Source organism: Rhizobium sp. CB2179, from assembly GCF_057653455.1.
The window spans coordinates 3,841,693-3,897,996 of record NZ_CM172781.1 but is presented as its reverse complement, the minus strand read 5'-3'; the positions used below and the strand labels follow the sequence as shown (position 1 = coordinate 3,897,996).

At 61.8% G+C, this 56,304-nt stretch carries 50 protein-coding genes and 2 pseudogenes (2 of these 52 cut by a window edge); 26 read left to right on the top strand and 26 right to left on the bottom strand.

Translation table 11 applies throughout. The features are described from left to right. A protein-coding gene (locus AC244Q_RS19290) for a putative bifunctional diguanylate cyclase/phosphodiesterase (RefSeq protein WP_113546980.1) crosses the window boundary here: on the top strand, positions 1 to 572 show its 3' end. Its footprint begins 1,639 nt before the window's first position; the window shows 572 of its 2,211 coding nt (coding positions 1,640-2,211); the start codon falls outside the window, past its left edge; it ends in the stop codon at positions 570 to 572. A 38-nt stretch (positions 573 to 610) separates the two neighbouring features. Here the strand turns inward: AC244Q_RS19290 and trhO are convergent, their stop codons facing one another. The 3 genes from trhO to AC244Q_RS19275 form a co-directional block, all read right to left on the bottom strand. Beyond that, positions 611 to 1,540, bottom strand: a complete 930-nt coding sequence (gene trhO / locus AC244Q_RS19285; RefSeq protein WP_113546981.1) for an oxygen-dependent tRNA uridine(34) hydroxylase TrhO — start codon at positions 1,538 to 1,540, stop codon at positions 611 to 613. A gap of 61 nt (positions 1,541 to 1,601) precedes the next feature. Beyond that, positions 1,602 to 2,510, bottom strand: a complete 909-nt coding sequence (locus AC244Q_RS19280; RefSeq protein WP_128405908.1) for a CHAD domain-containing protein — start codon at positions 2,508 to 2,510, stop codon at positions 1,602 to 1,604. Further along, positions 2,488 to 2,976 (bottom strand): CYTH domain-containing protein, encoded by a 489-nt coding sequence (locus AC244Q_RS19275; RefSeq protein ID WP_012759022.1) that lies wholly within the window; start codon positions 2,974 to 2,976, stop codon positions 2,488 to 2,490. The genes AC244Q_RS19280 and AC244Q_RS19275 overlap by 23 nt, the downstream gene beginning before the upstream one ends. A gap of 154 nt (positions 2,977 to 3,130) precedes the next feature. On the opposite strand from AC244Q_RS19275, the gene AC244Q_RS19270 reads away from it, so the two are divergent. From AC244Q_RS19270 to AC244Q_RS19255, 4 genes are all read left to right on the top strand, one after another. After that, complete coding sequence (locus AC244Q_RS19270) at positions 3,131 to 3,769, top strand: 2-dehydro-3-deoxy-phosphogluconate aldolase (RefSeq protein ID WP_012759021.1); 639 nt, start codon at positions 3,131 to 3,133, stop codon at positions 3,767 to 3,769. 109 nt (positions 3,770 to 3,878) lie between these two features. Further along, positions 3,879 to 4,598 (top strand): tellurite resistance TerB family protein, encoded by a 720-nt coding sequence (locus AC244Q_RS19265; RefSeq protein WP_113546983.1) that lies wholly within the window; start codon positions 3,879 to 3,881, stop codon positions 4,596 to 4,598. A 145-nt stretch (positions 4,599 to 4,743) separates the two neighbouring features. Next, entirely contained in the window at positions 4,744 to 5,439 is a 696-nt protein-coding gene (locus AC244Q_RS19260) for a GNAT family N-acetyltransferase (protein WP_128405909.1), read from the top strand. Continuing rightward, on the top strand, positions 5,436 to 5,642 hold the full coding sequence (locus AC244Q_RS19255; RefSeq protein ID WP_012759018.1) for a hypothetical protein: 207 nt from the start codon (positions 5,436 to 5,438) through the stop codon (positions 5,640 to 5,642). Before AC244Q_RS19260 ends, AC244Q_RS19255 begins: the two co-directional genes overlap by 4 nt. 2 nt (positions 5,643 to 5,644) lie before the next feature. On the opposite strand, the gene AC244Q_RS19250 is transcribed toward AC244Q_RS19255, so the two are convergent. The 3 genes from AC244Q_RS19250 to AC244Q_RS19240 all read right to left on the bottom strand — a co-directional run bounded on the left by AC244Q_RS19250 (position 5,645) and on the right by AC244Q_RS19240 (position 8,388). Beyond that, entirely contained in the window at positions 5,645 to 6,721 is a 1,077-nt protein-coding gene (locus AC244Q_RS19250; RefSeq protein ID WP_128405910.1) for a nickel/cobalt transporter, read from the bottom strand. Further along, positions 6,715 to 7,356 (bottom strand): DUF1007 family protein, encoded by a 642-nt coding sequence (locus AC244Q_RS19245; RefSeq protein WP_012759016.1) that lies wholly within the window; start codon positions 7,354 to 7,356, stop codon positions 6,715 to 6,717. The genes AC244Q_RS19250 and AC244Q_RS19245 overlap by 7 nt, the downstream gene beginning before the upstream one ends. Before the next feature lie 138 nt (positions 7,357 to 7,494). Beyond that, on the bottom strand, positions 7,495 to 8,388 hold the full coding sequence (locus tag AC244Q_RS19240; RefSeq protein ID WP_003542994.1) for a LysR family transcriptional regulator: 894 nt from the start codon (positions 8,386 to 8,388) through the stop codon (positions 7,495 to 7,497). A 526-nt stretch (positions 8,389 to 8,914) separates the two neighbouring features. On the opposite strand from AC244Q_RS19240, the gene odc2 reads away from it, so the two are divergent. The 4 genes and pseudogenes from odc2 (at position 8,915) to AC244Q_RS19220 (ending at position 12,633) form a co-directional block, all read left to right on the top strand. After that, positions 8,915 to 10,048, top strand: a complete 1,134-nt coding sequence (gene odc2 / locus AC244Q_RS19235; RefSeq protein ID WP_003542992.1) for an ornithine/lysine decarboxylase — start codon at positions 8,915 to 8,917, stop codon at positions 10,046 to 10,048. A gap of 94 nt (positions 10,049 to 10,142) precedes the next feature. Next, positions 10,143 to 10,733, top strand: coding sequence for a GNAT family N-acetyltransferase (locus AC244Q_RS19230; RefSeq protein ID WP_012759015.1), 591 nt, complete (start codon positions 10,143 to 10,145; stop codon positions 10,731 to 10,733). A gap of 76 nt (positions 10,734 to 10,809) precedes the next feature. Further along, positions 10,810 to 11,319 (top strand): annotated as a pseudogene (locus tag AC244Q_RS19225) (serine hydrolase); the annotation flags it as partial. Positions 11,320 to 11,474: 155 nt separating this feature from the next. Continuing rightward, positions 11,475 to 12,633, top strand: a pseudogene (locus AC244Q_RS19220) (GGDEF domain-containing protein). Between the two features lie 30 nt (positions 12,634 to 12,663). Here AC244Q_RS19220 and cysE read toward each other — a convergent pair. The 5 genes from cysE to AC244Q_RS19195 form a co-directional block, all read right to left on the bottom strand. After that, on the bottom strand, positions 12,664 to 13,482 hold the full coding sequence (gene cysE, locus AC244Q_RS19215; protein WP_012759012.1) for a serine O-acetyltransferase: 819 nt from the start codon (positions 13,480 to 13,482) through the stop codon (positions 12,664 to 12,666). Positions 13,483 to 13,604: 122 nt separating this feature from the next. Then, on the bottom strand, positions 13,605 to 14,099 hold the full coding sequence (locus tag AC244Q_RS19210; protein WP_026157479.1) for a GNAT family N-acetyltransferase: 495 nt from the start codon (positions 14,097 to 14,099) through the stop codon (positions 13,605 to 13,607). Between the two features lie 15 nt (positions 14,100 to 14,114). Continuing rightward, complete coding sequence (locus AC244Q_RS19205; protein WP_012759010.1) at positions 14,115 to 15,104, bottom strand: WD40 repeat domain-containing protein; 990 nt, start codon at positions 15,102 to 15,104, stop codon at positions 14,115 to 14,117. Next, complete coding sequence (locus AC244Q_RS19200) at positions 15,104 to 16,207, bottom strand: CobW family GTP-binding protein (RefSeq protein ID WP_128405911.1); 1,104 nt, start codon at positions 16,205 to 16,207, stop codon at positions 15,104 to 15,106. The genes AC244Q_RS19205 and AC244Q_RS19200 overlap by 1 nt, the downstream gene beginning before the upstream one ends. Positions 16,208 to 16,357: 150 nt before the next feature. Continuing rightward, positions 16,358 to 17,146 (bottom strand): creatininase family protein, encoded by a 789-nt coding sequence (locus AC244Q_RS19195; RefSeq protein WP_012759008.1) that lies wholly within the window; start codon positions 17,144 to 17,146, stop codon positions 16,358 to 16,360. Between the two features lie 85 nt (positions 17,147 to 17,231). Between AC244Q_RS19195 and AC244Q_RS19190 the strand changes: the two genes are divergently transcribed. The 3 genes from AC244Q_RS19190 to AC244Q_RS19180 all read left to right on the top strand — a co-directional run bounded on the left by AC244Q_RS19190 (position 17,232) and on the right by AC244Q_RS19180 (position 19,872). Beyond that, complete coding sequence (locus tag AC244Q_RS19190) at positions 17,232 to 17,744, top strand: MarR family winged helix-turn-helix transcriptional regulator (protein WP_012759007.1); 513 nt, start codon at positions 17,232 to 17,234, stop codon at positions 17,742 to 17,744. 119 nt (positions 17,745 to 17,863) lie between these two features. Continuing rightward, a complete protein-coding gene (locus tag AC244Q_RS19185) occupies positions 17,864 to 18,886 on the top strand; it encodes a LacI family DNA-binding transcriptional regulator (RefSeq protein WP_003542973.1) in 1,023 nt (340 codons plus the stop codon). Positions 18,887 to 18,915: 29 nt separating this feature from the next. Next, positions 18,916 to 19,872, top strand: coding sequence for a 2-hydroxyacid dehydrogenase (locus AC244Q_RS19180; RefSeq protein ID WP_128405912.1), 957 nt, complete (start codon positions 18,916 to 18,918; stop codon positions 19,870 to 19,872). Positions 19,873 to 19,963: 91 nt separating this feature from the next. Here the strand turns inward: AC244Q_RS19180 and AC244Q_RS19175 are convergent, their stop codons facing one another. Continuing rightward, entirely contained in the window at positions 19,964 to 20,743 is a 780-nt protein-coding gene (locus tag AC244Q_RS19175; protein ID WP_012759005.1) for a gamma-glutamyl-gamma-aminobutyrate hydrolase family protein, read from the bottom strand. A 293-nt stretch (positions 20,744 to 21,036) separates the two neighbouring features. Here AC244Q_RS19175 and AC244Q_RS19170 point away from each other — a divergent pair, with 293 nt between their 5' ends. Continuing rightward, positions 21,037 to 22,143 (top strand): TRAP transporter substrate-binding protein, encoded by a 1,107-nt coding sequence (locus tag AC244Q_RS19170; RefSeq protein WP_003552852.1) that lies wholly within the window; start codon positions 21,037 to 21,039, stop codon positions 22,141 to 22,143. Between the two features lie 84 nt (positions 22,144 to 22,227). On the opposite strand, the gene AC244Q_RS19165 is transcribed toward AC244Q_RS19170, so the two are convergent. Together AC244Q_RS19165 and AC244Q_RS19160 are read right to left on the bottom strand one after the other, a co-directional pair. Next, on the bottom strand, positions 22,228 to 23,721 hold the full coding sequence (locus AC244Q_RS19165) for a TRAP transporter large permease (RefSeq protein WP_128405913.1): 1,494 nt from the start codon (positions 23,719 to 23,721) through the stop codon (positions 22,228 to 22,230). A gap of 21 nt (positions 23,722 to 23,742) precedes the next feature. After that, positions 23,743 to 24,282 carry a TRAP transporter small permease subunit gene (locus AC244Q_RS19160; RefSeq protein ID WP_128405914.1) on the bottom strand — a complete coding sequence of 180 codons (540 nt, stop codon included), beginning with the start codon at positions 24,280 to 24,282 and terminating at the stop codon, positions 23,743 to 23,745. A 328-nt stretch (positions 24,283 to 24,610) separates the two neighbouring features. On the opposite strand from AC244Q_RS19160, the gene AC244Q_RS19155 reads away from it, so the two are divergent. The 6 genes from AC244Q_RS19155 (at position 24,611) to AC244Q_RS19130 (ending at position 31,380) form a co-directional block, all read left to right on the top strand. Then, the gene (locus AC244Q_RS19155) at positions 24,611 to 26,914 is read left to right on the top strand and encodes a putative bifunctional diguanylate cyclase/phosphodiesterase (RefSeq protein WP_012759002.1); all 2,304 of its coding nucleotides are present in this window, start codon (positions 24,611 to 24,613) and stop codon (positions 26,912 to 26,914) included. Between the two features lie 142 nt (positions 26,915 to 27,056). Beyond that, the gene (locus AC244Q_RS19150; protein WP_012759001.1) at positions 27,057 to 27,809 is read left to right on the top strand and encodes an N-acyl amino acid synthase FeeM domain-containing protein; all 753 of its coding nucleotides are present in this window, start codon (positions 27,057 to 27,059) and stop codon (positions 27,807 to 27,809) included. 241 nt (positions 27,810 to 28,050) lie between these two features. Then, positions 28,051 to 28,275: an aa3-type cytochrome c oxidase subunit IV gene (locus AC244Q_RS19145; RefSeq protein WP_003552834.1), complete on the top strand. Its 225-nt coding sequence runs from the start codon at positions 28,051 to 28,053 to the stop codon at positions 28,273 to 28,275. A gap of 156 nt (positions 28,276 to 28,431) precedes the next feature. Next, complete coding sequence (locus tag AC244Q_RS19140; protein WP_012758999.1) at positions 28,432 to 29,580, top strand: Re/Si-specific NAD(P)(+) transhydrogenase subunit alpha; 1,149 nt, start codon at positions 28,432 to 28,434, stop codon at positions 29,578 to 29,580. After that, the gene (locus AC244Q_RS19135) at positions 29,580 to 29,978 is read left to right on the top strand and encodes a proton-translocating transhydrogenase family protein (protein WP_128405915.1); all 399 of its coding nucleotides are present in this window, start codon (positions 29,580 to 29,582) and stop codon (positions 29,976 to 29,978) included. Before AC244Q_RS19140 ends, AC244Q_RS19135 begins: the two co-directional genes overlap by 1 nt. Before the next feature lie 7 nt (positions 29,979 to 29,985). After that, complete coding sequence (locus tag AC244Q_RS19130) at positions 29,986 to 31,380, top strand: NAD(P)(+) transhydrogenase (Re/Si-specific) subunit beta (RefSeq protein WP_128405916.1); 1,395 nt, start codon at positions 29,986 to 29,988, stop codon at positions 31,378 to 31,380. 75 nt (positions 31,381 to 31,455) lie between these two features. On the opposite strand, the gene AC244Q_RS19125 is transcribed toward AC244Q_RS19130, so the two are convergent. The 4 genes from AC244Q_RS19125 to rpsU all read right to left on the bottom strand — a co-directional run bounded on the left by AC244Q_RS19125 (position 31,456) and on the right by rpsU (position 35,439). Then, positions 31,456 to 31,938, bottom strand: coding sequence for a DUF992 domain-containing protein (locus AC244Q_RS19125; protein WP_128405917.1), 483 nt, complete (start codon positions 31,936 to 31,938; stop codon positions 31,456 to 31,458). A 113-nt stretch (positions 31,939 to 32,051) separates the two neighbouring features. Next, positions 32,052 to 33,704, bottom strand: a complete 1,653-nt coding sequence (locus AC244Q_RS19120) for a sensor histidine kinase (protein ID WP_113546988.1) — start codon at positions 33,702 to 33,704, stop codon at positions 32,052 to 32,054. 513 nt (positions 33,705 to 34,217) lie between these two features. Next, complete coding sequence (locus AC244Q_RS19115; RefSeq protein ID WP_012758995.1) at positions 34,218 to 35,087, bottom strand: tetratricopeptide repeat protein; 870 nt, start codon at positions 35,085 to 35,087, stop codon at positions 34,218 to 34,220. Positions 35,088 to 35,223: 136 nt separating this feature from the next. Continuing rightward, positions 35,224 to 35,439 carry a 30S ribosomal protein S21 gene (gene rpsU / locus AC244Q_RS19110; RefSeq protein ID WP_003542939.1) on the bottom strand — a complete coding sequence of 72 codons (216 nt, stop codon included), beginning with the start codon at positions 35,437 to 35,439 and terminating at the stop codon, positions 35,224 to 35,226. 435 nt (positions 35,440 to 35,874) lie between these two features. On the opposite strand from rpsU, the gene AC244Q_RS19105 reads away from it, so the two are divergent. Further along, positions 35,875 to 38,046 carry a CHASE2 domain-containing protein gene (locus AC244Q_RS19105; protein WP_128405918.1) on the top strand — a complete coding sequence of 724 codons (2,172 nt, stop codon included), beginning with the start codon at positions 35,875 to 35,877 and terminating at the stop codon, positions 38,044 to 38,046. Between the two features lie 5 nt (positions 38,047 to 38,051). Here AC244Q_RS19105 and AC244Q_RS19100 read toward each other — a convergent pair whose 3' ends face one another. After that, positions 38,052 to 39,083 (bottom strand): FecR family protein, encoded by a 1,032-nt coding sequence (locus tag AC244Q_RS19100; RefSeq protein WP_026157477.1) that lies wholly within the window; start codon positions 39,081 to 39,083, stop codon positions 38,052 to 38,054. A gap of 253 nt (positions 39,084 to 39,336) precedes the next feature. Between AC244Q_RS19100 and AC244Q_RS19095 the strand changes: the two genes are divergently transcribed. From AC244Q_RS19095 to AC244Q_RS19070, 6 genes are read left to right on the top strand one after another with little or no spacing between them, the layout of a single operon-like run. Then, positions 39,337 to 40,590 (top strand): sarcosine oxidase subunit beta family protein, encoded by a 1,254-nt coding sequence (locus AC244Q_RS19095; protein ID WP_128405919.1) that lies wholly within the window; start codon positions 39,337 to 39,339, stop codon positions 40,588 to 40,590. Continuing rightward, positions 40,590 to 40,991: a hypothetical protein gene (locus AC244Q_RS19090; RefSeq protein WP_012758990.1), complete on the top strand. Its 402-nt coding sequence runs from the start codon at positions 40,590 to 40,592 to the stop codon at positions 40,989 to 40,991. Before AC244Q_RS19095 ends, AC244Q_RS19090 begins: the two co-directional genes overlap by 1 nt. 12 nt (positions 40,992 to 41,003) lie before the next feature. Further along, a complete protein-coding gene (locus AC244Q_RS19085; protein WP_128405920.1) occupies positions 41,004 to 41,345 on the top strand; it encodes a sarcosine oxidase subunit delta in 342 nt (113 codons plus the stop codon). After that, complete coding sequence (locus tag AC244Q_RS19080; protein ID WP_128405921.1) at positions 41,342 to 44,335, top strand: sarcosine oxidase subunit alpha; 2,994 nt, start codon at positions 41,342 to 41,344, stop codon at positions 44,333 to 44,335. The genes AC244Q_RS19085 and AC244Q_RS19080 overlap by 4 nt, the downstream gene beginning before the upstream one ends. Beyond that, positions 44,328 to 44,876 carry a sarcosine oxidase subunit gamma gene (locus AC244Q_RS19075; protein WP_012758987.1) on the top strand — a complete coding sequence of 183 codons (549 nt, stop codon included), beginning with the start codon at positions 44,328 to 44,330 and terminating at the stop codon, positions 44,874 to 44,876. The genes AC244Q_RS19080 and AC244Q_RS19075 overlap by 8 nt, the downstream gene beginning before the upstream one ends. Before the next feature lie 44 nt (positions 44,877 to 44,920). Next, positions 44,921 to 45,319, top strand: a complete 399-nt coding sequence (locus AC244Q_RS19070) for a VOC family protein (RefSeq protein WP_128405922.1) — start codon at positions 44,921 to 44,923, stop codon at positions 45,317 to 45,319. 15 nt (positions 45,320 to 45,334) lie between these two features. Here AC244Q_RS19070 and AC244Q_RS19065 read toward each other — a convergent pair whose 3' ends face one another. From AC244Q_RS19065 to AC244Q_RS19035, 7 genes are all read right to left on the bottom strand, one after another. After that, complete coding sequence (locus tag AC244Q_RS19065; RefSeq protein ID WP_128405923.1) at positions 45,335 to 45,823, bottom strand: MaoC family dehydratase; 489 nt, start codon at positions 45,821 to 45,823, stop codon at positions 45,335 to 45,337. Positions 45,824 to 45,913: 90 nt separating this feature from the next. Next, complete coding sequence (gene glgX, locus AC244Q_RS19060; RefSeq protein ID WP_128405924.1) at positions 45,914 to 47,890, bottom strand: glycogen debranching protein GlgX; 1,977 nt, start codon at positions 47,888 to 47,890, stop codon at positions 45,914 to 45,916. A 12-nt stretch (positions 47,891 to 47,902) separates the two neighbouring features. Continuing rightward, positions 47,903 to 49,534: an alpha-D-glucose phosphate-specific phosphoglucomutase gene (locus AC244Q_RS19055; RefSeq protein WP_003552790.1), complete on the bottom strand. Its 1,632-nt coding sequence runs from the start codon at positions 49,532 to 49,534 to the stop codon at positions 47,903 to 47,905. A 6-nt stretch (positions 49,535 to 49,540) separates the two neighbouring features. Continuing rightward, a complete protein-coding gene (glgA, locus tag AC244Q_RS19050; protein WP_012758983.1) occupies positions 49,541 to 50,983 on the bottom strand; it encodes a glycogen synthase GlgA in 1,443 nt (480 codons plus the stop codon). A gap of 3 nt (positions 50,984 to 50,986) precedes the next feature. Then, complete coding sequence (gene glgC / locus AC244Q_RS19045) at positions 50,987 to 52,249, bottom strand: glucose-1-phosphate adenylyltransferase (RefSeq protein WP_012758982.1); 1,263 nt, start codon at positions 52,247 to 52,249, stop codon at positions 50,987 to 50,989. A 19-nt stretch (positions 52,250 to 52,268) separates the two neighbouring features. Continuing rightward, positions 52,269 to 54,476, bottom strand: a complete 2,208-nt coding sequence (gene glgB / locus AC244Q_RS19040; protein ID WP_012758981.1) for a 1,4-alpha-glucan branching protein GlgB — start codon at positions 54,474 to 54,476, stop codon at positions 52,269 to 52,271. Beyond that, on the bottom strand, positions 54,473 to 56,304 hold the 3' portion of the coding sequence (locus tag AC244Q_RS19035) for a glycogen/starch/alpha-glucan phosphorylase (protein WP_012758980.1). Its footprint extends 631 nt past the window's final position; 1,832 of the gene's 2,463 nt are visible here — the last part of the coding sequence; the start codon falls outside the window, past its right edge — the gene reads right to left on this strand; the stop codon is at positions 54,473 to 54,475. Before AC244Q_RS19035 ends, glgB begins: the two co-directional genes overlap by 4 nt.

Here is a 56,304-nt window from a genome sequence, read left to right as displayed (position 1 = left end):
GCAAGGCCTGTGAGACGGCCAAACAATGGCCGGAACTCAACGTCTCGGTTAACGTCTCGCCCGGCCAGTTCCGCAATCCTGCCTTTACCGACTATGTGCGCTACGTACTGAAACAGACGGAGATCGAGGCCGGCCGCATCACGCTCGAGATCACCGAAGGCTACATGATTCAGAATCCGCAGCGCACCCGCCAGTCGATCGAACGGCTGAAGGGGCTGGGGGTCAAGGTGGCGCTCGACGATTTCGGTTCCGGCTTCTCGTCGATCGGTTATCTCAGGCAGTTCGGCTTCGACCGCATCAAGATCGACCGCTCGCTGGTCATGGGCGTCAACGACAAACGCCAGCGCGAGATGCTGCAGGCGACGGTGGCGCTCGCCCGCTCGCTCGACATTCCGGTGACGGCCGAAGGCATCGAGACCGAGGAGCAGGCGATAGCCATGCGCCTCTTCGGCTGCGACTGCCTGCAGGGCTATTTGTTCGGCAAGCCCGTGATATCAGAGCTTATCACCGAGATGCTGCACGAGCGACGTGAAGCGGAGCCGGCAGCCCGGCGTCGCATCGACGCAGCCTGATCTTCAGAAAGCAAAGTTGATCCACACAGAAATCTGGCTCAGCTACCGATATGTCGTTGGCCGCGCCTTCTTGCGAGCGCGATCTGGTGCTGACGCTGACGGTAACGCAGCCGGTCTTCTTCCGTGCGGGTGTGGTAGCAGTGGCTGCAGGAAACGCCTTCCTCGTAGAGCGGCGAGGTCATTTCCTCGGCGGTGATCGGGTTGCGGCAAGCGTGGCAGAGCCGGTGTTCGCCTTGCTTCAGCCCGTGCTCGACGGATACACGCTCGTCGAAGACGAAGCAGGCGCCATCCCAGAGACTCTCCTCCTGCGGCACTTCCTCCAGATATTTCAGGATGCCGCCCTTCAGATGATAGACCTCGTCGAAGCCCTCAGCCTTCATGAAGGCGGTGGCCTTCTCGCAGCGTATGCCGCCGGTGCAGTACATGGCGACCTTCGGCTTGTTGTGCAGACCGGGATTTGCGCGCACCCAATCGGGAAATTCGCGGAACGTCTTGGTCTTTGGGTCGAGCGCGCCGCGAAAAGTGCCGATTGCCGTCTCGTAGTCATTGCGGGTGTCGATGACGATCGTATCGGGATCGGAAATCAGCGCGTTCCAGTCCTTGGCCGCCACATAGGTGCCGACCACCTTGTTGGGGTCGATATCTTCGACGCCCATGGTGACGATTTCCTTCTTCAGCTTCACCTTCATGCGCAGGAAGGGCATTTTCGAGGCGTGGCTTTCCTTGTGCTCGAGGCCCGAAAATTCCGGCTGGGCGCGCAGGAAGGCAAGCACGGCGTGAATGCCGGCATCCGGGCCCGCGATCGTGCCGTTGATGCCTTCATGCGCCAGAAGCAGCGTTCCCTTGACGCCGTTCTCCTCGCAAAGCGTCTGCAACGGCGCCTGCAGGTCGGCAAAGCGCGGCACAGAAACGAAATGATAGAGTGCGGCCACGAGGAACGGGCTGGTGTGTGTCGGGCTGTCGGTCATGGGGCGGAAATACAGAAAATCGGCGGGCCGCGCAATTGCCTTCGCCGGCGGCGGCCTTCTCTCAGTTTCCGGCCATCAGCCAGAGAAGCTCGATGCGCTGGGCTTCCTCGTCGGCATCATCGGCGAAGACGGCTTCGGCTTTGATCAGCGCTTGCCGCCGGTACTCCTGCTGGCGGAAGATGATGATGTCGAGCAGATGCGCCAGGTCGTCATTGCGGGTGAAGAGCTGTGGTTCGGCCTCGACCAGTTCGGAGAGTACGGTCAGATCGTGAATGTGGCCGAGATCCTCGACGAGTTCCTTGGCCGCATCGCGCTTGGCCTTCATCGCGCCCGGCCAGACGTCGCGCAGAAGGGCATGGTAGAGCCGATAGTCGTAGGTGCGTTTGCGCAGATCGTGGAAATCGTCGGCCGATGCCCCGCCGTGGCAGGCCGCAAGCGCTGCCTTGGCCTTCCGTGCGGTGCGGCGCCAGCTTTTTGCCAGCATGCGGGCATTCTTGCGGTGTCCGCCATCAAAGGAGACGGCGTCCAAGGCGGCGATCGCCTGCTTCAGAACGCCGGAGGTTTCCGCCAGCCGCTGTTCCAGGCCGCTTTCGGCTTCCGCCATCCAGTCACGGCGCCCTTCGAGAATGGTGACGATGCGGCCGATCGCCTCGCTCTCCTCGTTCTCGCGGGCTGCATGCTGCAGATATTGGGCGGTGCCGATAAGTGCGGCAGCGTCGCGGATCGCCGAAAGCGAGCGTGCGGCATCGCGCAGCCTTGCGTTTTCGCGGCGCTGGAAATCCGGCACGTCGCGGGCCACGAGACGGTAGAGCGAGCGTAGTCGTTTCAGGTTCTTGCGGAATGAATGGATCGCCTCATGCGCGCCATCCGGGCGTTCACCGAGGATGGTGACGGCGTGTTCCAGCTGCTTGGTCGCGACGCTACGGAACGCCTCGGTGAAATCGGCGTCAGGCCGAATGCGATAGGCCATGCCTGTCGTGCCCGTATTCTGTGGCAAGGGCCTGGTTGGAGTAACGGAAATCTCCGGTCACTTCGCGTCCGAGCCAGGTGGGCAGGGCGGGATCATCGGTTTCCGACGTCATTTCCACCTCGGCGATCACCAGTCCCCGATGCTCGCCGGTAAACACGTCGACTTCCCAAACGAAGTCCTCATGCGGAACGCGGTAGCGCGTTTTCTCGATGACGACGCCGATCGCGTTGCGCAACAGCTCTTCGGCATCGGCGATCGGGATGTCGTATTCGAATTCGTCACGGGTAATGGTGCTGCGGCCGATCTTGATCGTCAGTCTCGCCTTCCTGCCGTCGAGTATGCGCACTCGCACGGAACGGTCGTCCATCGAGGCGATGTAACCCTGCCGGAGGACGGACTTCGTCTCGACAGCGGCACGCCATCCATCGCTGCGTACAAGGAACTTCCGCTCGATCTCTTTCGCCATACCAGTGAACCTTTTGTGACGATTGCGGCACGGTAGCCCAATTTCCACCCATTTCATACCCTTCTCGGCATGTGGTCCGGTTTTATCTCGACAAGGTTCCGCGAGGGCGTTATTCGGGGTCCGAATTCAATCGTTTTAAGGAGGTCGCGCGACCATGGGCGAGAAAACAGAGAAGCTCCTTTCCATCCTGAAACTCCAGCCTGTCGTTCCGGTCTTGATCGTCGACGATGCGAAATCGGCGGTTCTGCTGGCCCGGGCGCTCGTCGCGGGCGGCCTGAAGGCGATCGAGATCACAATGCGCACGCCGGCGGCACTCGAGGCCGTGCGCGCCGTCGCCGCCGAGGTCGAAGGAGCCGAAGTCGGCGCCGGCACGATCCTCAATGTCGCCCATTGGGAAGCCGCCGTCGAGGCTGGGTCGAAGTTCATCGTCAGCCCGGGCACGACGCAGGAACTGCTCGATGCCGCCGCCGATTCCGACGTGCCGCTGCTTCCGGGGGCCGCGACCGCCAGTGAAGTCATGGCGTTGCGCGAGGAAGGCTACCAGGTGCTGAAATTCTTCCCGGCGGAGCAGGCCGGCGGCGCCGCTTATCTCAAGGCGCTGTCCTCGCCGCTTGCTGGCACCTTGTTCTGCCCGACCGGCGGCATCTCGCTGAAGAACGCCAATGATTATCTCTCGCTGCCGAACGTCATCTGCGTCGGCGGTTCGTGGGTGGCGCCGAAGGAACTGGTCGCGGCCGGCGACTGGGCTGGCATCACCAGGCTCGCGGCAGAGGCTGCCGCATTGAAGGCCTGAGTTTCGGCAGGGGCGGGTGAGCCTGACGGCTCAATCCCGCTCCCCATATTTGTATTTCAGCCGTCGCAAACCTATGTTCCCTCCAGCTTCAACAGGGAGATGACGAGGAATGTTCGACGCAAAAAAGCTTCTCGACCAGTTCTTGGGTTCGCAGGTGCCGGGTCTCGGCGGTTCGGTCCGCGACAGGGCGGGCGATGCCGTGCAGACGGCCAGGAATAATCCGATGAAGACCGGCGCGATTGCCGCCGCGCTGCTCGGCACCAAGACCGGTCGTGGTATTGCCGGTAATGCACTGGCGATCGGCGGTCTTGCCGCGATTGCCGGCCTCGGCTACCAGGCCTACAAGAATTATCAGGCCGGGCAGGCGCCCGCTGCCCCTTCCGATGCACCGTCCGCCAATAATCCGGTGCTCCTGCCGCCGCCCGTCGAATCCGGTTTCGGACCAGCGTCGCCCGCCGGCAGCAATGAATTCGTGCTGGTGCTGATCCGCGCGATGATCGCCGCCGCCAAGGCCGACGGCCACATCGACGATGCCGAACGCGCCCTCATCATGGATAAGGTCAAGGCCGCCGATGTCAGCGGCGAGGCCGCGGCCTTCATCGAGCATGAACTCGCTTCGCCGACGGATATCGATGCGCTCGTTGCCGCCGCGACGACGGAAGAACAACGCGTCGAGCTTTACACCGCCTCGCGGCTCACCATCGACCCGGATTCGCGCGCCGAGCGCGGTTATCTCGATCTGCTTGCCGGCCGCCTCGGCCTTGCCGACCAGCTGGTCGACCATATCGAGGCGACGGTGTCCTCCGCCAAGGTGACCTTGTCACAGTGACATCTAAAGCATGTCGCGCAAAAGTGTGCAGCGGTTTTGCGACAACGACATGCGTGGAAATAAGGGCCTAAAGCGCGACGCGCTTTAGGCCGGTTGCCTTTGTCGGGCGGCTGGCCTATCCACTCTTCCGAAAAGGGGAGTGACCATGCGCGATCTTGCAAATTTCAAGGGCTGCCCGGCGCCGAAGCCGGTCACGCTGAAGGGCCGTTTCGTTACCGTAGAGCCCTATCGGCGCGCCGAACATCTCGAGGCGCTGTGGGACGGGCTCGGCGGCATGGGCATCAATCCCCTGCTTCTCTATTTCGCCCAGGACGATTTCTCCGGTATCGACGATTTCGCCAACTGGCTGGAAACCGTCTACACCAAGTCCGGCTGGCTTACCCACATCTTTCGCGACAACGCCACCGGCAAGATTGTCGGCATGGCGAATTACATGCGCGCCGACCCGGCAAACGGCGTCGTCGAGATCGGCGGGGTGGCGCACGGGGCCGAGATGAAGCGGTCGCCGCTGTCGACCGAGGTGCACTACCTGATGGCCAAGCATGTCTTCGAGGATCTCGGCTACCGCCGCTACGAATGGAAATGCGACAATAACAACGAGGCAAGCAAGACGACGGCTGCGCGTTACGGCTTCAGCTTCGAAGGGATCTTCCGCCAGCACATGATCTCCAAGCATCGCAACCGCGATACCGCCTGGTTCTCGATGATCGATGCCGAATGGCCGATGATCAACGATGCCTTCGAAGCCTGGCTTTCGCCGGAGAATTTCGACGCCGAGGGCAACCAGATACGCCGCCTGCAGGATATCCGCACCGATCTTGAAAAGAAAAGACTCGCGTGAGCCCGGAAAGCCGCTCGCAGGCGACCGCCGCCGGCATCATCCTGCTTAGCGCCGCCCTCGTCATCTATTTCCTGCCGACCATCGTGCTGTGGATCGGCAATTTCTCGCCGACGCTGGCGATTGTCGTCGGCGTCTGCCTGATCATGGCGTTTTTCGCAGTCTTCTGGCTGCGGGCGCGCTACCAGCGCCGCCGGGGAAAATAATCTTATCCCTGCAGCGAGGCCCCGAGCAGTAGGGCGCCCATCAGCATGACGAGCACGGCGCCGAGGATTTCGATGGCGTTGCTGACCCAGATCGAGGTGGTCGAGCCGCGTCCGGAGAGGCGGACGGCCGCGCTCTTGGCAGTAACGGCAAGTGTGGCAAGCAGGGAAACGGTGATCGCCGTGCCGAGCGACATGGCGGCGACCGAAAGCACGCCGCCGAGATAGAGCCCGTTCAGCAGTGAGAAGGTCATGACCAGCAATGCGCCGGAACAGGGGCGCAGACCGACGGCTACGATCGCCGACCAGGCCTCGCTGGCGCTGAACCTGTCGCCGCCGAGCAGGGCCGGATCGGGCACATGGGCATTGCCGCAGGTCTCGCAGACCATGCCGGGAACGAAGGTATGGCCGGCTTCGACAGGCTGCGCCTTGCCGTTGAAGGCATAGGCTTGGCGTTCGGCCGCATTGTCCTTCCAGTCGAGCATCATGCTGACCGGACTGGCAGGCGTCGCCATCAGCCGGCGGCGCGGCATGTTGCCCACCAGCGAGCGCAGTTTGCGGAACAGCAGCCAGCCGCCGAAAAGGATGACCATGACGAAGCTTGCGATCTCCATTGCGTGGGTCGCCGCCGTCAGCGTAATGCCGGTGCCGCGCAGCACCAGCCAGGCGCCGCCGACCAGCGCCACCGCCACCACGCCCTGAACGAAGGCAGAAATGAAGGAAATCACCACGCCGCGCTTCAGCTCGACCTCGTTGGCGATCATGTAGGAGGAGATGACCGCCTTGCCGTGTCCGGGGCCGGCGGCATGGAAGACGCCATAGGCGAAGGAGAGGCCGATCAGCGAAGCCAGCTGCCAGGGGTCTTGGCGCATCGCCTTCAAGGCGCCGGTCAGCGCCCGATAGAAAGCCTGCTGCTCGTAATTGACGTAGAGAAATAGCGGCGCAAACGGCCCGCCGGTCGGCTGGAAGCTTGGTTCCGCCGTGCCGATGCCGAGCGGCGATTGCGCATGGGCGAGGCTTGCCGCCGTCACCAGCGCGAGGACGGCGGCGGAAAAGATGAGGGGAAGGCGTTTCGTCAGCATGTGACCTCCAGCCGGGTGGCGAAGAGTTTGGACATGTTGGTGCCGGTGGGATCGTTGAAGAAGGCGTCCGTCAGCGACTGTTTGTTTTGCGAGATCACCTCGTCGGCATCCGGCCGCACCACCTGATGTTTGCAGGCCTTGAAGCCGTCTCCGACGATCGCCAGCTCGTTGTCGGTGGGAAAATCGATCGAGGTGTAGAGCGTCGGGTCGTAGACGCCGAAGGTGAGCCTGCCCTTCAGCGGCATCTTCTCCACCGGCTTCACCGCGAAGAACATCAGCAGCTGGCCATCCTTGTAGTCGACATGGATGATGTCGGGCTTCTGGACGGTGATGTTCTTCCCGTTGATCGTCAGGTTCATGTAGTAGTCGTAGTCAGCAAGAGACTTCTTGACCGTGTTGCCGACGTCGGTCAGCTCGTTCGGTTCCAGCTTCAGGTCGGTGTTCTTGTCGAAATCCATGACCACGGAGGAGGAAAAGACCTCGTCGAAGCGCCAGACATTGCGCAGTTCCTCGACACTGCCGTCCTTGCCGGCCACGACTTCGAGGCGGGCCTCGATGAAGATGTGCGGATGGGCAAAGGCGGCGGCCGGCGCCAGCGAAAGAAGCGCGGCCATCAGTATCGTTGAATGTTTCATCTATCCCGCTGCCCTGTTCGCTGCCCCAGACTTCTTGCCAGAAATTGGGACGGAATTGGGACCGGACTCCGTATCGGATTCGTGGGGCCACACGTTGAAGCGGGGCGGAATGTCGCATCGCTGCGCAGGTGCGCCGCCCTACGGATGCTTCTTGAACCAGTTGTGCAGGTAATCGACGAAGATCCTTACCTTGGCCGGCAGGTAGCGCCGGTGCGGGTAGACGGCATAGATGCCGCGGTCGGTCGGGGTGTAATCGTTGAACAGGGTCACCAGTTCGCCGCTCTCGATCGGCTTGCGGGCGATGAAATCCGGGATGAAGGCTACGCCGATGCCGGCAAGTGCCGCGCGTAATGTCGCATGCGGGCTGTTGACCTCTATCGGTCCGGAAACGGCGACGGCAAACGAGGTGTTGTCGGGATTGTGGAAGCGGATGCTCGCCTGGGTGCGCGCATTGGTATCGACGATGAAGGGGACGCTGGAAAGGGCCGTTGGGTGATCGAGATCGGGATAACGCTCGAGAAATTCAGGGGTGGCGCAGATATGGATGCGGAAATCCGAGATCTTGCGGGCGATCATGCCGGAATCTTCGAGCTTGGTGATGCGGATCGCCACGTCGAAACCTTCTTCGATCAGGTCGACGAACCGGTCGTCGGCGGCGATCTCCAGCGAAAGGTCCGGGTTCTCCTTGGCGAAATCGATCAGCGACTGGCCGACATCGGCATCGACGAAGGTGCGCGGCACGGAAATGCGAAGCCGTCCTTTGAGCTGTGCATTGTTCTCACGCACGAGATCGGCGAGGTTGTCGATCTCCTTCAGGATATCGGAGGCGGTGCGGTAATAGGTGTGGCCGGCTTCGGTCATGGAGAACTGCCGGGTGGTGCGGTTGAGCAGCAGCGCGCCGAGCTCATCCTCCAGTTCACGCACATATTTAGAGAGCAGCGCCTTTGAGCGGCCGGTGCGCCGTGCCGCGGCGGAGAAGCCTTCGGCCTCGACGACATCGATGAAGGCGCGTATGCGGGTCAAGGTATCCATGGCACCCCTCAGCTGTTTCGGAATATTGAACAAATTGCTTCCTATTGTTCAATTATTTTTTTGGCCCGAGATCAAAAAATCGCTTGATTATGAAGGCGAATATTCTTATTTCCCACTCAGCCCAAAGTCGCACGTGCCCATGGGTGTCCGCCGAACCCTCGAATTGGTGAGGAAATCGGTAAGGTACCTGGAATTAACCCCTCCAGTCGCTATTCCGGCCAACCGGAAAATGCGAGGACGCCTGAAGCAACGACGGTGCGGGCCTTTTTGTTCTCTCCCTGCTTTCCATCAGCGGGGGTTACTGAAGAGGCACACCATCATTGCCGGAAGTGCGGTTGGGATTCTCCCTCCAATCCATGGCAGACAAAGCCGAACTTACACCGCACCGCGGCGTTGGTTCACGATCTGTGCATCGAGCGCTTGCTATGGTTCCGGGGTCTCCACCGGCTGGTTCCAATGCGAGCTATCGTATGCCCTTTGTCCTCCGGTTCAAACCGGAGCTCTGGAATTGGAAGAGGGAATCGATATGACCACCCAGCGCATCCGCGACTTTCTCGCAACCCGACGTCCCGATGGTCCCTGCCTCGTGGTTGACCTCGACGTCGTTCGCGACAATTTCCACGCCTTCCGTCACGCCATGCCGGACAGCGCCATCTACTACGCCGTCAAGGCCAACCCGGCCCCGGAAGTGCTGAAGCTGCTTGCAGGCCTCGGCTCCAATTTCGATTGCGCGTCCGTTGCCGAAATCGAAATGGCGCTCGAAGCCGGTGCAACCGCCGCCCGCATCTCCTACGGCAACACGATCAAGAAGGAACGTGACGTTGCCCGCGCGCATGCGCTCGGCGTCAGCCTCTTTGCGGTCGACAGCCACGAGGAAGTCGAGAAGATCTCGCGCGCCGCTCCCGGCGCCCGTGTCTTCTGCCGCGTGCTGACCGATGGTGAAGGCGCTGAATGGCCGCTGTCGCGCAAGTTCGGCTGCGTTCCCCAGATGGCTGTCGACGTTCTCGTCTACGCCCATCAGCTTGGCCTGCAGTCCTATGGCGTCTCGTTCCATGTCGGTTCGCAGATGACCAAGGTCGATGCCTGGGATTCGGCACTCGCCGATGCCAAGCGCGTCTTCGTATCGCTTGCCAAGCAGGGCATCCACCTGCAGATGGTCAACATGGGCGGCGGCTTCCCGACCAAGTACCTGCGTGACGTTCCGTCCGCAGAAGCTTACGGCAAGTCGATCTACCAGGCGCTGCGCACGCATTTCGGCAACCAGATCCCGCAGACGATCATCGAGCCGGGCCGCGGCATGGTCGGCAATGCCGGTGTCATCAAGGCGGAAGTCGTTCTGATTTCGAAGAAGTCGGACAATGACGATGCCCGCTGGGTCTTCCTCGACATCGGCAAGTTCGGCGGTCTCGCCGAGACGATGGACGAAGCCATCCGCTATCCGATCCGCACGGAACACGATGGTGACGAGATGGAGCCCTGCGTCATTGCCGGTCCGACCTGCGATTCGGCCGACGTGCTCTACGAGAAGAACCTCTATCCGCTGCCGATCTCCCTTTCGATCGGCGACGAGGTCCTGATCGAAGGCACCGGCGCCTATACGACGACCTATTCGGCGGTCGCTTTCAACGGTTTCGACCCGTTGAAGGCCTACGTCATCTAAGGTCGTTTCCGCCGGCCCCGTAACCAGCCGGGGCGGCAACTTCACAATTTTCCTTCATCGCCGCTGATAACGGTATTGGGTACGGGAGGCCAAGATGGCCGCTGTTCTTGATTCTGTCCGCGCATTCTTTGCGCCTACCACTTTCGCCATCGACGCCGAAAATCCTTCGGATGTCGTTGCGCGTGAAAACCTGCTCGACCGCGTCATGGGACCAGATCGCCGCAAGAAGTCGTCGGAGAAGATCCGCCGCAGCCGCGTTCCGGCCGAGGGCCTTGCGCTCGTCGCGCGCGATCGCGACGGCCATGTCATCGGCACGGTGCGGCTTTGGAACATCGAGGCCGGCGTCAATGACGAAGGCACGCCGATCAATGCGCTGCTGCTCGGACCGCTCGCCATTGCGCCGCATCACGGCGGCAAGGGCATCGGCTCGGCGCTGATGCGCGCGGCGATCCTCGAAGCGAAGAAGCGCAGGCACGGTGCCGTCCTGCTCGTCGGCGATGCTGCCTATTACGAGCGCTTCGGCTTCTTTGCCGAAAAGGCTCGCCATCTTGTCATGCCGGGTCCGTTCGAACGCTCGCGCTTTCTGGCGCTCGAACTGACGGAAGGCTGGCTCGACGGCGCGGCCGGCATGATCGTCGCCTCGGGACGCATGCTGGCCGGTGCCCCGGTTCGCCGCGCAGCCTAGTGCATCGATTCTAAAAGACGCGCGGCGCTGTAAGGCTGCGCCGACCGGCCGGCCAGGTTGGGAACTTTCCCCCGGCTGCGCATCCACGCATCTGCTGTCTGCCATTCTCACCAAGGTCGGCCGGCGGCCGACGCTGGTGTTGGCGCGCGAATGGCTGGGTCCTGTCGACGGTTTCCGCATTGGCGCATGGGAGCGCGATCCGCAGGGCATCTATCTCGGCGGCAATCAGATGGCGATGAGCGCCCGGTCGCTGCTTGCCTTCGGCGAACTCTACCGTAACGGCGGCAAGACCGCCGACGGCCGCCAGATCGTCCCCGCCGACTGGATCGCCCAGTCGTGGCAGCAGCGCACCAACTCGCGCTTCTCAGGCGATGAATATGGCTATGGCTGGTTCACGCGGCAGATCGGCGGCGAGCAGGTGCATTTCGCCTGGGGTTATGGCGGGCAGATGCTCTACATCGTGCCGTCGCTCGATCTCACCGTCGTCATGACCTCGGAAGAGAGCGGTCCGTCTGCCCGAAACGGCTACAGGGACTTGCTGCACGGTCTGTTGGCGGACATCATCGGCTCGGTGCGGGCCGCTTGACGACAGCGCCGCGCGTCTTTGAGTTGCGCAAAGGGTCTGTCGCATTTTGAACTATGCAGCAGGGAAAAACCGGCGATCGTTAAATTCTTAGCGAAGGCTCCAATCAAACCGCAAAACGCTTCCTGTAAGTTCCGCGAGAATTTCGGGAAAGCGCCATGCTGCTGGATCTCAGGACAATCTATTTCATTGTTGCCGTGAGCTGTTTCGTGCTGGGGCATTCTCCAGCTTGCAGCCTATGCGACCGGTCGCTTCGAGAGGTGGCCGCTCTGGTGGGGCTTGAGCAACCTTCTTGTCGGCGTCGGTTTGTTTCTCGTCGCGCTACGCAATCTCGTTCCCACCTCTGTCTCGATCGACGGCGGCAATATCGTCACCATCGCCGGCTACATGCTGATGTTCCTTGCCGTACGGGTGTTTTCGGGACGAGCGCTCGACCAGCGCACTTTCTGGCTTGCCATCTTCGTCGTCAGCGTTCCTGTCGCGCTTATTGTCCGCGATCCCTCGGCAGTCTCGGCGAGGCTCCTCTACGTCTCCGTCATCTGCTGCCTCTGCGATCTTGCCGTCGCAAGGGAGGCAATCATCATTGCCCGGTGCGAGAAGCTGTATTCGGCAGCGCTGCTTGTCGGCCTCTACGCCTGCACTGCCGCGATTTTTGCGGTTCGCAGCATTCTCGCGGCGACCGGTGAGATTGGCGGGCCGGATCCTTTCGGCGGCAGTGCAGTTCACAGCTGGATGGCGGTATCGGCGGTCGCGTTCATCATGCTGCGCAGCATGGCGATGGTGCTGATGGCCGCCGAGCGCAGCCGAAATCAGCTGACGGAACTCGCTCACCACGATCCGCTGACCGGCGCCCTCAATCGCGGCGGCCTTGCCCAGCATCTGCCGGCGCTCGGCTTCCAGCCGGTATCGCTGCTGATCATCGATATCGACCATTTCAAGCAGCTGAACGACAGGCATGGCCATGCCGCCGGCGACGATATCCTGCGGCTTTTCGCCAGTGTTTCGAGAAGCATCATGCGCTCCGACGACCTGCTCGCCCGTCAAGGTGGGGATGAGTTCCTGGCGGTGCTGAAAAATGCTTCCCGGCAGGATGCGGTGATTATTGCCGAACGCATCCGTCTCGCCTTCGCCGCTGCCGTCCTGCAGCGACCGGATCTGGCGATCTTTCCGACGCTGAGCATCGGCGTTGCCGCGCGCGCGGAAAGCGGCGGAGATTTTGAACGGCTGATGCAGAAGGCGGACGAGGCGCTCTATCGTTCGAAGCGTGAAGGCCGCAACCGCGTCGAGGCCTTCAGCGAAAATCAGCAAGCCGCCTAGGATCGGGCGAATTCCCTATTCAGGACAGCTCTAGATATTCTGATCCATCGTCTCGGCCGGGATTTCGTCGACGCGGTGGACGCGCACGAGCGTCGCCGGCACGCCGGCGACCGTGCAATGCGTGGGAACCGACTTGAGCACGACGCTGCCGGCGGCGACTTTGCTGAAGGCGCCGATTTCGATATTGCCGAGGATCTTGGCGCCCGCGCCGATCATCACGCCGTGGCGGATCTTCGGGTGGCGGTCGCCGGTCTCCTTGCCGGTGCCGCCGAGCGTGACGTTCTGCAGGATCGACACTTCATCCTCGATGACCGCTGTTTCGCCGATGACGATGCCCGAACCGTGGTCGAGCATGATGGACGCGCCGATCCGCGCCGCCGGATGGATATCCGGGCCAAAGACCAGCGAAACGAGATTGGCGAGCCAACTGGCGATCTCCGGACGGCCGGCGGTCCAGAGCGCATGGGCGATGCGATGCGTCTGCAGCGCATGAAAGCCCTTGAGATTGAGAAGCGCGTGCAGAAATGTCGTGCAGGCCGGATCGCGCTCGCGCACGGCGATGAGATCGGCCTCGACCTTTCGCATGATATCGCCATCAAGTGTGGACAGGATGAGATCGAACAGATCACCCGTTTCCACCTGCGCCACGGAGAGCCGCGCGGCCAGCACGCGGGCGATGATCTCATCGTTGCCAGCGGTGTCCGTTACCTGAGCGGCAAGCAGCCGCCGCAATATCGGCTCGCGTGCGGCAAGCTCAACGGCCTCGGCGCGGATCACGGTCCAGACGGATGCGTCGCCCAAAGCCTGCGGCTGTTGTTCGGTCAAACCGAGGCCGGTCGATTTCGACATTCTCGTTTCCTCTATCAGCCAAGGTGGCGCGCAAAGCGCTTCCTGCTCGTGCTTCATGTTTCGCCCGGGCAAGGCGTTTGGCAAGCCCCGATATCCTATGGCCTTGGGTCCGATAGCATATTCTAGCCGGATGGCTGCAGGCGAGCAGTCAGCTCCGGAAGCAGGCGCCAATGATAGAGTACATCAGGCTCCCGTTCTTCGTTGTCGGCGCCATCGGTCTCCTCCTCGGCGATAAAACCGTGCCGTTCGTAGAAAGCGCGAGCGCCCGCATTGCGCTGAAACGTCCAGAGCCTGATCTCGTTCATCTCCTCCTTGGCGCAGCCAAGGAGGGAGGAGCCGATGCCCATGCCCTGGAACCCGGGGAGAACGTAAAGCTGCTCTATCCAGTTGTCGCCATAGGCGATGACACCGACGAGCCGGTTGCCCATGGCAGCGCCGAGGATCGAGCAATTCGGTAGCAGATGCATGCGCCAATACTGCTCCTCTTCCTCGGGCGTATGGACATCCGGCAGCCAGGGCAGCCGCTGCCACAGGGCGACACGTCTGATTTCGGCCGCGGCTTGCATGTGATTGGCCGTGAGCGCCACGATTTCGGATACCGTCAAGGCGTCGTCCATCGCCGGCAACGCGCCTCAAGCCGAAATATCGACGACGCCGCAGTCGCCGGCTTCGGAGCCGAAGGCGAGCAGCTTGCCGTTTTTGCTCCAACTCATCGCCGTGATCGCGCCCTTGCCGGGTCGGCGCAGGAGCGCTTCCTTGCTGTCGGTGATGCGCACAGCCAGGATCATGCCGTCGATGAAGCCGATGGCGAGGATGTCTTCGAGCGGATGGAACTTCACCGCGGTCGCCATGATATTGGCGCGGGTGCCGAGCTCCATCGGCGCCTTGCCCATCGGCCCGTCCTTGCCCTGGAAGGGCCAGACGATTGCCGCAGGCGCGCCTGAAGACGCGAGCCACTTGCCCTTGACCGACCAGGAGAGCGATTTCACCTTGGCGGGGTAGCCGGTCATGCGCATGTGGCGAGCTTCGGTACCGGGCTTGATGTCGAGCTTCCAGCCGTGCAGTGCGTTTTCCTGCATCGAGGTGACGAGGAAATTGCCATCAGGCGAGAAGGTGACGCCGGTATGCGCACCCTTCCATTCCAGGTCGACCGGCTTGGCGTTCATACCGATCCAGTGCAGCGACACGCCGTTGTAGCGCGCCGCCGCGATGCGTAGGCCCTTCGGCGCAAAGGCAAGGCCTTCGACCGTGCGCTCTTCGGCGAATTCCTTGGTCGTGCCGTCGGCAAGGCGCACCAGTGAACTCTTGCCGTAGGAATAGGCAACGGCACCCTGCGGGCCGGCTGCGACCTGCGAAATCCACTTGCGCGGCGCGGTCGCGATCTCGCTGACGCTGCCGTCGGCGGCAATGCGCAGCACCTTGCCGTCCTCGCCGCCCGAGATCAGGCTCTCGCTATAGGGATCGCGGATCGCGGTGAGCATGCCCTGGTGGGCTTCGGAAACCCTGTCGCCGCCGTCCAGCCGGTGGAATGTACCGTTTGCGCTTGCGAAGAAGGGAACATCACCTAAAAATTCGACGGCCAGAACGTGGCCGTCGAGATCAAGCGGTGCAACTGTCGGCATCAGGCGGCTGCCTCGCAGGCCTTGAAGGAGGCTTCGAGCTTCTCGCGGTCAAGTTCGCGGCCGATGAAGACGAGACGGCTCTCGTGCTTTTCGCCTTCCTTCCACGGCCGCTGGTGGTCGCCCTCGATGATCATGTGCACGCCCTGAACGACGTAACGCTCGGGATCGTCTTTGAAGGCGATGATGCCCTTAAGACGCAGGATATTTGGCCCCTGCGTCTGGGTGACCTTCTGGATCCAGGGGAAGAAGCGCTCCGGGTTCATCTCTGCGCCGCGCAGCGACACCGACTGCACCGTCACATCGTGGATCGCCGACATCGCGCCATGTTGATGGGCGCCATGGTGATGATGGTCGTGGCCGTGGTCACCATGCTGATGATCATGGTCATGATGGTGGTGGTCGTGATCGCAATCGGGGCCGCAGACATGGTCGTCATGGCCGTGCTCGAGGAAATGCGGATCGTTTTCGAGCGCGCGCTCCAGGTTGAAGGCGCCCTGATCGAGCACGCGGGCGAGGTCGACGCCGGAGCGGCTGGTCTTGTAAACTCGGGCGGCCGGGTTGATGGCGCGGACGATATCCTCGATCACATCAAGTTCTTCCGGGGTCACCAGGTCGCTCTTGTTGATGATGACGACGTCGGCGAAGGCGATCTGGTCCTCGGCCTCGCGGCTGTCCTTCAGGCGCAGCGGCAGGTGCTTGGCATCGACGAGGGCGACGACGGCGTCGAGCTCGGTCTTGGCGCGCACATCGTCATCCATGAAGAAGGTCTGGGCGACTGGCACCGGATCGGCAAGGCCCGTCGTCTCGACGATGATGCCGTCGAAGCGGCCGGGGCGGCGCATCAGGCCTTCGACAACGCGGATCAGGTCGCCGCGCACCGTGCAGCAGACACAGCCATTGTTCATCTCGTAGATTTCTTCGTCCGACTCGACGATCAGGTCGTTGTCGATGCCGATTTCGCCGAATTCATTGACGATGACCGCATATTTCTTGCCGTGACTTTCGGAGAGAATGCGGTTGAGCAATGTCGTCTTGCCGGCGCCGAGATAACCGGTGAGCACGGTAACGGGAATGGGCTTCAGGGTGGAGATCGCGTCGGTCATGAGAACCTCTAGGATTTAGGCGTGCGGCCGAGCGGCTTGGGATCGGCTGCTTGAACGGTTGGTCTCATATAATGGCTTGAGCGTGGCAGTTCAAAGGGTTTTATAATGTTATAAGATCACGTCGTCTGGCCGGTGCAGATGCCCCCATAGTCACCGCAGTTGCGCGACATCGAATGCATCGACGTCACTCAGCAATTCCACCAGTCCTTTTACCGCATGGGCAATCAGCGCCTCGCCTTTCTCTACTGTGGCGGCGGCGGCGTTTCCCGCCACGCCTTCAGCATTGAGGTCCGACATCTTCCAGCCGAAGGCGTGCGGCCCGTAGGCGCGCAGATGCTTGAAACGCTCGGCGAATTCCGTCTGCCGCGAGGAAAAGTTCGCCGCCTTCGCCATATCAACCTTGTCGGGATGAAGCGCCAGCATCACCGATGTCTCGATATCGCCGCCATGGATGCCGATCGCCTTTTCCTCCGGCGTGACCACGCCATCCGGCAGGCCGAAACGGGTCCAGCTCGTTGCCACCGCCAGCATGGCGAAGCGGAGCCGCGCCTCGGTCGCGACAATGGTCACGATGGGCGAATTGCCGCCATGGGCGTTCAGCATCACCAATTTGCGGATGCCCTGCTTTGCCAGCCCCTCGGCGATGCCGAGCCAGCGGTTTACCGCTTCGTCGAAGGCAAGCGTCTTCGTTCCTTCAACATCCATATGCTCTATGGAATAGCCGACAGATTCGGCGGGCAGGAAGGTGACCGGCAGGCCGGCAGGCAAGGCTATCTTCAATCGTCCGGCGATGCCTTCGGCAATCAGGGTGTCGGTTTCGAAGGGCAGGTGAGGGCCGTGCTGTTCATGGGCGCCGAGCGGCAGCACGGCGATCAGATGGCGCCCGTCAGGTGTAGAGGCCGGGTTGCTGTCCTCGAAGCGCGGCGAAGGTGTCATCATCCGGTCGTTGCCTCTTGTTTATGACGAGATCCTGAGCAATGTCATATCGCAGCGGCGCCGGGGCTTAAAGATCAAAGGGATGGCTATGGGAAAGAAGCACAAGGACGGCAAAAAGAACAAGTCCAAGAAGAAGGATCAGACCGAGTATACGCTCGTCGATCTCTCTCCGGCTCTGACCCAGGCGGCACGTTCCATGCGGACAGTGCTCTCGCGCAACCTGCTCGAAAGCGGCCTCTATGCCGGCCAGGATGGCGTCATCCTCTCGCTTGCCGAGAGCGACGGCATGACGGCCGGCGGCCTTGCCCAGAAGCTCGGCGTCAAAGCGCCGACGATGACGCGCACCATCGGCCGCATGGAAGCGCAGGGCTTTCTCGAGCGTAAGCCCGATGCGGAGGATGCGCGCCTCACCAAGGTCTATCTCACCGAACTCGGCCGCGGCAGCGTGCAAGGGATCGAGATGGCGGCCTCGGCCTGCGACAAGTTGGCGACGCAGGAGTTCTCCGAGAAGGAAATTCGCAATCTCGTCCGATTGCTGAAGGCGATCGATGCCAATCTGCAGGCCGAAGCCATTCATATCGAAGAACCGGACGAAGACTGAAATTTCCCCGAAAGACGAATTGCTTCCATCGATTAAATCTTTTAATTAAACATTTTAAGGGCCGCGCCGGTTTGACGGCGGGGTCTTGACTGCCTTGCGTGCTGCCTGGAGGAGGACACGTGGTTCAGAAGATCAAGCTTTCGACAATCGCCGAAACGCTCGGCATTTCTACGGCGACCGTATCGCTTGCCTTACGCGACAGTCCGCTCGTCGCCGGCAATACCCGGGAGAAGATCAAGGAACAGGCGCGCGCGCTGGGCTATATCTACAATCGCCGTGCCGCCAGCCTTCGGACCTCGCGCTCCGGCATCATCGGCGTCGTCGTGCACGACATCATGAACCCGTTCTATGGCGAGATCCTGAAGGCGATCGAAAGCGAGCTTGATCGCAGCCGCCACACCTTCATCCTTTCCAACCATTACGACAATGTCGAGAAGCAGCGCACCTTCATCGAGACGCTGCTGCAGCTCGGTGGCGACGGCGTCATCATGTCGCCGGCGATCGGTACTCCGCCTGAAGACGTGCAGCTGGCAGAAGACAACGGCATGCCGGCGATCCTCGTCGCCCGCTCGATGGAAGGGCAGGACCTGCCGACCTATCGCGGTGACGACAGCTACGGCATCTCGCTTGCCACCAACCACCTGATCGGCCTTGGTCATCGCTCGATCGCCATGATCGGCGGCACGGACCAGACATCCACCGGCCGCGACCGTTACCAGGGCTATGTCAATTCGCTGCGCAAGGCCGGCATCGAGGTCGATCCGAACTTGCGCATTCCCGGTCCGCGCTCGAAACAGGGCGGTTTCGAGGCGGCCGTGCATTTCCTTTCGCTGCCGCAGAAGCCGACCGCGGCCGTCTGCTGGAACGATCTCGTAGCGATCGGCCTGATGAACGGCATTGCGCGCGCGGGCCTGGTGCCGGGACGCGATATTTCCGTCACCGGCTACGACGATCTCGAGGAGGCCTCGATCGCTACGCCGGCGCTAACGACCGTCTGGAACGGTCAGGCCGAGGTCGGGCGCCTGGCCGCTCGGGCGCTGCTCGATCGCCTTGCCGGCAGCCATGAGCCTGATGGCATGCATCTGATCAAACCAGAAATGCGCATTCGCCAGTCCACCAGTCCCCATCGGCCGCGCGCCTGAACCGACCGCCATATCCAAGAGGAAAAGCCATGTCCCGCATCGCCATTCTCGTTCCTGGGAAGATACACGAGCGTGTTCTCGAAAGATTGAAGGATCGGTTTGAGATTATCGCCGTCCCACGCGAGGAGAAGCTTGCGCTGGACGGCGAGACTGCCGGCCGTATCCGCGGCGTCGCCGTGTCCGGCTCCTTCCCAGGCGCCTGGATAGACCAGCTGCCGCATGCCGAAGTGATCGCCAATTTCGGTGTCGGTTATGACGGCGTCGATGTGAAACATGCCGCCGAAAAAGGCATTGTCGTCACCAATACGCCTGATGTGCTGAACGACGAGGTCGCCGATACGGCGATCGGCCTGCTGCTGAACACGGTTCGCGAGTTGCCGCGGGCCGAAGCGTGGCTGCGTGCCGGCAACTGGAAGCCGGGAACAGCCTATCCGCTGTCGCGTTTCTCGCTCAAGGGCCGCCATATCGGGCTTTACGGCCTTGGCCGCATCGGGCTCGAAATCGCCAAGCGGCTGGAGCCGTTCAAGGTGAAGATCAGTTATCACACACGTTCGCGCCACGCCGATGTGTCCTACGATTATCACCCGACGTTGAAGGGGCTGGCGGAAGCGGTGGATACGCTGATCGCCATCGTTCCGAAGACGCCGCAGACACACAAGACGATCGATGCGGATATTCTGGCAGCACTCGGCCCAAACGGCATTCTCGTCAACGTCGGCCGTGGCTGGACGGTGGACGAGGCGGCGCTGAGTGCCGCTCTTGCCTCCGGCGCGCTCGGTGCTGCCGGCCTCGACGTTTTCTATGAAGAGCCGACCGTGCCGGCCGACCTGCTGGGGCCGACCAACGCCGTGCTGCTGCCGCACGTCGCCTCCGCGTCCGTGCCGACACGCAATGCAATGGCCGATCTCGTTGCCGACAATCTCATCGCCTGGTTCGATAAGGGTGCGGCGCTGACGCCGGTGCCGGAGACGCCGCAGAAGGCCTAGGCGCGTCGGATAGAATTCTGCGCCTGGCTCAACCACGAACGCGACGACGATCACCGTTGATTGATGTTTCCACGCCCGGTGGGTCTGGTGGTCACGCGATCGCCTGCGCCGGGATGACCGGCCGCTTGGCGGCGGCATAGGCGCGGACGGCGTCGCCGAAAGCAGCGAACAGCTGGTTCGAAGACTTGTCGGTTTCAGCCCAATATTCCGGATGCCATTGCACGCCGACGGCGAAAGCCTTGGCGTCGATGACGGAAACGGCCTCCACCGTGCCGTCCTCGGCGATCGCTTCCACCTGCAGGCGTGGGGCGGTTCTGGCAATTGCCTGGCGATGCAGGGAATTCACGCGGATCTCGCCCGGTCCGAGAATGGCTGCGATGCAGGAGCCTTCCTTGACGTGGACGGTCTGGCGAATGGCGTACATGCCGTCCCGGTCGACGCCTTCTGGCCGGCGATGGTCCCAGATGCCGGGCTGCTCCTGAATCTCGCTTGCCAGCGAGCCGCCGAGGGCGACATTCAGCTCCTGGATGCCGCGGCAGATGGCGAGCAGCGGGATGGCGCGGTCAATGGCGCGGCGGATGAGCGGCAGGCTGGTGGCGTCGCGGGCGGGGTCGAAGGGGCCGTCCTTGTCATTCGCCTCGGCACCGTAGAGCAAGGGATGAACATTGCTGGCCGAACCGGAGACCAGCAGACCGTCGACGCGGTCGAGGATCGCGTCGGTATCGTAGCCCTCCTCGAAAGCGGGGATGATGAAGGCCATGACACCGGATGCGTTCAATGCGGCGCGCAGATATTGATGCTGCACGGCATGCCAGGTCGCGCCGTCGAAGCTACGGATATCGGCAGGAATGGCAACGATCGGTTTCGTCATATCAGCCCCGGTGAAAATCTTTATTCTCGTCGTTTCTTCCGCCTGAACGGCCGTCAAGTCAACGCTTGGCTGCATTAGGCAGCCAAATTGCGACGGAGGCGGCGCCCTGCCTTTCCGGTTTACCGCTAAGCCGCTGATTCTGATGGATACGTGCGCGTTGCCTTATTGCCGTCTTGATGCCAAAGGCTAATAGACTAAAGCTTGAATCGCGGCCCCCGCCATGCTTAGGTTTGCCCTTGCTGCGGGTGGGGGTGAAGATCGCCGCGCAGTACCATCTATACGGGAGGTTTTTGATGGATCGTCGTTCGTTTTTCAAGAAGGCGGGAACCGCCGGCGCCGGTGCGGTTGCCGCAACGGCATTGGCAGCGCCTGCGATCGCGCAGGAGAATCCGAAGATCGCGTGGCGCATGACGTCGTCGTTTCCGAAGAGCTTGGATACGATCTATGGCGGCGCCGAGGATATCGCCAAGCATGTTGCCGCGGCGACGGATGGCAATTTCACGATCCAGCCCTTCGCGGCCGGTGAAATCGTGCCGGGCCTGCAGGCCGTCGATGCCGTTGCCGCCGGTACGGTCGAAGCAGCCCATACCACCTCCTATTATTTCGTCGGCAAGGACCCGACCTACGCCATCGGAACGGCCATTCCGTTCGGGCTGAACAGCCGTCTGACCAATGCCTGGTACTATGAAGGCAACGGCAACAAGCTGATGAACGAGTTTTATGCCACGCAGGGCATGTATGCGCTGCCGGCTGGCAATACCGGTGCGCAGATGGGCGGCTGGTTCCGCAAGGAAATCAATACGCTCGATGACCTCAAGGGCGTCAAGATGCGCATTGCCGGCCTTGCCGGTCGCGTCATGGAGAAGGTCGGCGTCATCCCGCAGCAGATCGCCGGCGGCGATATCTATCCGGCGTTGGAAAAAGGCACGATCGATGCGGCGGAATTCGTCGGCCCCTATGACGACCTGAAGCTCGGCTTCCACAAGGTGGCGAAGTACTACTATTATCCGGGCTGGTGGGAAGGTGGCCCGACGGTGCACGGGTTCTTCAATCTCGAAAAATGGAGCAGCCTGCCCAAGCATTATCAGGCAGCGCTGACCGACGCCTGCGCCTTCGCCAACACCAACATGCTGGCGAAGTACGACACGAAGAACCCGACCGCGCTGAAGCAGCTGGTCGCGGAAGGCGCGACGCTGCGCCCGTTCAGTCAGGAGATCATGGAAGCCTGCTTCCAGGCGGCGACGGGCATCTACAGCGAAATTTCGGGCACGAACCAGTATTTCAAGAAGATCTACGACGACCAGACCGCCTTCAAGCGGGATGCCTATCTGTGGATGCAGCTGTCGGAGTACACCTTCGATACGTTCATGATGATCCAGCAACGGGCCGGGAAGCTTTAAGGCTTTCCGCCGGCAGGCTCGGCGCTTTAGACGAATGCGATACCAGAACCCCGGATTTCCGTCCGGGGTTTTGTTTTTGCTGGACTATTTCGCCGGTGGCGGCGGTGCTCCCGGCAGGCCGTTCAGTGGCGGCAGGGTCAGGCCGGGGATCTGCGGTGAGCCATTGCCGCCGCCGCCCAGCGGTGGCAGGCCGAGCTGGCCGCCGAAGCCCGGGACTTCGATCTTGATCGAGTTCGGGTCGACCTTCGGGCCGTGATCCAGCCAATAGGTTACCGATTGCGGCCAGAAGATCACGATCGCAACCAGGATCAGCTGCATGCCGACCCAGGGGAGCGCGCCCATGTAGATATCCGAGGTCTTGACGTCCTTGCTGGCGATTGAGCGCAGATAGAAGAGCGCGAAGCCGAAGGGCGGATGCATGAAGCTCGTCTGCATGTTGACGCAGATCAGGACGCCGAACCAGATCAGGTCGATGCCGAGACTGGAGGCGACGGGTGCGAGCATCGGGATGACGATGAAGGCGATCTCGAAGAAATCGAGGAAGAAGGCGAGCACGAAGATGAAGATGTTGACGAAGATCAGGAAACCGACCGGCCCGCCGGGAATGCCCGACAGCATGTGCTCGATCCAGCGCGAGCCGTCCATGCCCTGGAAGACCAGGCTGAAACAGGTGGAGCCGATCAGGATCATCACCACCATGGATGTGATGTGCGTGGTCGATGACATGGCTTCGCGGATCAGCGGCCAGGTGAGGCGGCGATTCATGGCGGCAAGCACAATGGCGCCGACGACGCCGAGCGCGCCTGCTTCCGTCGGCGTTGCAAGGCCCATGAAGATCGTGCCGAGCACCAGGAAGATCAGCACGATCGAGGGGACCATGCCCATCAGCACCTTCACGAGCAGAGCCCAGTTGAAATCGCCGCGCACCTCTTTCGGCAGCGGCGGCATCGATTTCGGCCGGATAATCGACATGACCAGGATGAAGAGGACGAAGATCGTCACCTGCAAGATCGAGGGGCCGATCGCGCCGAGATACATGTCACCGACCGACCTGCCGAGCTGATCGGCGAGAACGACGAGCACGAGCGAAGGTGGGATCACCTGGGTGATCGTGCCCGAGGCGGCGATGACGCCGGTGGCAAGGCGCGGATTGTAGCCGTAGCGCAGCATGATCGGCAGCGAGATCACCCCCATGGTGATCACGGAAGCGGCCACCGTGCCGGTGATCGCGCCGAGCACGGCGCCGACGAGGATGACGGCATAGGCGAGGCCGCCGGGTATGCCACCGAAGAGTTTGCCGGTGCCTTCGAGCAGATCCTCGGCAAGCCCGCAGCGCTCCAGTATCGCGCCCATGAAGGTGAAGAAGGGAATGGCGAGCAGGAGGTCGTTGGAAAGGATGCCGAAGAAGCGCGGCGGCAGCGCTTGTAACCAGACCGCGCCGAAATGGCCGGTGACGATGCCGATAATGCCGAAGAACAGGCCGACGGCGGCGAGCGAAAAGGCGACCGGAAAGCCGTAAAGCATGAAGATGACCATGCCCAGGAACATGGCCGGCGGGATGATACCGAAATCAAACAAGTCCGTTTCTCCCAGCCCGCGTTACTGCAGCGGCTTTTCGTATTTTGTATCGATGCTGATCTGGCCGGTAACGGCTGCGATCCGCTTGATCAGTTCGGAAACGCCCTGAAGGGAAAGCAACCCGAAGCCGGCGACGAGGATCAGCTTGACGGGCCAGCGGATCAGCCCGCCGGCGTTGCCCGATATTTCCCCTTGCCGGTAGGACAGTGCGAAGAAGGGCCAGCAGACCCAGGTGAGGAAGACGCAGACGGGGATCAGGAAGAGGATGAGGCCGACGATGTCCATCCAGATCTTCGCCCTGTCGGAAACCGATCCATAGATCAGATCGACGCGGACATGCTCGTTGTTGCGCAGCGCATGCGAAGCGCCGAGCATGACGACGAAGGCGAAGAGATACCACTGGATCTCCAGCCAGCCGTTCGAACTGTAGTTGAAGGCATACCGGACGATGGCGTTTCCGGCGCTGATCAGGCAGCAGAACAGCACCATATATTCGGAAAGTTTGCCCATGAACTGACTGATCGAGTCAATCAGCCGGCTTGCGGCCAGAAGTACCGACATTCGCCTCCCCTTGTTCTTGTCCCACCGGTTTTCCGGCAGTTTTTCCTCTTGCAATCGATGTAGACCACGGCCTTTGAAATTGGAAGGATAAATGCCTCGCGTTGGAGTATAGTCTTAGACGCATCGGCCCCGCCGTAGGGCCGTCAAATATTTCAACAACCCAGGCGTGGATAAATTATTTCGGTAATCTCGCCGGTAGGCTGCATTAACTCGCGTAAGCTGTGCGGTTCACCCTGTGGTTTTAGAAAATTTGACCAAATGTTTGATTCCATTGAAATCAATTTTTAAAAGGTTGGGCCTAGAATTCCCGCGCACAGGGAAAGTGTGGATGAAGCCAGATAACCCGAACAGGGTCCCTATAGATGTGTATCTGTCGTTTGTGAGTTCCCTTTCCGGGAACCGCATGACGCTGCTTGCTGGCGTGATCGTGCATGTCGCGACATGCCTTGCCGTTGCTGCCAAGACCCAGTCCTTCGTCTATATCCTGCTGGCGGCCGCCTTCCTCCTGGTCTTCTGCGTTCGCATGGTCATCTTCCGGCAGTTCGACCGCGTTGACAAGGAGAGCCTGTCGCACGCCGGAATCGAGCGTTGGGAGCGGATCCTGGTTGCGGGTGCTGCCTGCACCACCACCCTGCTTGGCATCGCCAGCGGCTACGCCATCTTCGTCGTCCATGATTCCTTTGCGGAACTTGCCTGCATTGCGGTTACCATGGCGACCATGGTTTCCGTTGTCGGCCGCAATTATGGTTCGCGCCTGGCGGTTGACCTCCAGACCTTTTCCTGCTGTCTGCCGATGATTGTCTGCAGCCTGTTGGCGCTCGATTTTTATCGTGGCTTGTTGTCGATCTTCCTCATTCCCTTCTGGCTGACGACGCGTGCCATGGCGAACGGCGTGCGCGAGTTCCTCTATGAGAATGTCATCGCGCGCCGGGAAATCACCATCATCGCCGACCGCTTCGATACGGCGCTCAACAACATGCCGCATGGCCTAGTCATGGTCGATGCCGAAAACCGCATCCAGGTCGTCAATCGCAAGGCCTGCGAGCTTTTGAAGATCGGTGCGCCGGATCGGTTGAAGGACCGCGATCTCGGCGCCGTGCTACGCTACGGCGCGCGCTACAGCTTCATGGACGCCTCGCAGCCGGAGCTCATCCTGCGCCAGCTCACCCAAGTCGCCGAAGGCAACCTGTCGCGCACGCTCATCCATTTCCCCGAGGGCCTGTCGCTCGAATTCTCCGCCAGCCGCAGGGCCGACGGCGGCGCCGTGCTGATCTTCGAGGACGTGTCGAGCCGGGTGAAGGCGGAGCAGAAGATCATGCACATGGTCCGCTTCGATGCGCTGACCGGCCTGCCGAACCGAGAATATTTCGGGCAGCTGGTGCAGGATTATCTCGCCAAACATCAAAGGAAGTCCGGGCCACTCGGCTTCATGGTTCTCGATATCGATGAGTTCAAACATGTCAACGACATGCGCGGCCACGTTACAGGCGACCATCTGCTTTGCGCCATCGCCGCCCGCATCAAGCAGGCCTCCGGCAACGCCATCCTCGGCCGGTTGATGGGAGACCAGTTCATCCTGTTCTTCCCGCATGCGAAGGAACAGGCCTCGCTCGACGTCGAGATCCGCCGCGTGCACGCCGCAATCCAGGGCAACTACGCAGTCGACGAGCTGACCTTCCTGGTTTCGCTCAGCGCCGGCTACGCGATCCTCGAGAGTGCTGCGTTTGCGATGGACGAATGGAGCGTCAAGGCGGATCTGGCGCTGTTCGAAAGCAAGTCGCGCTTCAAGGGCGGCATTTCCGGCTTCGAGCGGGAGATGGATGGCCGCTATATCGAGCAGCAGAAGCTGAAAGCGGATTTGCGCGACGCGGTCTCGGCGCAGGCGCTGCATCTTGCCTTCCAGCCGATGTTCCGGTCCGACGGCTCGCGGATCGAATGCGCCGAAGCGTTGGCGCGCTGGGTGCATCCGGAGAAGGGCTCGATCCCGCCCGACGTCTTCATCCGGCTCGCCGAAGATATGGGCATCATCTCCGACATCACTCGTTTCGTGTTGTTCAAGGCGTGCAGCGAATGCATGAACTGGCCGGAACATATCGCCGTCTCGGTGAACCTTTCGGCGCGGGATCTGCGCGATGCCGATATTCTCGCGGTGGTCGCCGAAGCGCTTGCCCATTCCGGTCTCGACGCGGCGCGGCTGCATCTCGAAGTCACCGAAAGCTGCCTGATCGACGAGCCGGCGGCTGTGCGCGCCATCCTGGCCGAGCTCAGGGCTCGCGGCATCACCATCGCCATCGACGATTTCGGTACCGGCTTCTCCAGCCTCAGCTACCTCGACACACTGCCGCTCGATATCGTCAAGATCGATCGCTCCTTCGTGCGCAACATCGTCGAAGATAACCGTCGCCTGAAGCTGCTGCGCGGCACGGTCCATCTCGCCCGCGAACTGGGCCTGAAGATCGTCATTGAAGGTGTCGAAACCGAGGAGCAGCTCGCACTGCTCAACAAGCACCGCAGCGCCGATCTTGTTCAGGGTTACGTTTTCTCGCCGCCGGTGCCTTCCCAGAATATCCCGTTGTTGCAGCAGGGCATCGGCCGCCGCGTCGTACAACGCCGCCGCAACAAGGTCGCCTGAGCGGTCTCAACAGACAGTTTACCCCGTGAAAAGCGCGTGCCGCGTTAACCTTAACGATTTAAAAACAAGGGAAATTATCGGATTTCCTTGCCTAAATTTCGCTGGCGTATGATTAATGATCCGTTAACGAGCGGATCGAGAAATGTCAGAGACACTGTTCAAGCGTAGCGATTTCAGCACAAAAATTTTGGAAGTTTTGGATCATGTCGAGTATCGCCGCGTCGAAAGCAGCGAAGACATGGAGCAGGTGGAACGGTTGCGCTACAAGGCCTACAAGGCCCATGACGTGCTGGCGCTTGCCCCGAAAGGGCTGCTTGATGACAGCGATTTCGACAGCCACGCCTATATCTTCGGTCTGTATTATTATGGGGAACTGGTCAGTACGATCCGGGTTCATTATGTGACACCGGAACATCGCCTCAGTCAGTCCGGTGGCGCCTTTCCCGAGGCGATGGATGACCTTCTGGATGCGGGGCTGACCCTGATCGATCCGGCGCGTTTCGCGGCCGACCCCGAGCTCACCGCCGATCTGCCGTGGGTTCCCTATCTGACGCTGAGGCCGACCATCGTGGCGGCGGCGTATTTCCGTGCGGACCGCGTTCTTCAATTCGTTCGGCCGCCGCATGCGGCCTTCTACAAGCGGGTCTTCTATGCCGATACGGTCGTGCCCGGCCGGCTGGCGAAGAATTACGGGATCGACATGACGCTGATGGCGACGAATGTGATCGAGGTCGGGCGAAAGCTGTTGACGCGCTATCCCTTCTTCATCTCGAGCGCCAGCGAGCAGCGCATGATGTTTTCGCGCAATCCCAACGACACCCTGCCGCCGCTCACCATCATTCCGACGGCGCGTTTCGTGCCGCAAGGCGAACTCGGCACCGACCTGCCGCTGTAATTTACCCTGTTCCCGACGGAGAGACGATCTCCGCCGGGCAGAGGAGGGCGATGGACGGCAGGCGATATCAGCCGTCCTTCAGGTCCGTCCAGGCCTCTGACATCGCGGTTGCCACGCGCGCCTGCGGCATTCTCATGCATTGCGCTTTCGCCTGTCATTGTGTAATCCCTGCAAGAAGGGATTTCCCTCGCTCAGGCTAGGGAATCGAGCAGCGCAGAGGCATTTCAGGGAGACGATATTTATGGCCGAACATCATACCGGACCGGTCGAGACCGGCGCGCCGATGGATTATAAAGAACATGAAAAGACCTACGACATGTTCATCGCCAGCGCGAAATACGGCTCGATGCTGCTCATCGTCCTCCTGCTTGCGATGACCGCTGGTTTCTTCGGCGGCGCCGGCCTTCTCGGTGGCCTCTTCGTCTTCATCATTCTTCTCGCAGCCGGCATCTTCCTGTTCCGCTGATCGCGTAGATTCAGAGGGTCAGAGCGGTCCTTTGTGCGTCCGAAAGGACGCACGGCACTCTGAGGGAAGGAGAGCTTCTCCGAAGCTTTTTGAATGAGGTGCTTGGCCTGCGCAGGGAAACCTGCGGCGGTCTGGCTGACCCGGAGGAGGGGGCAGTTGGGCAATATCGTTTTCGTTGCAAGGGAAGTCACGGGCGAGGAGACACGCGTCGCCGCCTCCGCCGAGACCGTGAAGAAGATGAAGAGTTTCGGCTTCGACGTCGTCGTTGAAGCCGGTGCCGGTGCGGCTTCGCGGATTCCGGATGGGGATTTCGAGGCCGCCGGTGCCAGGATCGGCAGTTTTGCGGATGCAGCCTTGGCCGATGTCGTGCTGAAGGTGCGTCGGCCCAGCGGATCGGAAATCTCCGGCTATAAAAGCGGTGCCGTGATCATTGCCATCATGGACCCCTACGGCAATGACGAAGCGATCGCGGCACTGGCAAGTGCCGGGCTTTCGGCTTTCGCGATGGAGTTGATGCCGCGCATTACCCGCGCCCAGTCCATGGACGTGCTGTCGTCCCAGGCCAATCTTGCCGGTTACCAGGCCGTCATCGAGGCGGCGGCGGTTTATGACCGCGCCATGCCGATGATGATGACGGCGGCTGGCACCGTCCCGGCCGCCAAAGTCTTCGTCATGGGCGCCGGCGTCGCCGGTCTTCAGGCGATCGCGACCGCGCGCCGTCTCGGCGCCGCGGTCTCGGCCACCGACGTTCGCCCCGCTGCCAAGGAGCAGGTCGCCTCGCTCGGCGCCAAGTTCATCGCCGTCGAGGACGAAGAGTTCAAGGCGGCGGAAACGGCCGGCGGCTATGCCAAGGAAATGTCTGCCGACTATCAGGCGAAACAGGCGGCTCTGGTTGCCGAACACATCGCCAAGCAGGATATCGTCATCACCACCGCGCTGATCCCCGGTCGTGCGGCGCCGCGGCTCGTTTCGCGCGCCATGCTTGCCTCGATGAAGTCGGGTGCGGTCGCCGTCGACCTCGCGGTCGAGCGCGGCGGCAATATCGAGGGCGTCGTCCCCGGCGAGGTCGCCGATGTCGAAGGCGTCAGCGTGATCGGTTTCGCCAACATGCCGGGCCGGGTTGCGGCCAGCGCCTCGGCGCTCTACGCCAAGAACCTCGTGACCTTCCTCGAGACCATGGTCAACAAGGAAACGCGGAGCGTCGTCGTCAATCTTGACGACGAACTCGTCAAGGCGACGATGCTGACCTATGCCGGGGACGTGGTTCATCCCGCCTTCGGCGGCGCGAAGAAGGGAGACATCTGATGGCCAGTGACGCAATGGACAGGGCGCTGGAGCAGCTCGACCATGCGGTGACCGCCGTGATCACGGCGGCTGCCCAGGCACCGGAAGCGGCAAGTGCTGCGACTGGCGGGGCGATCGATCCCTTCGTCTTCCAGCTCGCCATCTTCGTCTTGTCGATCTTCGTCGGTTATTACGTCGTATGGTCGGTGACGCCGGCGCTGCATACGCCGCTGATGGCCGTCACCAATGCGATCTCCTCCGTCATCGTCGTCGGCGCGCTTCTGGCGGTCGGCATCTCGACCAGCGGCCTTGCGACCGGTTTCGGTTTCGTCGCCCTGGTGCTCGTCTCGGTGAACATCTTCGGCGGTTTCCTCGTCACGCAGCGGATGCTTTCGATGTACCGCAAAAAGGATCGGTGAGGGACTGATGACCAATATCGCAGCCTTCCTCTACCTCGTCTCCGGCGTGCTCTTCATCCTGGCGCTGCGCGGCCTGTCGCATCCGGCTACCAGCCGCAAGGGCAATCTCTACGGCATGATCGGCATGGGCATCGCGATTCTGACGACGCTGGTGCTGGCGACGCCTGACTTCGGCGGCTTCGTGCTGATCATCCTTGGGCTTGCCATCGGTGGCAGTGTCGGCGCCTATGTCGCCCGCACCATACCCATGACCTCGATGCCGCAGCTCGTCGCGGGTTTCCATTCGCTGGTCGGCCTTGCCGCGGTGCTGGTCGCGGCCTCCGCGCTCTACACGCCGGCTTCCTTCGGCATCGGTGAGATCGGTCACATCCACACCGAGGCGCGCGTCGAGATGGCGCTCGGCGTGGCGATCGGCGCGCTGACTTTCACCGGTTCGATCATTGCCTTTCTGAAGCTCGACGGGCGCATGTCCGGTAAGCCGATTCTGTTGCCCTACCGGCATGTGATCAATGCGAGCCTGTTGGTGCTGATCGTGCTCTTCATCATCGGGCTGGCCGCCACCGAGAGCCATTTCGACTTCTGGGCCGTCGTCGCGCTGTCGTTGGCGCTCGGCGTTCTGCTGATCGTGCCGATCGGCGGGGCCGATATGCCGGTCGTCGTGTCGATGCTGAACTCCTATTCAGGCTGGGCGGCGGCCGGCATCGGCTTCACGCTCGGCAATCTGGCGCTGATCATCACGGGCGCGCTCGTCGGCTCCTCCGGCGCGATCCTCTCCTACATCATGTGCAAGGGTATGAACCGTTCCTTCGTCTCCGTCATCCTCGGCGGTTTCGGCGGTGAGACGGCGTCCGGCGGACCAGACACCTCAGACAGGACGGTGAAGCTCGGCTCGGCCGAGGATGCGGCCTATCTGATGGCCAATGCATCGAAGGTCATCATCGTGCCGGGATATGGCATGGCGGTCGCCCAGGCCCAGCATGCGCTGCGCGAGCTCGCGGACAATCTCAAGAAGAACGGCGTCGAGGTGAAATATGCGATCCATCCGGTCGCAGGCCGTATGCCCGGCCACATGAATGTGTTGCTCGCCGAAGCGAATGTTCCCTATGATGAGGTTTTCGAGCTTGAGGACATCAACTCGGAATTCGCTCAAGCCGACGTTGCCTATGTCATCGGTGCCAATGACGTGACCAATCCGGCGGCGCGCGATGACAAGACCTCACCGATCTACGGCATGCCGATCCTCGACGTCGACCGGGCAAAGACCTGCCTCTTCGTCAAACGCTCGCTCGGCTCGGGTTATGCCGGCATCGACAATACGCTGTTCTATAAGGACGGCACGATGATGCTGCTCGGTGACGCGAAGAAGATGACCGAGGATATCAACAAGGCGCTCGCGCACTGATCGTTGCAGCCGCCTTTCGGGCGGCTGTTTGGTTCACGTAAGCAGGTAACTACTGTCTGCCTTGGACGACTGTCGTCAGGTCTCTCCCGGCACGAGCGTCATCTTCTCGACGCCGATCGCCAGGTTCAAACCTTCCTGCGCCTGGACGTTCAACGGCTGCAGCATGAAGGCCTTGTCGGTGCCGCCGGCGATGACTTTGGCGCCGGCGCCAGCACCGATGCTTGCATCGGCGCCGATCCCGTAATACTCGCCGGCAAGGGCGAATTGCGGGATATCCGTGCCGGTCTTTGCCAGCACCTGCCAGATCATGACGCTCTTGCCGGTCTGGCCGATATCAAGGCCGAATTTCTCGATTTTGCCGGCATAGACCGCCTTGGCGCCGCCGGCCGCCGACGTATAAGTGCAGATGAGGTTTTTCTGGGAGGTGACGATCAGACCCTGGCCGCCATCCGATCCGCAGACCAGCCGGCCAAGCGTGACATAGTTTTCCGCGCCCGCCAGGCTCGCCCAGGCAACGGCCGTCAGTGCCGCGGCTGCGATCATCGTTTGCTTGAACATGGTCTTTCTCCTTTGGAACGACCTGTCCGAAACGGGTGGAGATAGCGATTGTTCCGGGCGCTGTTTCAAAGTGATAGAGCGTCCTTAGCGCGTCATAAGAGACGCGCGGCGCTCTATTCCCGCTCCAGCGTGGCGCGTTGCGCCGTCAGCACCCATAACAGGCCTTCGGGCCGGAAATCGATCTCGACCGTGCCGCGGAAGGCGGAGGCGGCATGAGCCTTGATAACGGTCGTGCCGAAGCCCGAGCGTGATGGCTGGGTGACAGGCGGGCCGCCGCGTTCCTCCCAGGTGAAGCGGAGCAGGGCATCCGGCTTGTCTTCCTCCCTGACGTCGCGCCACTCGAAGCGGACACGGCCTTGAGGTACGGAGAGCGCCCCGTATTTCACCGAATTGGTGGCGAGTTCATGCAAGGCGAGGCCGAGATTCTGCACTGCATCCGGCTTCAGCACGAAGTTTTCGCCGCTGATGTCGATCTGCTCGCGCGATTGCGGGAATGCGTGCAAATGGATGTCGACGACCCGCCGTAGCGATACACCTCCCCATTGCTCGCTGGTCAGGAGCTCGATCGAGCGCACCAACCCCTCAAGACGGTCGGCGACGGCGGCGCGGAAGGTCTCGACGCTGTCCGACTGCTTGGCCAGCTGGCGCATCATTGCCTGGGCAAGCGTCAGAAGATTCTTGGTGCGGTGGACGAGTTCGTGCATGACGAAACGCAGCCGGTCCTCGGTCTGGCTACGGTCGAAAGAGGCATTCGAGAGGGCAATCGCTACCTGGTTCGCCTCGATGACGCTGGTCTCGACCGGTGAGACGATATGCCCTTCGCCCATGCGGTTTGCCATATCGGCGATATCGCGGATGGTGGTGCGCACCTGTCTTGCGACGGCATAGGCGGCCAGCACGGCGACGAGCACCAGTGCAACGCCGCCGATGATGAGGAAACGCCAGGTGCTGAGGATCGAAGCCTGGGCAATCGGTCCCCAGATCACCGTCTTCCACGACCAACCGGGAATCTGGGCATAACCGAGGAGCATGTGCGGCAGGATAGTCTCGTCTTCGAAGACGCCACGGGACACGGTGAGCGCCGGCAGAATGCGCGGATCGAAGGGCGTACCGGGTTCAAGATTGGCGGGGCCACTGGCTGCAACGACGTGGCCGCTCTCGTCGATGACGGCGGCCGACCAGCCGGAGGCAAGACCTTCGGTGGTCACGAGCTTGCCCAGATCCTTTGCGTTTTGCGTGATGATGAGGGCTGCGACCGGATCATTCTTCCGTGGCAGGGTGACGTTATAGACCCATTCGCCGCTGGTCCGGCCGCGAAAGACGTCGGAGGCCTCGATGCGACCGGAAGCCATGACCGCTTCGAGGGCAGGGATGTTCGCCGTCTTGCCGAGCGGCGTGCCGAATGCCCGACGTGTGTTCAGCAGTTGCTGGCCGCTGCGGTCGACGGCGATGACGAAAAGCGTATTGTCTCTGAGGGCCGTTTCCGTGCGCTCATGGAAGGAGGCGAGATTGCCGTTTTCAAGCTCCGGCGAACTCGAAAGCAGCCGCAGCGTCGTCGCCATGTCCTGAAGCTGGCGGTCGATGATGCGTGAAAGGGCAAGCGCATCCTGGGCCGTCTCGCGCTTCAGCGTCGAACGCTGGTTGTCCTCCAGCTGCAGCAGAAGCAGCGCCACGAAGGCGAAGATCGGCAGTGCGATCGCCACCGCCATGGCGACGAGGTAGGTGCCGATCGAAGCCTTGGGAAAGAACAGCGCTACGATTTTCATCTGTTACGCCATATCGAATGCACGCATGCATAATTCCTTAAATCGGAATCGATTTAAGGACCAAATTATGCACGAATTCAAAGTGCTAAAGCGTTCTTCGTGCGTTTGAAAAGACGCGCGGCGCTGTAATGCGCGTGGCCCGCAACGATTTTCGCCTGCGGCCAGGAAAGCAAAGATCCGCATCTCTCGCAAACCGCCCCCAACACGTGTTCGAACATCCGATAGCGGGCTATCGAAGCAGGTCCATGTTAGGGGGAGCGAGAGCAGGTTGCAACACACTATGACAGGCCATCAACGATGATGGACGCTTTTTCGCTTCTCGGTGCAAGACGGTGCGGCCGGCTTTGCGGCTGCGTCGCTTCCTCCGCCCGGGTTAGCACGCTGTCACCTCGATGACATCGAGCGACCGGAAGATTCGCTTGAACATCAATGCTTTGGCCGACAGCTCCGAGGGCGCGATCGGCAAGAGGCCGTTGCGAACCGCCCGATGCTTCGGGCTGCCCAATGATGTCCTTAGCCGGCTGGGGCGACGCCGACGCGAGCAAGACCGTCACGAGCCGGCTGGTACTTCGGATCGAGACCGATCGCATGGCGATAGGAGCGGGCAGCCTTCGCCTTGTCGCCGCGGCGTTCGTAGACGAGCGCCTGGTTGGCCCAGGATTCGGCGATGTTGCCGTTAAGCTCGATCGCATGGTTGAAATCGGCAAAGGCGTTGTCGTCGTCGTTCAGCGCGATATAGGAAATGCCGCGGCCATTATAGGGCTCGGCCGAATTCGGGGCGAGCGAGATCGCTTTCGAGAAATCGTCGATCGCTTTATCCTGCTGATTGCGCTTCTGATAGATCAGGCCACGATTGTGGTAGGCGCGGCCATCGGTGGTGCCGAGCTGGATCGCCTTGTCGAAATCGTTGAAAGCCTGATCATCCTGGCCGGCCATGCGATAGACATTGCCGCGGCCGATATAGGCGACGTCGTAGCTCGGATTGATCTGCAGGGCGGCATTGTAATCGGAAATCGCCTGGGCCTGCTGGCCCATGTTGCGATAAACGAGAGCGCGGTTGGCGTAAGCCTGGAAAAACCGCGGATTGATCTGTAATGCCGTGTTGAAATCGTTCAGCGCCGGGCGGAACTGGCCGGCGCGGCCATAGGCGGAACCACGGACGTTGTAACCTTCGGGATCCCTCGGATTGGCGTTGATGACCGCCGTCAGCGACGCGATGTTCTCTTCCGAGCCCTGCGCCTTGTCGATGCGGATCACGGCATCCGTGGTATTGGTCGTCTCACAGCCGGCGAGGCCGAACATTGCCGCCAGCGCCAAAGCGGGCAGGAATGCCGTTTTCTGCAAACGCAGAGCGCGGGACGGATTAAAGGTATTGACAGCCATTCGGGCTCGCTTTCCCCATACGGCATATCCGGTGCGCGGATATGCGATCTCTCAGCGGCAAACTAAAAAAGGCGGCGGCGAACCGATCGCCCCCGCCACAATGCATCTGAAAACGTCGAAATAACGACGGAAACGCTCAGCGTGCTGCGACCAGACCTTCGCGCTGGGCGCGCTTGCGGGCCAGCTTGCGAACGCGACGAACAGCCTCGGCCTTTTCGCGAGCACGCTTCTGCGACGGCTTCTCGTAATAGTCGCGCATCTTCATTTCGCGGAAAATGCCTTCGCGCTGCATCTTCTTCTTGAGAGCGCGGAGAGCCTGATCAACATTGTTATCGCGGACAAGTACCTGCACGAGAATCACGTTCCTTTGGTTGGTTGATGCCGGAGGCGGCGCAGCGGCCTGAGGCAAAATAATTACGTTCGCGCGGCCGGAGCCTTGCGATTGGTGACGCGAAATAGCAGATCGGGTAGGGGAAGTCCAGATGGGGATGGGAGGCGGGCGGAAAAATCATGCTTCGCGTAATCCAGTCATGATCCGGCCGGTTCGGGCGCAGCTTCGTCCAGCGCGGCGATTGCCTCCTTGAGAGCCGTCCTGACCCTTGGGCGATCGGCGTGCTCCGGCGTCGACGATTTCGTTCACCAGCGCATAGGTTTCGTAGCTTAGGATGCTGAAAAGACAGCGCCCGGGATGCATCTGCGAATGGCGTTTGGACCGAAAGCGGCGTAGCCTGTCTGCCGGCAGGTGCGGGCCGTTCTGTCGGCCGTCGGAGGGACAGCCGGTGAGATCATGACGCGCGTGCAGCAAATCGGTGTCGTTATCGGCCTAGCGATCGTGGCTATGCTGACGCTCCTCCGGGCAGGCGATCCTGGGATTTTCAAGCTGATCCGCGGCGTGACGTTCGACGAGTATCAGCGGCTGGTTCCCAGGACCTTCGAGCCGATGCCGGTCCGCGTGATCGACATCGACGAGACGTCGTTGCGCGAATTCGGCCAGTGGCCGTGGCCGCGGGACCGGATGGCTCTGCTCGTAGACCGGCTTTCGGAGATGGGTGCCTCGGCCATCGCCTTCGATGTTCTCTTCGCCGAGCCGGATCGGCTGTCGCCGCGCAATGTTGTGCGCGACGTTGCCGGTGTGGATCCGTCCTTGGCCGAGAAGCTGCCCGACAATGACGAGATATTCGCCCGTTCAATTGCCGGAAAACCCGTCGTGCTCGGCTTCGGACTTTCCAACGAGGGCAACTACCGGCCGCCGGTCAAGGCGGGCTTCGCCTTCACCGGCGAAAGCCCCGTCTCGGCCCCACCCTATCTTGGTGCCTCGACGCCGCTCAGACCGCAATTGGAGGCCAATGCGGCGGGGCTCGGCCATATCAGCCTCAATCCCGGCAACCCCTCGCCGGTGGTGCGGGCGGTGCCACTGTTCCTGACAGACGGCGAACAGCTCTATCCCAATCTCGCAATCGAGGCCCTGCGCGTCGCACAGGGGGCATCGACCTATGTGCTATCGGGCGCGCCCGATCGCGCCGGCATCATGACATCGGCAAAGATCGGCGATTTCGTCGTGCCGCTGACGGCAGCAGGCGAACTCTGGCTTTATGTCAGCCCCGACCGAGCGGAACGTTATATATCCGCCCGTCAGGTGCTCGCGGCCGAAGGGGCCTCTCCCGAGGTCGCGGCCGCCATCGACGGCAGCATCGTCTTCGTCGGCACATCGGCAGCCGGCCTGCAGGACATCCGCGTCACTGCGCTTGGCGAGAACGTTCCCGGCGTTTCGCTGCATGCGCAGGCCGTCGAGCAGATCCTCTCCGGCCATTTCTTGTCGCGGCCCGACTGGGCCGACGGGCTGGAAATCCTGACGATCGCGGTGGTCGGATGCCTGCTCGTCGTGGTGACGACCTTCGTCAGCCCCGCCGTCGCTCTAATCTGTGGCCTGCTGATCACGGCCATGGCGCTGGTGGCGTCCTGGCTGTCGTTTCTTTATGCAGGACTTCTCTTCGATCCGCTGGCTCCGATCGTCAGCGGATCGATCATTCATTTTGCCGCGACCTCGTTCCGGATCCTGGTGATCGACAGGGAGCGGCGCGCGGTGCGGCGCGCCTTCGGGCATTATCTTTCTCCATCGCTGCTCCACCGCATCGAGCATACCCCCGATGCTTTGCGCCTCGGCGGCGACGATCGCGAACTGACGGTAATGTTCGTCGACGTCAGGAGCTTTACGGAGATCAGCGAGCGGCTGGCGCCGACAGATGTCGTCGCGTTCCTGAACACGTTGCTCGATGCGCTGAGCCGCCATGTGGTGGCCCATGAAGGCACGCTCGACAAGTTCATCGGCGATTCGATCATGGCGTTCTGGAATGCGCCTGTCGATGTGGCCGATCATGAAACCAAGGCCGTTCGCGCAGCACTTGCCATGCGCGAAACGCTGGCCGAATTGAACGCCGGCGACGCCTTCGGCTTCGGGCCAGGACAAGAGGTCGGGATCGGCATCGGCATCCATACCGGCCTTGCCTGCGTCGGCAATATGGGCGCCAAGACGCGCTTCAACTATTCGGCGGTTGGTGATGCCGTCAACGTCGCGGCGCGGCTGGAATCATGCTGCAAAGAGGTCGGCTTCGATATTCTGATATCCGACAGCACGGCAAGGTCGGTGCGGGGAATGGCGCTGATCGAGGCCGGTGCCATCCCGCTCAAGGGCAAGAGCAGCCGAACGCAGATCCTCGCCGTCGTCGGCGACGAGCGCGTTGCAGCATCTGCCGAGTTTGCAGCGCTTGTTGTCGTTCACCAGCAACTGATGCAGGCCCTGCTTTCGCATTCAAAGAACACCCGCAAGCTTATCGGCACGGCAAAGCTCCGGGCGGCGCAGGTGATCGGCGGTTTGGCGGAATTCTATCAGCGGATCTCCGGCAGGACCGATCATTTTCGCGAGGTGGCTGATCGCCTCGAGAAGAGCGCGGCCGACTGAAGGCGTCAGCGGTTCCGATTGAAACTCCGGCCCTTGTCGTGGTTGCGATCCCTGCCGTGATCTCGATCACGATCCTTATCGTGATCACGATCTCCGCCATGGTCGCGGTCGTGTCCTCGATGATCCCGGTCATTCCCGTGATTCTGGCTGTGATTTCCCGGCCTGTCGTTTCCATCATGCTTGTCGGGCCTATCCGGCCTGTCGTGATGTGGCCTATCATGGTGCGGTTTGTCGTGATGCGGCTTATCGGGCTTGTGTGGCCGTTCCTTTTGCGGCTCGGCCTGTTTCGGCGGCGGATCTTGTTTCTGTGGATCGGGCGAAGCCGGAGGCGGGGGCCGGTTCCTGTCCCTTCTTTCCGGCGCGGCTGACGCCATATTGCAGCCGCCGAGCATGCCGATGCCGCCTGCAAGCCGCTGATTGCCGGAGAGGAAGGGCAGGGCGTGCTGATTTCCGAGTGTCGCGAGGATGCTGGGATCGACCCGGCGTGCCGCCGACATATCGCCGTTCGGCTTGGCCACCACACAATCGCAGCGCTGCTGCAATTGCCGGCAGCCGCCCGGGCCGCAGAAACGGGCAGCGCCATTCAACAGCACGACGGCGGTCGTGCCATCCGGGCCGACGTAGAAATCGAAAGCGGTGCCGCGCACGCCGATCGTGCCGGCCGGCGTCAGGATCTGGTAGGCCGAGGAGTTGGAATTGCCGCTGACCCAGCGGAATGTGCCCTTTGCTGCCCTGATCGTCAGTTTCTTGACCGATTGGGAATCATCGAAGACATATTTGTCGATCACGACCGACGAACCCCAGCCCACCGCGAGCTTCGTGCCGTCACGAAACACGAATTGGCCAAGCCCCGACGGTGATGTCTTGATGCGCTCGTTGCGATGGACGCTGGTGTCGACCTCGATCGGCCCGCTCTGTCCCGTCACCTGCGTCTTGATGACGACGGCCTGGCCAACCGGCTCGGCGGCGAGCGCCGGCCATGCGCCGCTTAACGCGATGCAAAGCATCGCGATTGATACTGAGCGCCAACCCCACATGATACACGTACCCCGGGAACGTGCGATTGTTAACATTTTAGCAATTGCTTGTCTTCTCACCCTCTTGGGTTAGGGGCGGTCCGGCGGCTCAGCGGAAATGCAGACGCTTGCGTCATCCGCCTGGAACGGCATTCTCGTCAGCGTGTCGAAAGCAAAGCTCTCGCGCGTCGCAAAAGAACCGTTGTGCCGCATTTGGATTTGCGATTTGTATGAGCGCGGAGAACAAGCCCTTTCCCGAAGGAGAAGAAGGCGGATGCGGAAATATTCGGTTTTTGCCGTGGCACGGGAGGCCCTTCGCGGCCACAAGGGCTGGGAGAAGCAGTGGACTTCGCCTGAGCCGCGCGCCGAATACGACGTCGTCATCATTGGCGGCGGCGGCCACGGGCTGGGCGCTGCCTACTATCTCGCCAAGGAGCACGGCATCACCAATGTGGCGGTGATCGAGAAGGGCTGGCTCGGCGGCGGCAATACCGGGCGCAACACCACCATCATCCGCTCGAACTATCTCTACGAAGAGAGCATGCACATTTACGAGCATTCGATGAAGCTCTGGGAAGGGCTTTCCCAGGAGCTCAACTACAATGTGATGTATTCGCCGCGCGGCGTGATGATGCTTTCGCACAATATTCACGACCAGCAGTCCTTCAAGCGGCATATCCATGCCAACCGGCTCTACGGCATCGACAATGAATGGCTGACGCCGGAGCAGGCGAAGGCCTATTGTCCGCCGCTCGATATCTCGGCCAGCGCGCGCTACCCGATCAACGGGGCAGCACTGCAGCGGCGCGGCGGCACGGCCAGGCACGACGCGGTCGCCTGGGGTTATGCGCGGGCGGCCTCAGACCGCGGGGTGCACATCATCCAGAATTGTGAAGTGACCGGTATCCGGCGCGGTCCGGACGGACGGGTGACCGGGGTCGAGACCTCGCGCGGCTTCATCGGTGCCAGAAAGATCGCCGTGTCGGCGGCCGGCCACACGACAACAATCATGCAGATGGCCAATGTGCGCGTGCCGCTGCAATCGAGCCCTCTGCAGGCGCTGGTCTCCGAGCCGCTCAAACCGATCTTTCCCTGCGTCGTCATGTCGAACACGGTGCATGCCTATATCTCCCAGTCCGACAAGGGAGAGCTGGTCATCGGCGCCGGCACCGACCAGTATAATTCCTATTCCCAGACCGGCGGGCTGCAGATCATCACGCACACGCTCGACGCTATCTGCGAGCTCTTCCCGATGTTCCGGCGCGTCAAGATGATGCGGCAATGGGGCGGCATCGTCGACAATACGCCGGATCGTTCGGCGATCCAGTCGAAGACGCCGGTTCCCGGGCTTTACGTCAATTGCGGCTGGGGCACCGGCGGCTTCAAGGCGACGCCGGGCTCGGCCAATCTCTTCGCGCATCTGATTGCCCGCGACGAGCCGCACAAATTCAATGCCGGGCTGACGCTGGATCGTTTCCGCAGTGGCCGGCTGATCGACGAGGCGGCGGCGGCGGCGGTGGCACACTGATGTGGACGGCGGCTCTCCTGACGATCGGGATCAGTGGCGCGGCAATGCCGGCCGGTGACGTCTTTCCCGGCGTCGGAGATTTCCGCCTGCAGAAGATCCACAGGGTTGCCGGCGAAAGCGAATGGCCCTTCGTTGCCGAGAGCGGCACGCTGCTTTGCGCGATGATCCTGCGCCAACCAGCCGTTTATTTCGTGCCTGAGGTCGGCGGAACGCCGGGACGTGCCTTCGTGATCGACAACGATATCGCCAAGATGGCTTTTGCGAATATCGGCATGACCGATGTGCTGGAGCCCTATGACAATTTCGAACAGCTTCTCAAGCGCCTCATTCCCTATGTGACGATGGGAAAGCGTCTCTGCAATCAACCTCCGGGAACCAATGTTTCCGGGTCGGAACTCTAAGACGGGTAACACATGCTGCTGATCTATTGCCCCTACTGTCAGGAAGAGCGCTCCGAGCTCGAATTCCGTGGCGCAGGTGACGCGCATATCGCGCGGCCCGCCGATATCGCCTCGATTTCGGACGAGGAATTCGAGTCTTATTTCTTTATCCGCGACAATCCGAAGGGGCTGATCTTCGAGCGCTGGCGGCATATTCACGGCTGTGGGCGCTTCTTCAACGCGGCACGCGATACGGTGACCGACAAGTTCATCATGACCTACAAGGCGGGGGAACCAAAGCCTGAGATCGGTGCGGCGGCCAAGCAGCATGGGCCCGTCGAGACATATGAAGCCGTGGAAGGAGAGGCGCAATGAGCGGCGTGAACCGTATCGCCGGCAAGGGGCGCCTGACACCGGCCAGGACCGCGCGCTTCAGCTTCGACGGCAAGAGTTATACGGCGCTCGAAGGTGATACCGTCGCCTCGGCGCTGATCGCCAACGGCGTGCATCTCATCGGCCGTTCGTTCAAATATCACCGGGCCCGCGGTATTCTGTCGGCAGGGGCCGAAGAGCCGAACGCGCTGATCGACGTTTCCCGCGATACAGCACGCAAGCAGCCGAACGTGCGCGCCACCGTGCAGGAAGTCTTCGACGGCATGATCGTCAGCTCGCAAAACCGCTGGCCCTCGCTTGCCTTCGACGTCGGTGCGGTCAACAACCTGATGTCGCCGTTCTTTGCCGCTGGTTTCTACTACAAGACCTTCATGTGGCCGCGCGCCGCCTGGAAACACGTCTACGAACCGCTCATCCGTCGTGCCGCCGGCCTCGGCGTCGCACCGACGGAGGAGGATCCGGACCATTATGCCAGCCGCTATGCCCATTGCGACGTGCTGGTGGTCGGCGCCGGTGTTGCCGGGCTTTCGGCGGCGCTGGCTGCGGCCGAGACCGGCGCCCGCGTGATCCTTTGCGACGAGCAGGCGGAAGCGGGCGGGGCATTGCGCTACGATGCCGGCGTGAGGATCGACGGACAGGACGGCAATAGCTGGGCACAGAAGGCCGTGGCGCGGCTGAAGGCGATGGATAATGTCGAAGTGCTCACCCGCACGACCGCCTTCGGCTACTACAACCACAATTTCGTCGGTCTTGCCGAGCGCGTCACCGATCATATTGCCAAGCCTTCCCGCGATCTGCCGCGCGAGCGGCTTTGGCAGGTCCGGGCCAAGCGGGTGATCCTTGCCACCGGCGCGATCGAGCGGCACATGGTGTTTCCGAACAACGACCGGCCGGGCATCATGCTCGCCTCGGCGGGGCGGATGTATCTCAATCATTACGGCGTTGCGGTCGGGGCCAAAGTCGGCATCTACACGGCGCACGACTCGGCCTATGAGGCGGCTTTCGACCTGAAACGATCCGGTGTTTCGATCGCCGCCATCGTCGATTGCAGGCAGACGCCGGGAGCGGCGGTGCTGGAGGAGGCGCGTACGCTCGGCATCGATGTTCTGGCCGGCCAATCGGTCGTCAACACCTCGGGACGGCTGCGCATCTCGTCGATGACGGTGGCGCGCAACGGCGGCGGTTCGCCGCGCAAGATCGCGGTCGATGCGCTGCTGGTTTCGGCCGGCTGGACGGCGTCCGTCCATCTGTTCTCGCAGTCGCGCGGCAAAGTGGCCTTCGATGCCGAAAGCCAGCGTTTCCTGCCCGGCTCCTATGCGCAGGACTGCCTCTCGGTCGGCGCGTGCAACGGCACCGACGACCTGCAGCGGACGATCGAGGAGTCGCTTGCCGCCGGCGAACTGATGGCGCAGGCCACCGGCAGAAGCAGTGGCGAGAAGATCGCAATTTCGGCCGAACAGGCCTATGACTGGACGGGCGGCATGATTGGTGCTGCCGAAGGCGCCGGGCCGAAGACCAACGCCAAGGCCTTTATCGATTTCCAGCATGACGTCTGCGCCAAGGATATCCGCCTTGCCGTGCGCGAGGGCATGCATTCGATCGAGCATATCAAGCGCTTCACGACCAACGGCATGGCCTCGGACCAGGGCAAGCTCTCCAACATGCATGGCCTGGCGATTGCCGCTGAAATGCTCGGCAAGGAAATCCCGCAGGTCGGCCTCACCACCTTCCGTGCGCCCTATACGCCGGTTACCTACGGTACGCTGATCGGTCATTCGCGCGGAGAGCTGTTCGATCCGACGCGCAAGACGCCGCTGCATGCCTGGGAAGAAGCCCATGGCGCGGTCTTCGAGGATGTCGGCAACTGGAAGCGTGCCTGGTTCTATCCGCAGGCCGGCGAGACCATGCATCAGGCGGTGGCTCGCGAATGCCGGACGGCACGCGAGGCGGCCGGTATCTTCGACGCCTCGACGCTCGGCAAGATCGAGGTGGTGGGGCCGGATGCGGCGGAATTTCTCAACCTCATCTACACCAATGCCTGGGACACGCTGAAGCCCGGCAAGGCCCGCTACGGTATCATGACCCGCGAGGACGGTTTCGTTTATGACGACGGCGTTGTCGGACGCCTGGCGGACGACCGTTTCCATGTGACGACGACCACCGGCGGCGCGCCGCGTGTTCTCCATCACATGGAAGATTACCTGCAGACGGAATTCCCGCATCTGAAGGTATGGCTGACTTCGGTGACCGAACAATGGGCTGTCATCGCCGTGCAGGGACCGAAGGCGCGCGAGATCGTCGCGCCGCTGGTCGAAAGGCTCGATCTTTCGAACGAGGCCTTCCCGCATATGAGCGTTGCCGAGTGCACGGTTTGCGGCGTGCCGGCGCGGCTCTTCCGCGTCTCTTTCACCGGTGAAACCGGCTTCGAAATCAATGTGCCGGCCGATTACGGCCAGTCGGTTCTCGAAGCGGTCTGGGCCAATGCTGAGCCGCTCGGCGCCTGCGTCTACGGCACGGAGACGATGCACGTTCTTCGCGCCGAGAAGGGTTACATCATCGTCGGGCAGGATACCGATGGGACGGTGACCCCCGATGACGCCGGACTTTCCTGGGCGGTTTCGAAGAAAAAGACGGATTTCGTCGGCATCCGCGGGTTGAAGCGGCCGGATCTCGTCAAGGACGGGCGCAAACAGCTCGTCGGCCTCGTCACCAAGGACCCGAAGCTGGTGCTCGAAGAAGGCGCGCAGATCGTCGCGAGCCCGAACGAGCCGAAGCCGATGACCATGCTCGGCCACGTCACATCAGCCTATTGGTCGGACAATTGCGGCAGGTCGATTGCCTTCGCGCTCGTCGCCGGCGGCCGGGCGCGGATGGGCGAAACGCTCTATGTGCCGATGCCGGACCGGACGATCGCCGTCGAAGTGACGGATCTGGTATTCTTTGACAAGGAAGGGGGGCGCATCCATGGCTGATGTCGCAATTCGCAAACCGGCGCTGGCCGGACGTCTCGGCGGCTCCGCAGCGGTGCGGTTGACGACCGCACCCACGGCCAGCCGGGTGGCGCTACGCGCGCCGGCGGAATCGCTCTCGGCACTTTCTTCTGCTCTCGGCCTGACGCTGCCGGATGCTCCGAAGACATCCGGCCGGGCCGGCGCCCGATCGGCGCTCTGGATTGGCCCGGACGAGTGGCTGGTGATCGATGAGGCCGGCGCCGGTCTGATGGCTGCACTTTCCGCCGCCGGTACGCTGCATTCGGCGACCGACGTTTCCCACCGCAATGTCGCGATCATCGTTTCGGGACCGGGTGCCGAGGCGACGCTTTCGGGCGGCTGCCCACAGGATCTGTCGCTTTCTTCCTTTCCGGTCGGCGCCGCATCGCGCACGGTCTTCGGCAAGGCGGAAATCGTGCTTTTCCGTACGGAAGAAGACACGTTCCGGGTGGAGTGCTGGCGGTCGTTTTCGGATTATGTCTTCGGGCTGCTGAACGAGGCGGCTGAAGACGCTGGGCACTGAGTCTCAGCAAATCGCGGGCGTGCGCTCATTCAAGGGGTAAGCGAATGCTGCACCATGTCTCCCTCGGTGTTTCCGATATCGAGCGGTCGGCGGCATTTTACGATGCCGCCCTTGCCGCGCTCGGCTATATCAGGGTCTGGGACGATATCAGGCCAGGGCAAACAGGGGAGGCAATCGGCTACGGCCTTCCCGGCGGCGGGGACAAGCTGGCGATCAAGCATCGCCCGGACGGCCAGCGTGCGCCCGGCCCGGGTTTTCATCTGGCGTTTGCCGCGCCGAACCGCCAGGCAGTCGATCAGTTCTATGCGGCGGCAATCGCGCAAGGCGGAAGCGACAATGGCCGACCCGGCCTGCGGTCCCATTACGGTGAGCACTATTACGCGGCGTTCGTCATGGATCCCGACGGACACGCTCTCGAAGCCGTGTTCAATTCGGCCGAGTAACAAAAGTCGTTTTGCTCAGACGTCCTCGGGACGGTCCTTCGGGTCGAATTGGATGATGGTGATCCATTTTGCCGTCAGCGCCGGCTTCTTCTCGTTTTCGATCTCGATCGTGACGTCATAGGTGGTCATCAGCATGCCGGCGCCGCGGAAGCGGGCTTCGGAAAGCAGGAAGCGACCGCGAACGCGGGCGCCGCTTTTCACCGGCGTCATGAAGCGGACGCGATCGAAGCCGTAATTGATGCCAAGAGTCTGCTCGCGCACTTTCGGCAGGCAGTTGTAGTTCATCGTCGACAGCAGAGACAGGGTCAGGAAGCCATGGGCGATGGTGCCGCCGAAGGGGCTTTCGGCCGCCGCGCGTGCGGGATCAACGTGGATGAACTGATGGTCGTCGGTCGCCGACGCGAAGGCGTCGATCATCGTCTGGTCGACGGTGACCCAATCCGAAAGGCCCGTTTCCATGCCGATCAATCCCCGCACGTCGGAGAGTGAAATTTCCGTGACCATGAATTCCTCGTGAAATAAGCCGCCGCGGCAAAGCCTTATCGTGCATTTGTGACGATTGCGACAAGGATTTGCGTGCGGGACGGGAGGCGGTCAATTTTCTACGAAAAAGGCAATCGAGCGTGGCTCGACGGTTGCACGGCCACCGGTTTTCTTCGCTCCATCCGGGGTCAACTGGCGCCAGCCCGGTTCGCCCTGAGAAGGCAGCGTGAAAAATTGGCGGCTCCCCGAGCGATTGAAAAGCACACCAAGCCTGGTCTGCCTGCCGCGAGAGGAGCGGTCACCGGTCGATAACAGCATGCCGAGGGTGGAGAGCGACGGCGTCTCCCATTCGGCAACGCTCATCGGTTCGCCGGAAAGCGAAATCCATTCGACATCGCCATTTCCCGCCAGGAAGCCCGTTTCGGAGAAAACGGTGAAACGGCGACGTAACCCTGCAACGAAGGCGGTATGGGCGATGAGACCCTCGTCCAACGCCTTCCAGTCCAGCCAGGTGATCTCGTTGTCCTGGCAATAGGCGTTGTTGTTGCCGTGCTGGCTGCGGCCGCCCTCGTCGCCCGCCGTCAGCATGATGTTGCCGCGGGTGGCAAAAAGCGTTGAGATCAGCGCCATCACATCGTCCCGGCGACGCTTGCGGATCGTCGGATAGACGGTTTCCCCCTCGACGCCGTTGTTCCAGGAATGATTCTCGTTATGGCCGTCGCGATTGTGTTCGCCGTTGGCGTCGTTGTGCTTTGCGGCATAGGAGACGAGATCGATCAGCGTGAAGCCGTCATGGGCGGCGAGAAAATTGACGCTGCGCGTCTCGTTGCCGTCGTTGCGGGAGAAGATGTCGGAGGAGCCGGCAAGTGCGGTTGCCAGCGCGCCGGTCTTCCAATCGTCGCCGCGCCAGTAGCAGCGCAGATCATCGCGAACCCGGTCGTTCCATTCAAGGAAGGGCGGCGGGAAATTGCCGAGCTGGTAACCGCCCGGGCCGATATCCCAGGGTTCGGCGATCATGATCCGGTCGGCAAGCACATCGTCGGAGAGGATCGAGGCCAGTGTTCCGTCGCGTTCGAAGCCCGTCGCGGTGCGGCCGAGTACCGGGGCGAGATCGAAGCGAAAACCGTCGACGCCGGCGTTGAGCACGAAATGGCGTAGGCTGTCGATGACGAGGCGGCGAACCTCAGGATGATCGCAGGCGAGCGTGTTGCCGGTGCCTGTGTCGTTGACGAGTTCGCCCGGGCAATTCTGGGCGTGGCGATAATAATGCAGGTTGTCGAGGCCGCGCAGCGACAGCGTCGCGCCGTAACGGTCGCTCTCGCCGGTATGGTTGAAGACGAGGTCGAGGATGACGGCGATGCCTTCGGCATGGAGGGCCGCGACCGTCTGGCGCAACTCGGTCATGCCGCCAGGCACGAGCCGCGGGTCGAGCGCCATGAAGGCGACGGGATTGTAGCCCCAGCCGTTGGTGAGGCCGAGCGGCGGAAGGTGGCGTTCGTCGATCCAGGCGGTGATCGGCATCAGTTCGACGGCATCGACACCGATCCGCTTCAGATGTGCGACGACGGAGGGATGGGCAAGCGCTGCGACCGTGCCGCGCTCAGCCTCCGGCACGTCGGGATGGAGAATGGTGAAGGGCCGTACCGCCACCTCATAGATAAAGCCGCCCGGTTTGAAGAGCGGCTTGCTGATCGCGGCTCGGGTATCGGTGGTGACAATCGCCTTCGGCATCAGATCCTGGCTGTCCTCGCCATAGATGCCGAGGCGGGGATCGTAGCGGAACGGCCTATCGATCTCCTTGGCGTAGGGATCGATCAGCAGTTTGGAGGGATCGAACCAGAGGCCGTTATCGGGCGCATAAATACCGTCGGCGCGATAGCCGTAGCGCGCGCCCGCCTTCAATCCGTCGACAAACAGTCGATGGATGTGGTTGCTGTCGCGCGCCATCGGCAGGCGCGCGAATTCCCTGTTGCCGTCATCCTCGAAGAGGCAGAGTTCGATCTGTGCGGCATGATGCGACCATACGGCAAATTCGACGCCGGTCTCGAAGACGATCGCGCCGGCTTGCGCCGAACTGTTCCCCCGCATGTTCCCCCCGGATCAGGTGATCACGGTTGGCGCATCGCGTCCCGTGCGTTCACGAATGCTGGCTATGCTTTCGGCGGCGGCGATCAGATCGGCGAGCGCTTCTTGCGTTTCGATGTTGTGACGAGTCGAATCCGGCTCGTAGCGCTCGATATAGACGCGCAAGGTTGCGCCAGACGTGCCGGTGCCGGACAGGCGGAAGACGACGCGGGAGCCGCCTTCGAAGAGCACGCGGATGCCTTGATGCTCGCTCACCGATTTGTCGATCGGATCGTGATAGGCGAAGTCGTCGGCCTTCTCGACCTTCAGGTTGCCGAAGCTCTTGCCGGGCAGGGTGGGAAGCTGGCTGCGCAGATTGTCCACCAAGCCGTTCGCCGCATCGGTGTCGAGGCCTTCATAATCATGGCGCGAATAATAGTTGCGGCCGTAGGTCTGCCAATGCTGGGTGACGATATCGGCGACGCTCTCGCCGCGCACTGCAAGAATGTTCAGCCACAGCAGCACGGCCCAGAGGCCATCCTTTTCGCGGACGTGGCTGGAGCCGGTGCCGGAGCTTTCCTCACCACAGATCGTCGCCATGCCGGCGTCGAGTAGGTTGCCGAAGAACTTCCAGCCGGTCGGCGTTTCGTACATGCCGATGCCGCGCTTTTCGGCGACGCGGTCGGCAGCACCCGATGTCGGCATCGAGCGGGCGATGCCGGCGAGCCCGCCGGAATAGCCAGGGGCGAGATTGGCGTTGGCGGCAAGGATCGCCAGGCTGTCGGACGGCGTGACGAAGATGCCGCGGCCGATGATCAGATTGCGGTCGCCGTCGCCGTCGGAAGCTGCGCCGAAATCGGGCGCGTCATCGCCCATCATTTCATCGAAGAGTTCCTTGCAGTGCACCGGGTTCGGGTCCGGATGATGGCCGCCGAAATCCGGCAGCGGCATGAAGTTGCGCACCGAGCCCGAGGGAGCGCCGAGACGATTTTCGAAGATTTCCTTGGCATAGGGGCCAGTGACGGCGCTCATCCCATCGAAGGCAATGCGGAAGCCGAGGCTGATCAGATTGCGGATGGCGCCGAAATCGAACAGCTCTTCCATCAGCGCGGCATAGTCCTCGACCGGATCGATAACCGAGAGGATCGTGCCGCCGGGAAGCTCGTCCTTGCCGATGCGGTCGAGATTGACGTCGGCGAAATCGGCGATCTTGTAGCTGTCGATCGTCTTGGAGCGCGCATAGATAGCGTCGGTGATCTTTTCCGGCGCCGGGCCGCCATTGTTGATGTTGTATTTGATGCCGAAGTCTTCGGTCGGGCCGCCGGGGTTGTGGCTTGCGGAGAGGATGATGCCACCGAAAGCCTTGTATTTGCGGATGATGTGGGAAGCGGCCGGCGTCGACAGGATGCCGCCCTTGCCGACCATGACCTTGCCGAAGCCATTGGCCGCGGCCATCTTGACCGCCTTCTGGATGACCTCGCGATTGTAGTAGCGTCCGTCGCCGCCGATGACGAGGCACTTGCCCTGATAGCCTTCCAGCGAATCGAAGATCGACTGGATGAAGTTCTCTGCATAGTTCGGCTGCTGGAAGACCGGAACCTTCTTGCGCAGGCCCGACGTGCCGGGTTTCTGGTCCAGATAGGGCGTGGTGGAGACGGACTTGATCATTTTAGGTCACATGCCTTTCGAGACGAGGCTTGAATAGAGGGCAGCGTAGCGTTCGGCGCTCTTCTCCCAGGAGACATCCGATTTCATGCCCTGCTTTTGCAATTGGGTCCAGAGTTTTCGGTCCTGATAAAAATGCATCGCACGGCGGATTGCCTGTAGCATGCCTGTTTCTGTCACGGGGGCAAATTGTATGCCGGTTGCGACTTTCGCTGCAAGTGCGGCGTGATTGGCGTCGATCACGGTGTCATTCAACCCGCCGGTGCGGGCCACGATCGGCACGCAGCCGTAACGCAGGCCGTAAAGCTGGGTCAGGCCGCAGGGTTCGAAGCGCGAGGGGATGACGATCGCATCGCAGCCGGCCTGCATCAGGTGCGACATCGGCTCGTTGTAGCCGATCGAAACGCCGATGCGGCCGGGATGGCGGCTGGCGGAGGCGAGCAGAGCGCCTTCAAGGGCGGCTTCGCCGGACCCGAGCACGACGAGCTTGCCGCCCATGGCGACGATCTCATCGGCGATGTTGGCGACGACATCCATGCCCTTCTGCCAGGTGAGACGGCTGATGACGCAGAAGATCGGGGCGTCGTCATTGTCGAGGTGGAAGAATTCGGCGATCGAGCGACGGTTCTCCTCGCGGTTCTTCAGCGTCGTCGAGCCGTAGTGGGTGTGGACGACAGGATCGGTCGCCGGGTTCCAGATATCGGTGTCGATGCCGTTGACGATGCCGTGCAGATCGTCGATGCGGCTGGCGATGACGCCCTCGAGCCCCATGCCGAATTCCGACGTCAGAATCTCATCGGCATAGGTCGGGCTGACTGTCGTGATCGCATGGGCGGTCTTAAGGCCGCCCTTGAGAAAGCCGATAGTGCCGTAATATTCGATGCTTTCGGTGGCGAAGGCATGGGCAGGCAGGCGCAGGCCGGCAAAGATCTCGGAACCGAACTGGCCCTGGAAGGCGATGTTGTGGATGGTCAGAACGCTCGGCAGTTCCGGCGTCGGATAATAACGCATATAGACGGACGTCAGCGCCGCCTGCCAGTCGTGAGTGTGGACGAGATCCGGCTTCCAGCCGGGCAGCAGACCGGCGGCGATCTCGGAGGCGGCGAGCGACAGGGCGGCAAAACGACGCCAGTTGTCGGGATAGTCCTTGCCGAGCGGATCGAGATAGGGTCCGCCCGGCCTGTCGTAATAGGCCGGGGCATCGAGGATGAGCAGATCGAGGCCCTCGTGCTGGACCTCGAGTACGGTCGCCCGTTCACCGAGCAGGTCGGGGAATTCGAGCCTGACGACCGCGTCGCGAATGACCTTCATGACGGCGGGATAGCCGGGTAGAAGGGTCTTGGTCTCGACCCCGAAGGCTTTCAGAGCAATCGGCAGGGCGCCGGACACATCGGCCAGACCCCCTGTCTTGATCAAAGGGAAGACTTCGGACGAAACCGAAAGAACTTTCATAAGTCAGATATCCAGCTTGTCGATCATCGGTTGCGTGATCAGGCAGATGCCGCTTTCCGTCCGCCGGAAGCGCTTGGCATCGAGCTCGGGATCCTCGCCGACGACCAGACCTTCCGGAATGACGACACCATGGTCGATCACCACATTCTTGAGCTGCGCGCGCCGTCCGACCTTCACGTTCGGCAGGACGACCGCTCCTTCCAACTTGGAGAAGGAGTTGGCCCTGACGCCCGTGAAGAGCAGGCTGTTGTTGAGCATGGCGCCTGAAATGATGCAATCGCCTGACACAACTGAGGAGGTGGCCGAGCCGCGGCGATCCTCGTCGTCATGGACGAATTTCGCCGGCGGGGTAATCTCGGCATAGGTCCAGATCGGCCAGGACTTGTCGTAGATATCGAGCTCCGGAACGATCGCTGTCAGGTCGATATTGGCCTGCCAATAGGCGTCGATCGTGCCGACGTCGCGCCAGTAGGGCTCGTGCTCGAAATCCGAACGGACGCAGGACTTGGCGAAGCGGTGGGCGACCGCCTTACCGTTCTTGACGATATAGGGGATGATGTCCTTGCCGAAGTCGCGGCTCGAGGTCGGATCGGCGGCGTCGCGGCGCAGCGCATCGAGCAGGAACTTGGTGTGGAAGACGTAGATGCCCATCGAGGCGAGGGCGAAATCCGGCTTGTCGGGAATGGGCGGCGGATCGGCCGGTTTCTCGACGAAGGCGATGATCTCGTCCTTCTCGTTGACATGCATGACGCCGAAGCCGACCGCTTCCATGCGCGGCACTTCCAAGCAGCCGATGGTGACGTCGGCGCCGGAATCGACGTGCTGCTGCAGCATCCATTCATAGTCCATCTTATAGACGTGGTCGCCGGCAAGAATGACCATGTATTCGACGCCGTAATCCTGGATGATGTCGATGTTCTGATAGACGGCATCGGCCGTGCCTTCATACCATTGCGTCTCGGAGACGCGCTGGCTGGCCGGCAGGATATCGAAGCTTTCGTTGCGCTCGGGGCGGAAGAAGTTCCAGCCGCGTTGCATGTGGCGGATCAGCGAATGCGCCTTGTATTGCGTGGCAACGCCGATACGGCGAATGCCGGAATTCAGGGCATTCGACAGGGCGAAATCGATGATGCGGGCCTTGCCGCCGAAATAGACGGCCGGCTTGGCACGCCGGTCGGTGAGTTCCTTGAGACGGCTTCCTCTACCGCCCGCCAGAACATAAGCCATTGCATCGCGGGCAAGTGGCTGAACGCGCTTTTCTACCATTTTCTCCTCCCACCAGTCACTAATTTTCAGGTTCAAGCATGATTGTCGCCAAGGGCGGCAAGGTAATCGAGCAGGTGATGTTGCCGCCGGCATCGACGGCCTGCACGCGCCCGCCATTGCCCTTGCCGCTGCCGCCGTAGATGTCGGCATCGGTGTTCAGGATTTCCCGCCAGCGACCTGCGGACGGCAGGCGGATCGAGTAATTCTCGCGATAGACAGGGGTGAAATTGGTGATGACGGCGACCGGCTTCTGGCCCGGCGCCTTGCGCAGCCAGGCAAAGACGGAATTCTGGTGGTCGTCGGCGACCAGCCATTCGAAACCTTCGCCCTCGCAGTCACGCTCATGCAGCGCCGGCTTGCTGCGATAGGTGAAATTGAGGTCACGCACCAGGCGCCGGATGCCCTCGTGCATGCGATACTGAAGCAGGTTCCAGTCGAGTGCCTTCTCTTCGCTCCACTCGCTCCACTGGGCGAATTCCTGGCCCATGAACAGCAGCTTCTTGCCGGGATAGCCCCACATATAGGCGTAGTAGGCACGCAGATTGGCGAATTTCTGCCAGTCGTCGCCCGGCATCTTGGCGATCAGCGAGCCTTTTCCATGGACAACCTCGTCATGCGAGAGCGGCAGGACGAAATTTTCCGAATAGGCGTAGAGCAGGCCGAAGGTGAGTTCGTTGTGATGGTGGCCGCGATAGATAGGATCGCGGCTCATGTAGCTCAGCGTGTCGTGCATGAAGCCCATGTTCCACTTGAAGCCAAAACCGAGGCCGCCTTCATGCACGGGCTGCGAGACTTTCGGCCAGGAGGTCGATTCCTCGGCGATGGTCATGACGTTGGAATTTTTGCCATAGATGCGGATGTTGAGATCCTGCAGAAAACGGACCGCTTCGAGGTTCTCGTTGCCGCCATATTCGTTCGGGATCCACTCGCCGTGCTTGCGCGAATAATCGAGGTAGAGCATCGAAGCGACGGCATCGACACGCAGACCGTCGAGGTGGAATTTTTCGGCCCAGTAGAGCGCGTTGTTAACGAGATAGGAAACGACCTCGGTGCGGCCGAAATTGTAGATCGCCGTGCTCCAGTCCGGGTGGAAGCCCTTGCGCGGATCTTCGTGCTCGTAGAGCGCCGTGCCGTCGAACCAGCCGAGACCGTGTTCGTCGGTCGGAAAATGCGCCGGCACCCAGTCGAGGATGACGCCGATGCCGACCTTGTGGCAGCCGTTGACGAAACGGGCAAAACCCTCCGGCTCGCCGAAACGAGCGGTCGGCGCATAGAGGCCGGTCGTCTGGTAACCCCAAGAGGGGTCGTAGGGATACTCGGTGATCGGCAGGAATTCGATATGGGTGAAGCCCATGTCGGCGCAATAGGGGATGAGGCTGGAGGCGAGCTCGTCCCAGGACAGCATCGTGCCGTCCTGCCGGCGTTGCCAGGAGGCGGCATGCACCTCGTAGATCGAGATCGGCTGGCGGCGCTTGTCGGTCTCGCGCCAGTGCTTCAGATGGGCCTCGTCTTCCCACTCCTGCTCCAGCTCGGCGGCGGTGATCGAGGCGGTCTTCGGTCGGAGCTCGCTGCGCCGCGCAAAGGGATCTGCCTTTAGCGGCAGCAATACGCCGTCCTGGCCGCGGATCTCGAACTTGTAGGCAACGCCGATCGGTACGTCAGGGGCAAAGATTTCCCAGATGCCGCTGTCGGCACGGAAGCGCATCACGTGGCGGCGGCCGTCCCAATTGTTGAAATCACCGACGACGGAGACGCGCTGTGCGTTCGGCGCCCAGACGGCAAAATGGATGCCCTGGGCGCCGTCGTGCTTGATGAGGTGGGCGCCCATCTTGTCGAACAGGCGCAGATGCGAACCCTGGCGGGCGAAATAATCGTCCATCGGTCCGAGCACCGGACCGAAGCTGTAGGGATCGGTGACTGCCCATTCGGCATCGCCGCGCCGGGCGCGGTAACGCACCGGCTGGAGCTTTGTGAGGGAAACCGGGCCGGCAAAGACGCCGTCGGCATGGAGCTGCTTCAGTTCGCCGATGACGCCGCCATCGAGCGTCATGGCGGTCACCTCTTCGGCGCCCTGGATGAAGCACCGGGCGACGAAGGTGTCGCCGGCCTGGTGCAAACCGAGGACGGCAAACGGATTGGAATGCGAGCCGGCAAGGATTGCCGTGATTTCATCTGCCGAAATTTCCCAGGAAAGCTTTACTTCAGGGACGGTCTTCGGCGTTTTCATCCGGCTCTCCAGATTTCGTCTGCATATTGCCTGATGGTACGGTCGGAAGAGAACCAGCCCATCCGCGCCGTATTGTTGATCGTCTTGGTGTACCAGGCGGACTGGTTGGTCCAGATCTGGTCGACCTCGCGCTGGGCCTGGGCGTAGGCGTCGAAATCGGCTGCGACCATGAACCAATCGTGCGAATAGATGCCATCGATCAGCGATGTATAGCGATTGCGGTCATCGGGCGAGAAGACGCCGGAGCCGATGGCGGCAAGCGCCTGGGCGAGTTCGCGCGATCCCTCGATGATGGCGCGCGGATTGTGGCCATCGCTGCGGACTTTCGACACCTCGTCGGCCTTGAGACCGAAGATGACGATGTTGTCCTCGCCAACATTGTCGCGCATCTCGACATTGGCGCCATCGAGCGTGCCGATCGTCAGCGCGCCATTGAGGCCGAATTTCATGTTGCCGGTGCCGGATGCTTCCATGCCGGCGGTCGAGATCTGCTCCGAGAGGTCGGCGGCCGGAACCATGACTTCGGCAAGCGAGACATTGTAGTTCGGGACGAAGACGATCTTCAGCAGGCCGCGCACCGACGGGTCGTTGTTGATCGTGCGGGAGACGTCGTTGATCAGCTTGATGATGAGCTTGGCATTGTAATAACTCGGCGCCGCCTTGCCGGCGAAGAGTTTCACGCGCGGCACCCAGTCGAGCTCGGGATGCGAGCGGATCTGGTCGTAGAGCGCGACGGCCTCGATGATATTAAGCAGCTGGCGCTTGTATTCATGGATGCGCTTGATCTGGATGTCGAACATCGCCGACGGATCGAGCTTCACGCCCATGCGGCTGGCGACGAGGTTGGAGAGTGCCACCTTGTTGGCGCGCTTTACCGCTGCAAACTTCTGCTGGAAAGCCGGATCGGAAGAATGCACGTCGAGCGCACGCAGCTTTTCGGCATCATCGAGGAATTCGTCGCCGATGGCCTCGCGGATCAGGCCGGTGAGACCGGGATTGCACTGCTGCAGCCAGCGGCGCGGCGTGATGCCGTTGGTCTTGTTGTTGATGCGGTTAGGATAGAGCTTGTGCAGGTCGGCGAAGACCGTGACCTTCATCAGGTCGGTGTGCAGGGCCGAAACGCCGTTGATCGAATGCGAGCCGACGAAAGCGAGGTTGCCCATGCGCACGCGGCGGTCGCCGCTTTCATCGATCAGCGAGATCGAGCGGATTTCCCCATCGGAGAAGTTCTTGCCCTTGCGGGCGTCGATCAGGATCTTGGCATTGATCGCATAGATGATCTGCATGTGGCGCGGCAGCAGACGCTCGAACAGTGGCACCGCCCAGCTTTCCAACGCTTCGGGCAGAAGCGTGTGGTTGGTGTAGGAGAAGGTTTGGCGGGTAATTTCCCAGGCCTGGTCGAAATCCATCCCGTGTACGTCACAGAGTAGACGCACGAGTTCGGCGACCGAGACGGCGGGGTGAGTGTCGTTCAGCTGGATCGCCACCTTGTCCGGCAGCGAGGTGAAATCGTCGTATTGCTGCAGATGGCGGCGCAGGATGTCCTGCAGCGAGGCCGACGAGAAGAAGAATTCCTGGCGCAGCCGCAGTTCCTGGCCAGCCGGGGTGGCGTCGGCAGGATAGAGAACCCGGGTCAGGCTTTCGGCCTTGTTGCTTTCGCGCAGAGCGCCGATGTGGTCGCCGGCGTTGAAGGCATCGAGCAGGATCGGATCGATCGGTTGCGCCGACCAGAGGCGCAGCGTGTTGACGCGCTTGCCGCGCCAGCCGACGGCCGGCGTGTCGAAGGCGGCGGCGATGACGCGCTCGGCCGGTTTCCAGACGTAGCGCG

What these genes read in the sequence shown, in the direction of transcription:
- trhO (WP_113546981.1), bottom strand. Translation starts at nt 1,540, where the DNA reads ATGACCGACAGCCCGACACACACCAGCCCGTTCCTCGTGGCCGCACTC.
- AC244Q_RS19280 (WP_128405908.1), bottom strand. Translation starts at nt 2,510, where the DNA reads ATGGCCTATCGCATTCGGCCTGACGCCGATTTCACCGAGGCGTTCCGT.
- AC244Q_RS19275 (WP_012759022.1), bottom strand. Translation starts at nt 2,976, where the DNA reads ATGGCGAAAGAGATCGAGCGGAAGTTCCTTGTACGCAGCGATGGATGG.
- AC244Q_RS19270 (WP_012759021.1), top strand. Translation starts at nt 3,131, where the DNA reads ATGGGCGAGAAAACAGAGAAGCTCCTTTCCATCCTGAAACTCCAGCCT.
- AC244Q_RS19265 (WP_113546983.1), top strand. Translation starts at nt 3,879, where the DNA reads ATGTTCGACGCAAAAAAGCTTCTCGACCAGTTCTTGGGTTCGCAGGTG.
- AC244Q_RS19260 (WP_128405909.1), top strand. Translation starts at nt 4,744, where the DNA reads ATGCGCGATCTTGCAAATTTCAAGGGCTGCCCGGCGCCGAAGCCGGTC.
- AC244Q_RS19250 (WP_128405910.1), bottom strand. Translation starts at nt 6,721, where the DNA reads ATGCTGACGAAACGCCTTCCCCTCATCTTTTCCGCCGCCGTCCTCGCG.
- AC244Q_RS19245 (WP_012759016.1), bottom strand. Translation starts at nt 7,356, where the DNA reads ATGAAACATTCAACGATACTGATGGCCGCGCTTCTTTCGCTGGCGCCG.
- AC244Q_RS19240 (WP_003542994.1), bottom strand. Translation starts at nt 8,388, where the DNA reads ATGGATACCTTGACCCGCATACGCGCCTTCATCGATGTCGTCGAGGCC.
- odc2 (WP_003542992.1), top strand. Translation starts at nt 8,915, where the DNA reads ATGACCACCCAGCGCATCCGCGACTTTCTCGCAACCCGACGTCCCGAT.
- AC244Q_RS19230 (WP_012759015.1), top strand. Translation starts at nt 10,143, where the DNA reads ATGGCCGCTGTTCTTGATTCTGTCCGCGCATTCTTTGCGCCTACCACT.
- cysE (WP_012759012.1), bottom strand. Translation starts at nt 13,482, where the DNA reads ATGTCGAAATCGACCGGCCTCGGTTTGACCGAACAACAGCCGCAGGCT.
- AC244Q_RS19210 (WP_026157479.1), bottom strand. Translation starts at nt 14,099, where the DNA reads ATGGACGACGCCTTGACGGTATCCGAAATCGTGGCGCTCACGGCCAAT.
- AC244Q_RS19205 (WP_012759010.1), bottom strand. Translation starts at nt 15,104, where the DNA reads ATGCCGACAGTTGCACCGCTTGATCTCGACGGCCACGTTCTGGCCGTC.
- AC244Q_RS19200 (WP_128405911.1), bottom strand. Translation starts at nt 16,207, where the DNA reads ATGACCGACGCGATCTCCACCCTGAAGCCCATTCCCGTTACCGTGCTC.
- AC244Q_RS19195 (WP_012759008.1), bottom strand. Translation starts at nt 17,146, where the DNA reads ATGATGACACCTTCGCCGCGCTTCGAGGACAGCAACCCGGCCTCTACA.
- AC244Q_RS19190 (WP_012759007.1), top strand. Translation starts at nt 17,232, where the DNA reads ATGGGAAAGAAGCACAAGGACGGCAAAAAGAACAAGTCCAAGAAGAAG.
- AC244Q_RS19180 (WP_128405912.1), top strand. Translation starts at nt 18,916, where the DNA reads ATGTCCCGCATCGCCATTCTCGTTCCTGGGAAGATACACGAGCGTGTT.
- AC244Q_RS19175 (WP_012759005.1), bottom strand. Translation starts at nt 20,743, where the DNA reads ATGACGAAACCGATCGTTGCCATTCCTGCCGATATCCGTAGCTTCGAC.
- AC244Q_RS19170 (WP_003552852.1), top strand. Translation starts at nt 21,037, where the DNA reads ATGGATCGTCGTTCGTTTTTCAAGAAGGCGGGAACCGCCGGCGCCGGT.
- AC244Q_RS19160 (WP_128405914.1), bottom strand. Translation starts at nt 24,282, where the DNA reads ATGTCGGTACTTCTGGCCGCAAGCCGGCTGATTGACTCGATCAGTCAG.
- AC244Q_RS19155 (WP_012759002.1), top strand. Translation starts at nt 24,611, where the DNA reads ATGAAGCCAGATAACCCGAACAGGGTCCCTATAGATGTGTATCTGTCG.
- AC244Q_RS19150 (WP_012759001.1), top strand. Translation starts at nt 27,057, where the DNA reads ATGTCAGAGACACTGTTCAAGCGTAGCGATTTCAGCACAAAAATTTTG.
- AC244Q_RS19145 (WP_003552834.1), top strand. Translation starts at nt 28,051, where the DNA reads ATGGCCGAACATCATACCGGACCGGTCGAGACCGGCGCGCCGATGGAT.
- AC244Q_RS19135 (WP_128405915.1), top strand. Translation starts at nt 29,580, where the DNA reads ATGGCCAGTGACGCAATGGACAGGGCGCTGGAGCAGCTCGACCATGCG.
- AC244Q_RS19130 (WP_128405916.1), top strand. Translation starts at nt 29,986, where the DNA reads ATGACCAATATCGCAGCCTTCCTCTACCTCGTCTCCGGCGTGCTCTTC.
- AC244Q_RS19125 (WP_128405917.1), bottom strand. Translation starts at nt 31,938, where the DNA reads ATGTTCAAGCAAACGATGATCGCAGCCGCGGCACTGACGGCCGTTGCC.
- AC244Q_RS19120 (WP_113546988.1), bottom strand. Translation starts at nt 33,704, where the DNA reads ATGAAAATCGTAGCGCTGTTCTTTCCCAAGGCTTCGATCGGCACCTAC.
- AC244Q_RS19115 (WP_012758995.1), bottom strand. Translation starts at nt 35,087, where the DNA reads ATGGCTGTCAATACCTTTAATCCGTCCCGCGCTCTGCGTTTGCAGAAA.
- AC244Q_RS19105 (WP_128405918.1), top strand. Translation starts at nt 35,875, where the DNA reads ATGACGCGCGTGCAGCAAATCGGTGTCGTTATCGGCCTAGCGATCGTG.
- AC244Q_RS19100 (WP_026157477.1), bottom strand. Translation starts at nt 39,083, where the DNA reads ATGTGGGGTTGGCGCTCAGTATCAATCGCGATGCTTTGCATCGCGTTA.
- AC244Q_RS19095 (WP_128405919.1), top strand. Translation starts at nt 39,337, where the DNA reads ATGCGGAAATATTCGGTTTTTGCCGTGGCACGGGAGGCCCTTCGCGGC.
- AC244Q_RS19090 (WP_012758990.1), top strand. Translation starts at nt 40,590, where the DNA reads ATGTGGACGGCGGCTCTCCTGACGATCGGGATCAGTGGCGCGGCAATG.
- AC244Q_RS19085 (WP_128405920.1), top strand. Translation starts at nt 41,004, where the DNA reads ATGCTGCTGATCTATTGCCCCTACTGTCAGGAAGAGCGCTCCGAGCTC.
- AC244Q_RS19080 (WP_128405921.1), top strand. Translation starts at nt 41,342, where the DNA reads ATGAGCGGCGTGAACCGTATCGCCGGCAAGGGGCGCCTGACACCGGCC.
- AC244Q_RS19075 (WP_012758987.1), top strand. Translation starts at nt 44,328, where the DNA reads ATGGCTGATGTCGCAATTCGCAAACCGGCGCTGGCCGGACGTCTCGGC.
- AC244Q_RS19070 (WP_128405922.1), top strand. Translation starts at nt 44,921, where the DNA reads ATGCTGCACCATGTCTCCCTCGGTGTTTCCGATATCGAGCGGTCGGCG.
- AC244Q_RS19065 (WP_128405923.1), bottom strand. Translation starts at nt 45,823, where the DNA reads ATGGTCACGGAAATTTCACTCTCCGACGTGCGGGGATTGATCGGCATG.
- glgX (WP_128405924.1), bottom strand. Translation starts at nt 47,890, where the DNA reads ATGCGGGGGAACAGTTCGGCGCAAGCCGGCGCGATCGTCTTCGAGACC.
- AC244Q_RS19055 (WP_003552790.1), bottom strand. Translation starts at nt 49,534, where the DNA reads ATGATCAAGTCCGTCTCCACCACGCCCTATCTGGACCAGAAACCCGGC.
- glgA (WP_012758983.1), bottom strand. Translation starts at nt 50,983, where the DNA reads ATGAAAGTTCTTTCGGTTTCGTCCGAAGTCTTCCCTTTGATCAAGACA.
- glgC (WP_012758982.1), bottom strand. Translation starts at nt 52,249, where the DNA reads ATGGTAGAAAAGCGCGTTCAGCCACTTGCCCGCGATGCAATGGCTTAT.
- glgB (WP_012758981.1), bottom strand. Translation starts at nt 54,476, where the DNA reads ATGAAAACGCCGAAGACCGTCCCTGAAGTAAAGCTTTCCTGGGAAATT.